The organism is Prevotella sp. KH2C16 (assembly GCF_900113305.1).
Taxonomy (GTDB): Bacteria; Bacteroidota; Bacteroidia; order Bacteroidales; family Bacteroidaceae; genus Prevotella.
Map to the genome: position 1 here is coordinate 1 of NZ_FOOW01000016.1, position 57,671 is coordinate 57,671.

The 57,671-nt window shown below is 47.0% G+C and carries 40 protein-coding genes and 1 pseudogene (1 of these 41 running past the window's edge); 21 read left to right on the top strand and 20 right to left on the bottom strand.

The window, feature by feature from the left end; genetic code table 11:
* On the top strand, positions 1–142 hold a 142-nt coding region (locus tag BM114_RS10175; protein WP_143089294.1), incomplete at its 5' end, for a transposase.
* A 463-nt stretch (positions 143–605) separates the two neighbouring features.
* On the opposite strand, the pseudogene BM114_RS10180 reads toward BM114_RS10175, so the two are convergent.
* The 16 genes and pseudogenes from BM114_RS10180 to BM114_RS10255 all read right to left on the bottom strand — a co-directional run bounded on the left by BM114_RS10180 (position 606) and on the right by BM114_RS10255 (position 28,906).
* Positions 606–1,841, bottom strand: a pseudogene (locus BM114_RS10180) (IS4 family transposase).
* Between the two features lie 227 nt (positions 1,842–2,068).
* Positions 2,069–3,286, bottom strand: a complete 1,218-nt coding sequence (locus BM114_RS10185; RefSeq protein ID WP_092113119.1) for a sialate O-acetylesterase — start codon at positions 3,284–3,286, stop codon at positions 2,069–2,071.
* A gap of 24 nt (positions 3,287–3,310) precedes the next feature.
* Positions 3,311–5,614 carry a glycoside hydrolase family 3 N-terminal domain-containing protein gene (locus BM114_RS10190; protein ID WP_092113203.1) on the bottom strand — a complete coding sequence of 768 codons (2,304 nt, stop codon included), beginning with the start codon at positions 5,612–5,614 and terminating at the stop codon, positions 3,311–3,313.
* 42 nt (positions 5,615–5,656) lie between these two features.
* The gene (locus tag BM114_RS10195; protein ID WP_092113122.1) at positions 5,657–8,137 is read right to left on the bottom strand and encodes a glycoside hydrolase family 2 TIM barrel-domain containing protein; all 2,481 of its coding nucleotides are present in this window, start codon (positions 8,135–8,137) and stop codon (positions 5,657–5,659) included.
* A 13-nt stretch (positions 8,138–8,150) separates the two neighbouring features.
* On the bottom strand, positions 8,151–10,007 hold the full coding sequence (locus BM114_RS10200; RefSeq protein WP_092113127.1) for a glycoside hydrolase family 16 protein: 1,857 nt from the start codon (positions 10,005–10,007) through the stop codon (positions 8,151–8,153).
* 71 nt (positions 10,008–10,078) lie between these two features.
* Entirely contained in the window at positions 10,079–12,112 is a 2,034-nt protein-coding gene (locus BM114_RS10205) for a SusF/SusE family carbohydrate-binding protein (protein ID WP_177207091.1), read from the bottom strand.
* Positions 12,113–12,139: 27 nt separating this feature from the next.
* Positions 12,140–13,828: a RagB/SusD family nutrient uptake outer membrane protein gene (locus BM114_RS10210; protein ID WP_092113132.1), complete on the bottom strand. Its 1,689-nt coding sequence runs from the start codon at positions 13,826–13,828 to the stop codon at positions 12,140–12,142.
* A 21-nt stretch (positions 13,829–13,849) separates the two neighbouring features.
* Entirely contained in the window at positions 13,850–16,612 is a 2,763-nt protein-coding gene (locus tag BM114_RS10215) for a SusC/RagA family TonB-linked outer membrane protein (protein ID WP_369808421.1), read from the bottom strand.
* An 82-nt stretch (positions 16,613–16,694) separates the two neighbouring features.
* A complete protein-coding gene (locus BM114_RS10220; RefSeq protein ID WP_092113135.1) occupies positions 16,695–18,452 on the bottom strand; it encodes a RagB/SusD family nutrient uptake outer membrane protein in 1,758 nt (585 codons plus the stop codon).
* A gap of 5 nt (positions 18,453–18,457) precedes the next feature.
* Entirely contained in the window at positions 18,458–21,874 is a 3,417-nt protein-coding gene (locus tag BM114_RS10225; RefSeq protein ID WP_255406487.1) for a TonB-dependent receptor, read from the bottom strand.
* A 51-nt stretch (positions 21,875–21,925) separates the two neighbouring features.
* Positions 21,926–22,876, bottom strand: a complete 951-nt coding sequence (locus BM114_RS10230; RefSeq protein ID WP_092113137.1) for a FecR family protein — start codon at positions 22,874–22,876, stop codon at positions 21,926–21,928.
* Positions 22,877–22,974: 98 nt separating this feature from the next.
* A complete protein-coding gene (locus BM114_RS10235) occupies positions 22,975–23,577 on the bottom strand; it encodes an RNA polymerase sigma factor (protein WP_369808419.1) in 603 nt (200 codons plus the stop codon).
* Positions 23,578–23,794: 217 nt separating this feature from the next.
* Positions 23,795–24,985, bottom strand: coding sequence for a purple acid phosphatase family protein (locus BM114_RS10240; protein WP_092113210.1), 1,191 nt, complete (start codon positions 24,983–24,985; stop codon positions 23,795–23,797).
* A gap of 261 nt (positions 24,986–25,246) precedes the next feature.
* Positions 25,247–25,435 (bottom strand): hypothetical protein, encoded by a 189-nt coding sequence (locus BM114_RS10245; RefSeq protein ID WP_369808420.1) that lies wholly within the window; start codon positions 25,433–25,435, stop codon positions 25,247–25,249.
* 8 nt (positions 25,436–25,443) lie between these two features.
* Positions 25,444–27,579: an adhesin gene (locus BM114_RS10250; protein WP_092113140.1), complete on the bottom strand. Its 2,136-nt coding sequence runs from the start codon at positions 27,577–27,579 to the stop codon at positions 25,444–25,446.
* Between the two features lie 697 nt (positions 27,580–28,276).
* Positions 28,277–28,906 (bottom strand): RNA polymerase sigma factor, encoded by a 630-nt coding sequence (locus tag BM114_RS10255; RefSeq protein WP_092113143.1) that lies wholly within the window; start codon positions 28,904–28,906, stop codon positions 28,277–28,279.
* A 209-nt stretch (positions 28,907–29,115) separates the two neighbouring features.
* On the opposite strand from BM114_RS10255, the gene BM114_RS10260 reads away from it, so the two are divergent.
* The 8 genes from BM114_RS10260 to BM114_RS10295 all read left to right on the top strand — a co-directional run bounded on the left by BM114_RS10260 (position 29,116) and on the right by BM114_RS10295 (position 43,426).
* A complete protein-coding gene (locus tag BM114_RS10260; RefSeq protein ID WP_092113147.1) occupies positions 29,116–30,315 on the top strand; it encodes a FecR family protein in 1,200 nt (399 codons plus the stop codon).
* 112 nt (positions 30,316–30,427) lie between these two features.
* Positions 30,428–33,859 carry a TonB-dependent receptor gene (locus tag BM114_RS10265; protein ID WP_255406488.1) on the top strand — a complete coding sequence of 1,144 codons (3,432 nt, stop codon included), beginning with the start codon at positions 30,428–30,430 and terminating at the stop codon, positions 33,857–33,859.
* A gap of 12 nt (positions 33,860–33,871) precedes the next feature.
* Entirely contained in the window at positions 33,872–35,686 is a 1,815-nt protein-coding gene (locus BM114_RS10270) for a RagB/SusD family nutrient uptake outer membrane protein (RefSeq protein ID WP_092113151.1), read from the top strand.
* Positions 35,687–35,805: 119 nt separating this feature from the next.
* A complete protein-coding gene (locus tag BM114_RS10275; protein ID WP_092113154.1) occupies positions 35,806–37,224 on the top strand; it encodes a DUF4832 domain-containing protein in 1,419 nt (472 codons plus the stop codon).
* Positions 37,225–37,294: 70 nt separating this feature from the next.
* Complete coding sequence (locus BM114_RS10280) at positions 37,295–39,781, top strand: glycoside hydrolase family 97 catalytic domain-containing protein (RefSeq protein WP_092113157.1); 2,487 nt, start codon at positions 37,295–37,297, stop codon at positions 39,779–39,781.
* A 6-nt stretch (positions 39,782–39,787) separates the two neighbouring features.
* Positions 39,788–41,155 (top strand): alpha-L-fucosidase, encoded by a 1,368-nt coding sequence (locus BM114_RS10285; RefSeq protein ID WP_092113160.1) that lies wholly within the window; start codon positions 39,788–39,790, stop codon positions 41,153–41,155.
* Positions 41,156–41,246: 91 nt separating this feature from the next.
* Entirely contained in the window at positions 41,247–42,083 is an 837-nt protein-coding gene (locus BM114_RS10290; protein ID WP_092113164.1) for a DUF4886 domain-containing protein, read from the top strand.
* Between the two features lie 5 nt (positions 42,084–42,088).
* On the top strand, positions 42,089–43,426 hold the full coding sequence (locus BM114_RS10295; protein WP_255406489.1) for an alpha,alpha-trehalase: 1,338 nt from the start codon (positions 42,089–42,091) through the stop codon (positions 43,424–43,426).
* 159 nt (positions 43,427–43,585) lie between these two features.
* Here BM114_RS10295 and BM114_RS14735 read toward each other — a convergent pair whose 3' ends face one another.
* The 4 genes from BM114_RS14735 to BM114_RS10310 form a co-directional block, all read right to left on the bottom strand.
* Positions 43,586–43,645, bottom strand: a complete 60-nt coding sequence (locus tag BM114_RS14735; RefSeq protein WP_369808422.1) for a hypothetical protein — start codon at positions 43,643–43,645, stop codon at positions 43,586–43,588.
* Positions 43,646–44,095: 450 nt separating this feature from the next.
* On the bottom strand, positions 44,096–46,102 hold the full coding sequence (gene mobC / locus BM114_RS10300) for a conjugal transfer protein MobC (protein WP_092113168.1): 2,007 nt from the start codon (positions 46,100–46,102) through the stop codon (positions 44,096–44,098).
* A gap of 66 nt (positions 46,103–46,168) precedes the next feature.
* On the bottom strand, positions 46,169–47,449 hold the full coding sequence (mobB, locus tag BM114_RS10305) for a conjugal transfer protein MobB (RefSeq protein ID WP_092113171.1): 1,281 nt from the start codon (positions 47,447–47,449) through the stop codon (positions 46,169–46,171).
* On the bottom strand, positions 47,446–47,859 hold the full coding sequence (locus tag BM114_RS10310; RefSeq protein WP_092113215.1) for a plasmid mobilization protein: 414 nt from the start codon (positions 47,857–47,859) through the stop codon (positions 47,446–47,448). The genes mobB and BM114_RS10310 overlap by 4 nt, the downstream gene beginning before the upstream one ends.
* A 566-nt stretch (positions 47,860–48,425) precedes the next feature.
* Here BM114_RS10310 and BM114_RS10315 point away from each other — a divergent pair.
* The 12 genes from BM114_RS10315 to traM form a co-directional block, all read left to right on the top strand.
* Positions 48,426–49,211, top strand: a complete 786-nt coding sequence (locus tag BM114_RS10315) for a ParA family protein (protein WP_092113175.1) — start codon at positions 48,426–48,428, stop codon at positions 49,209–49,211.
* Between the two features lie 3 nt (positions 49,212–49,214).
* Positions 49,215–49,742 (top strand): DUF3408 domain-containing protein, encoded by a 528-nt coding sequence (locus BM114_RS10320; RefSeq protein ID WP_092113178.1) that lies wholly within the window; start codon positions 49,215–49,217, stop codon positions 49,740–49,742.
* A 208-nt stretch (positions 49,743–49,950) separates the two neighbouring features.
* A complete protein-coding gene (locus tag BM114_RS14740; RefSeq protein ID WP_092113183.1) occupies positions 49,951–50,184 on the top strand; it encodes a DUF3408 domain-containing protein in 234 nt (77 codons plus the stop codon).
* Positions 50,185–50,187: 3 nt separating this feature from the next.
* A complete protein-coding gene (locus BM114_RS10330; RefSeq protein WP_092113186.1) occupies positions 50,188–50,952 on the top strand; it encodes a hypothetical protein in 765 nt (254 codons plus the stop codon).
* A gap of 152 nt (positions 50,953–51,104) precedes the next feature.
* Complete coding sequence (locus tag BM114_RS10335; RefSeq protein WP_025069449.1) at positions 51,105–51,407, top strand: DUF4134 domain-containing protein; 303 nt, start codon at positions 51,105–51,107, stop codon at positions 51,405–51,407.
* Between the two features lie 2 nt (positions 51,408–51,409).
* Entirely contained in the window at positions 51,410–51,745 is a 336-nt protein-coding gene (locus BM114_RS10340) for a DUF4133 domain-containing protein (RefSeq protein WP_092113189.1), read from the top strand.
* On the top strand, positions 51,742–54,255 hold the full coding sequence (locus BM114_RS10345) for a TraG family conjugative transposon ATPase (RefSeq protein ID WP_092113191.1): 2,514 nt from the start codon (positions 51,742–51,744) through the stop codon (positions 54,253–54,255). Before BM114_RS10340 ends, BM114_RS10345 begins: the two co-directional genes overlap by 4 nt.
* A 135-nt stretch (positions 54,256–54,390) precedes the next feature.
* On the top strand, positions 54,391–55,023 hold the full coding sequence (locus BM114_RS10350) for a DUF4141 domain-containing protein (protein WP_092113194.1): 633 nt from the start codon (positions 54,391–54,393) through the stop codon (positions 55,021–55,023).
* 47 nt (positions 55,024–55,070) lie between these two features.
* Entirely contained in the window at positions 55,071–56,108 is a 1,038-nt protein-coding gene (traJ, locus tag BM114_RS10355) for a conjugative transposon protein TraJ (protein WP_092113196.1), read from the top strand.
* Between the two features lie 23 nt (positions 56,109–56,131).
* A complete protein-coding gene (gene traK / locus BM114_RS10360; RefSeq protein ID WP_092113198.1) occupies positions 56,132–56,755 on the top strand; it encodes a conjugative transposon protein TraK in 624 nt (207 codons plus the stop codon).
* A 4-nt stretch (positions 56,756–56,759) separates the two neighbouring features.
* Complete coding sequence (locus BM114_RS10365) at positions 56,760–57,083, top strand: hypothetical protein (protein ID WP_092113200.1); 324 nt, start codon at positions 56,760–56,762, stop codon at positions 57,081–57,083.
* On the top strand, positions 57,056–57,671 hold the 5' portion of the coding sequence (gene traM / locus BM114_RS10370; RefSeq protein ID WP_092113202.1) for a conjugative transposon protein TraM. Its footprint extends 647 nt past the window's final position; only the first 616 of its 1,263 coding nucleotides appear in the window; its start codon is at positions 57,056–57,058; the stop codon falls past the right edge of the window. The genes BM114_RS10365 and traM overlap by 28 nt, the downstream gene beginning before the upstream one ends.

Below are 57,671 nucleotides of genomic sequence, written 5' to 3' on the forward strand. Positions count from 1 at the left end.
AGTACTAAACTACTTCATCAACAGATCAACTAATGCTCATGCAGAATCTCTAAACTCAAAGTTGAAAGGCTTCAGAGCACAGCTCCGTGGAGTACAAGACCTGCCATTCTTCATGTATAGAACGACGATGATCTTTGGATAACAAAATGTTATTGCCACGGATATTTGCAACTGTGCCCATAAGATTCCACCAATGTGCGATAAGTACTTTGACAAGGCTTTACAAACCTGTTTCTGTATATAGAAACAGGCTATGACGGGTGTGATACTTAGGAAGTATCGCCCTCAAATAAGGCTCATGAGATTCTCTGACACACGATATTCCAAAATTACGCTTGCTATGACAAAGAACACTTTAGGAGCGAGTACAACTAAATTGCTGACGAATAATATTTGTCATTACCTGAATCTGCCTTTTCAATGCAAATATTCTCACTCATGCTTTCCAGAAACACGAACTAATCCTTGGCATGGAACGGCTCCATCCTGTTATGACAACTATTCTGTATTATTGCTGTCCGCTAAAAATAAAAACAGCAAAAAACCTATCCTCAATCCCAATATACAGGTGTTGTGGATATATTTTTCAAAAAGTAAGCCCCCTCTTAGTCAAACAAGGTCGGCTCCGGTGGTATTTCCTTGGCTTCCTCAAGCATTTTCGCCCAGTCCTTTTCCGGATTTTCAAGGAAAGTATAGCAGTTCACATAATACATCAGCATAAGCCTTATCATTGTTGCCAATCCGGAGAAACTCCATGTCCGTTTGATGCGCTTCCGGATGACCATTACCAGAAGATTGGCTATAAGGGTAACCCATATCTGTATCTTGATGGCATTGGCACTCTCTCCGTAGAAGTAGCGCAGGGGGAAGTTCTGCTTGAGCTGTTTGAAAAGCAGCTCTATCTCCCTTCTTTTCCGGTATATGGCAATAATCTCCTACCGGTCCATATCCATGTCATTGGTAAGCAAAGAGATGAGCCTGGGCACTTTCTTCCTTAAGTCAATGTATGTGATGATCCTTGCAGTATGTGTGTTGGTTTCCCCGCCTTTCATATGTTTTGTGAACCTCACTTTTCGCTCCCGGCTCTCCATCAGTCCCTCAGGTGTCATGTACATTTTGTCAGAAAGTGTCTCGTAGACAAGGTTTTTCTTCATTTTCGTAACATATACGATACCCCTTCGGGTGAGTTCCTCAAACTTCGAGTAGTCAATGTAGGCCCCGTCCATGGCCAGTATGTCACCTTTGTAGTAATTCGCGGGTCTGAGCATGAAGGAGTCGTTGGTCGCAGCCGAGGTGAACCTTATGTCCGAGGGTACACCCTCGTTGGCATGGATGTTCGTGTGCACCTTGATGCCTCCTTTCTTCCTCCCCGACTTTGGATGACGGCCGACACCCTTAAACAGGAGGTTGGAGAACAGGGTTATCGTGGTGGAGTCAATGATTTGCAGGCGGTGGAGCCATGAGGGAACCTGGCGTTTTCGGCTGTCCGAGGAAAGTTCGTTCCTGTACCGGTCATACAGGCTACGGTATATGTGTTCAAATATCCTTTCTGACCTGCGTGCGTTGGCATCGGACAGAGTGCTGCGCCGCGGCATCACCCGAATGCCCAGATGTGCCAGTTTGCGGGCCTCGGGGAACATGGAGTCCGTTATCTCGCGGAGTGAATCGAACCGTTTGATTACCGCATAAAGCATCACGACAAGGTGCTGCCAGGCATCAAAGTGCTTTACATAGTGCTCACCACCGCTCTCACGGCTGATTTTAAGGGTTTCTGCCTTATCAAGCAAATTTATCAGCTGACCATACATCGGCTGTCCGAAGAAATGACTATCTTTGCTCATGGTTATATTTTTCCAAATACAAAGATAACCAAAAGGGCTGATACCTCGGGAGAAGTGTCAGCCCTAATCTTTGACATGAATTAAAGTTTTACCGGACAGCAATAATTCTGTATCTCCTTGTACTGTTTCCTCAAAGTGGACTCCTTTTATATGAAAGTATATGTCAAACGAACTGGGATTCGTAGGATTCGTCTCTATACACTGATTTCATCAAAAAGAGCTATTATCTACCTGACTAGACATGACGTAGAGTCAAAATATTTAACTATTTTCTTTGCACCATTGGCCGCAACAAATTCCAATATAACTAACTTATTGGTAAGCAAACGGGCTGAAAAAATAAAACTTGATAAATTATTCAAATCAAAGTTGGCCAAACAACATCCCTCTAAAGAGAATACTCTGATTTTGACCAAAGGAACAGAAGATTTAATCTCAAACTTACCTTCGCTCCTTTTCCCTATCGTAACCTCAATATTACCCTTAGAAAAGGATACTCCATCTATGCCGGTAGTAACAAGTAGTTCCGAAGCTTTCTCGGCAAATCTTTTACCCAGTTCGACATAGCCTTCGCGTGTAAAATGCAGCTTGCTATTGGGAATATAGGGAAGGTCCAATGCCTTCACCTTATAGCAATTGGGAATATAGTAGGCATTTCCTTCTGTGACGATGGCATCTTGGTTGGGTATAGGGCCATTGCCACCCGTCGGCTCTCCAAATATGAGGGGAATCTCCGATGACTTTAAAGAAAGGTCTTTCAGCATATCACGATAGACCTTCTTCACCTCTGAAGGCCAAAAGCTCTTCCATCCATCCGCCTCTCCTTGGTGCATGAGAATACCTTTGATAGTTCCATATTTCTGTGCAATCTTAGCCATTTCGATAATCCTTTGATAGGGATTGCCTCCATAAGCATATTTTGCTTTCTTCTGTGCATTCGCATCAGGCGACGGATTAGTTTGCGTACCATCCATGTATGTCGCATATAGTGCCTTGTCGAACAGACGAATTCCGGCACTGGCCACCGCTACATGTATAAAGCCGAACTTTTTCCCAGGATTCCTTGCCAACATCTCCTCTCCAAATGTTTTTACCCAGCTGAAAGCTGTTTGGAAGTGTTTGCACTTGCGGCAGTTTGGTTCTGCTACCGACTCCCATTCGCCAAGATGAGAATCGTTGATACCTGTAGCATCTTCGTTTTCATAATTGTCATATGCGATAAGATTTTTTAAATCTTTATTGGGGATTTTATCCTCATCTAAAGGGCGTGCTGCATATCCTTCCGCATTGGACTGTCCGAAAACTATATAAATATAGAAATTTTCTTTTTGAACATCTGTTATCGGATCCCAATCATCTGCCGTATCAGCACTGACAAACAAGGAACCTGATAACAAGATAGTCAAAAGAATTCCAAAACGCTGTTTTAAACCTATATTTTTCATCGTCTACAATTTTTTATCATTATTCTATTGTTTATTTGGCAAATCGACAGGAATCGTTTTCAGAGTTACATTCTTACACAGTAAGTCGCGACTGTTGGGTCCAATCATTACTGCGAAATCTCCTGGCTCAAGTTTGTATTCCATGTCGTTAGTCCAATAGCCAAGTTCGCGTGCGTCCAATTCGATGTCTACTCTTACCGTCTGTCCACGGGGAATAAACACCTTTTTAAATTGTTTTAGTTCCTTTTCTGGACGCACCATCGTTGCAACGAGGTCAGATACATAAAGCTGCACGGTCTCTTCCCCATCATATTCACCAGTATTTGTAATATTTACACTTACGGGAAGTTTCCCTTTGTCGTCAAAAGTTTTAGGGCAAACGAAATTATCGTATCTATATTGTGTATAACTCAATCCATATCCAAAGGGATAAAGATTCTCGTTTCGTAAGTCTATGTGTCGCATAGTAGATGTTTTTTCCATATTTCCCGGTCGTCCCGAACGCTTATAATTGTAGTAATTGGGGATTTGTCCTTCTGCTCGTGGAAAAGATGTTGTGAGCTTACCAGACGGATTATAATCGCCGACAAGTATGTCGGCAATAGCATTGCCAGCTAGAGTCCCAAGAAACCAAGTTTCCAGTATCGCATCTGAAGCCTTTTCCACCTCTGAAAGCACCAAAGGTCTCCCATTCATCAGTACCGTAACAATCGGTTTACCTGTTGTTTTAAGTGTGTCGAGTAATTGTTGCTGCACCCCAGGTAGAGATAGAAAAGCCCTACTGCGAGACTCCCCACTCATTAAGGCTTTTTCGCCCAAAACAGCAATAACAATATCACTCTCTTGGGCAACTTTCATCGCCTCTGCAAATCCCTGTTTACTCCTGTCGCTGAAATCACAACCTTGCACACAAAGGATCTTGATGCCAGTACCAAGTTTCGACTTCAATCCACAATAAACTGAAATAACATCTTTCTCATCGCCACACGCCTTCCACGAGCCCATTACCTCAGACTGATTGTCTGCTAATGGCCCTATAAGGGCAATCTTCTTAACAGATTTTGAAAGAGGTAATGTTTTGTTTTCATTCTTCAACAACACAATAGATTTAAGTGCTGCCTCTTTTGCAATTTGCATCCGCTCGGCATTTTTCACCACCTTCCTTTCTCGTTCTGTATTAAAAAAACGGTATGGATTATCAAACAGGCCTAACCTGTATTTTATAGACAATACACGCTTTACAGCAACATCAATAGTACTTACTGATACACTCCCATTTTGTACGGCATTGGCCAAACAGGCATTGAACAACCCATCAGTCATGTCCATGTCCAAACCAGAGTTCAATGCAAGTGCTGCGGCATCGTTTTCGTCTTCAACAACAGCTTGTGTCTTGAGTTGAATCACCCCGTTCCAATCGCTCACTACAAATCCTTTAAAATGCCATCTGTTACGCAAAAGCTCTGTAAGTAGCCATTTGTTCCCTGTCGCAGGTATCCCATTAATGTCGTTGAACGAGGCCATGAAGGTCTGCACGCCTGCATCCACACATGCCTTGAACGGTGGTAGATAGACCTCCGCCAAGGTGGCATTAGACATGTCGACTGGGGCATAGTCGCGTCCGGCCTGCGGCGCACCATAAGCGGCGAAGTGTTTTGCACATGCAATCAGAGCATTGGGATGCCAAAGATTCCATTGAAAACCTTTCACACGCGCCTCAGCTATCTTGCAGCCTAAATAAGTGTCTTCACCAGCCCCTTCTACGATTCGTCCCCATCGGGCATCTCGTGCAATATCCACCATCGGGGCAAAGGTCCATTGAATGCCTGAGGCCGAGGCCTCTATTGCGGCAGACTTAGCCGTGCGGTACATTAAATCCAAGTCCCATGAGCAGGATTCTGCTAATGGAGTCGGATATATGGTCTTAAAACCATGGATAACATCAAAGGCAAAAAGAATAGGAATCTTCAAACGGGATTTCTGCATGTTTTCCTCCTGGATATTTCTCAAGTTGACCACCCCCCCTACATTTAGAATAGATCCAACCATACCCCTTTCCAACAACGAGTCGGAGAGTTCCCCACTCTTTGGACCTGTCAGGAACTCGCGTCCCACATATTGGGAAAGTTGGCCTATTTTTTCTTCTAAAGTCATCTTTGCCATAAGGTTGGCAATAAACTTCTCCTCCACATTTTTCTTGCCAACCATTTCAACAGGTTTGTTTACACTACTCGTTACAGTCTTGTGGGGCACGGAAGCGGAAACTCCTGTAGAATAAAACAGGATTATTGCCTTCAATATATCAACAAACAGAAATGTTTTTTTCATTTTTAGATAATCTTTTCTGTGTCCATATTCCAATAGCATATTTCACTTAACGGTTATTTTGGCTATTCCTGCACCTAATCCAACACTCTTGGCAGAAAGGGTGACTGTCGAGGTCTCTTTATCAGCCTGTATCACCACTAGACAGCGCCCAAAGAATGCTTTGCGGTGATTGGCCTGAAAACGCTCCATCGACATTTGACAGCCATTATCAACTCCTACTATTTTAGCTTTTCCCTCTAAAGAGAAAAATACCTGATTTTCAGCAAGGGGGCAAAGAATACCATCTTTGTCGACGATTTCCACTGTCACAAAGGATAAACTACGACCATCGGCAACAAGTGTTGTAGTATTCGGAACGAGGCGTACATGGTCGGGGGTACCTGCTGTTCTTATAATACTTTCCTTCACTACCTTGTTGTTTTTTCTTGACACAGCACGAATTTCCCCTGGCTGGTATTTTACTCTCCATATCACATGATAGTCATGTTTTCCTTTCTTTCTTACACCCTTTGACACCCCATTGATGAAAAGTTCCACCTCGTCAGCATTGCTGTAATAACACCAAAGATCTACGGTCTGCCCTTCAATCCAATTCCAATGTGGAAACAAATGTAACACATCTTTGTCCGTCCATTCACTTTGGTACATGTAGTAAACATCTTTAGGAAAGCCCGCTAAGTCGATGATGCCGAAATAACTACTGCGTGCAGGAAACGCAAACGGAGTCGGTTCTCCGATATAATCCCAACCTGTCCAGATAAATTGTCCCGAACAGTAGGGAGTATGCTTGACGACATCCCATGTGGCTTCGTGGATAGAGCCCCATGAAGTTTGCATATTGTCGTAGGCTGAACACATGAAAGTCGGATTCATATAAGGGCGTGCCTTACCTGGCAAACAATATATGGAATCACTGGGCATCACATAGTAGCCACGCGTCTGCAAAGCCGATACACTTTCCGTAAGCAAGAATGGTTTGCCTGGAAAATCATGGGGTACATTTTTGACTTCTTGATGGTGGTAGTTGAAACCTATGACATCAAGTGCTTCACTCTTGAAAAGATGATTTTGGGGCGACACTTCATTACATCCAGCAGTAACTGGACGCGTTCCATCCATCTGCTTGACGATAGAAACAAGTTTCTTGGTTAATGTGGTATTGCTGCTTTCCCGGATATCAGACAACAATGACGCATCTCTTTTCTTATTTAATTCTATGTTAACTAAATCTAGCGAAACTGTTTCATGGCGATTTGTATTCCACTGCTCCAATACTTCATTTCCTATACTCCACATGATAATAGACGGGTGATTGCGATCGCGCAACACCATATCTCTCAAATCTCTCTCATACCAGTTTGCAAAATATTTGCTATAATCAAATAAGGTCTTGCCGTTGAGCCAACTATCAAAAGACTCGTCCATCACAAGTAATCCCATACTGTCACACATGTTCAGCAACTCGGGAGCCGGAGGATTATGGGCACACCTAATGGCGTTGGCTCCCATTTCTTTCAACATCGAAAGTTGCCTGTGAATGGCATCCTCATTGACGGCTGTTCCTAAACAGCCCATATCGCCATGTAAGCAAACTCCATTGATTTTCAAGTTTGTCCCATTGAGCCAAAAGCCTGTTTGGGAATCAAACCTGAAAGAACGAAGACCAACACTTAAGTCTTGTTTGTCCACAATACTCTTTTCCGTCAGCACCTCTACTTTTAAGTTGTAAAGATATGGTTTGTCCACAGACCAAAGATTAGGGTTACGCAAAGACAATTTCTTACATACTGTCGTCTTTCCAACTTTCGCAACAAAGGATGCCTTTGTTTGCGACACAACTTTGCCATTCGCATCAATAATAGAGCAACATAAATGGACTGGGCAAGGCTTTCTCTGATGATTTTCCAAATCGACATCCACATCTATTTGAGCAACATGCTTCTGCAATTCTGCCCTTGCAAAAACACCCCAATTCGCTATATGCAAATTTTGTTTCCGCACTAAATATACATGACGATAGATTCCGCATCCGCTGTACCACCTGCTATTAGGCTGCTTGCTATTATCTACACAAACAGCAAGAACATTTTCTCCATTCTTATTTAAATACGGAGTCAAATCGTACCTGAAACTTACATAACCATAGGGACGCGTTCCCAAGAGATGTCCATTTAGATAAACTGAAGAGTTCATAAACACTCCGTCGAAATCTATGTAATATCGTGTTGTTCCGTCTGCATCCTCGATTGTGAAATGCTTCCGATACCATCCCACCCCACCAGGCAATGCACCTCCCACAGAGCCAGAAGGGTTTTGGACATGAAAGTCGCCCTCTATGGCCCAATCGTGAGGCAAGTCTAAAGTTCTCCATGATGAATCGTCAAGCGAGGGAACTTCCCAGCCTAGGCTTTTGCCAATACGAAATTTCCAGCCCTGATCGAACGCTATACGCTCGGAAGCTGTAATCCATGCGGGGAAAAGTGACAATACAAGAAGAGAGGATATGTATTTGACAATATTCATCTTGAGATAGATACTACTTTATAATAAGTTTTTTTCCGTTGTAAATGTAGACACCCGCCCTTAGCGCTTCCGGATGATACCCATCGGTCAACTTCAAACCATCAAGGTTGTATATACCTTGGGAAGCTTGCCGTTGTCCATCGTTTATAGACTGGATAAACGAAGTGGCACTTTTGAGCTTTACCTTAACTTGAATTAGGTTATATTTGCTACCTGTTACTGCTAAACCGTAAGTCTTCAAAGCCTCTGCTGCAGCGGTGTTCAGAACAAAGTTGTAAATACTGTCTTCCTTATTTTGGGCAAGGTTGATAATGTGCCCCCACTGTGTGTCCGATGGCAAATTGGGACGGTCACTTTGGCCTTCTACCTTTGTATTCAGGCGCAAGTAGCATTTTGCGTTACTTGCAACATCGCGCATGCGAAATTGAAGTGTATCTCCTTCATTTACACCAGAAAACTCCTTAGAACTAACCAACACCTCACCCCATTTGATGGTTTTATCACCTTCCCAGGCAATTCCATTGTGCCGTTCCAAACTTGCAGCAAAAATAGTTACGCCTGTACCATAAACTGTGCAGCCTTCTGCCTTTAGCTTGTTAAGCATCGTTTCGTCTTCTATTCTAAACGCCACCTTGGCATCGCCGTCGGCAATGCTTAATTCCCATGCAGAGATGGGCTTGCCATTACTATCTCTCAAATCAAGGTAAGGATATTTGTCTTTGCCACTCTTCTTAAGATCGAATATGATGCGGTCGCCAACAACTGCCTTTCCCAGAAGACTTGCAGGTAAAGCAACCCGAGTGCCTGACATGGCAGCATCGCTAGTATAGGTCTCTGTGCCATGCCACAAAGGTGTACCTGTGCGAGTGAAGACCCGAACCCAATCTATGTCCATGCTGTAACTGTGAGGGGTCAATGACCTGTCGGTAGCATAAGCAGGATTATCTTCCGGATAACCCACACCCATATCGCCAGAATCGTTGCTGGCACCAATCTGGCCCGTGATAGCTATATCCCAAGTAGCATTGTCATGTCCACTTCGTACTTCGCTATTCATGAACTTGTTGTATCGATTGCCATAGTCTCGACTGCGCCATACGGAACGAATTCTTTTATCAATTAGAAAACTGATTACCACATGATTACTTGGATCGTCGATGTCTGGTTCTATCTGTACGCCATAAATATGAAAATCCTCTTCAGGGTTGAAATCAATAGCGGTGATTCTATCCGATTCTGCATTGAGATTATACCTCACTTTACCTGTCGTGTTGTCATTGCCGTGGATAGACTGGTTAATCTTGAAGGGAACCGTTGGATCTTTCTCTTTGTTCCATTTCACGAAGAATTCCTCCAAGTCTATTTCAAACATGCTGGCACCCATTCGGTGGCGTAACCAAAGCGACATCCATACACCTATTTGGTAAGGAGCTTTAGCTTTTATTTCGATGCGCGAGAACAATGGATAATACTTTGGGTCATTGCCATTATAGTTCCTGGAATCATGACTGGACAAAGCACCAGACCACCACCCGAACTTATCGGCAGCATACATTGGTGCGGGAGGATTGTTGTCGCGCGTAGCCGTAATGCGCGCCACACGATTGCCGCCTTCGTTTTCAAAAGTTATCTGCTCTGTTCTGTAGGTTTGAGCCATACGCTGGTTCCTGTTGTTTTGACCATATTGTGCATTTTTTGTATAGTTGTCGCCATACACCCCCCAATACTGATAGTTCACCTTTCTACCATTAAATTCGTCACCATCGTAATAAGTCCATCCCGTAGGTTCCTCTATTTGTGGTATGGATTGTGCTTGTACAGAAGCTAGGCAAATAAATATGATTGCACCAGAAATATAAATCTTCTTCATTTTTTTGGATTTTTTATGAAATTTGTTCTTTTGCTGAGTACCTCTTCATCACTCAAATCGTTAATTCCGTATCAAGGTTCTACTACGATCCCCCTCTTATTTGGAAAATCGTATGTCAACTTGGTACCAGCCTTCCATATATGGTCTTTGTTAGGTTCATCAGCTCCTGGCTTGCGGAAAGCCAATTCTCCCGTTTCAAGGTCAACCGCTACCTCACGTTTCCATTCGGAGAACCTCGGCGTCAAACTACTAAACTTCGGTATCCTGACATAGGTACGCACACGACCATCATTCGGAAGTATTGCGGACACGGTCTTACCATTTGAATCTGTCAAGAAAGTGAAGTTGGTGCTACCGGCATACCCGTAAATAGTAGCCTTTTGTATACATACCATACGAAGACTGAGGTCGATAAAAATCATATAAATTCCGTCTTCTGGGATGATGGCCTTGCCACCTTGTATAGTATATCCAGTATTGTCTTTCAATTCCACAAACTCGTTTCCCCCAAAACATTTCTCCGTAGCAAACCTTAAGCCCGTCCCCCCTTTAAAATAATTGACATAAAACCAACGATAGTCTTCGCTGTACGAACGATCAAATGATTCTACTAAAGGAGAGCCCCAGTTCATGTTTCCAAAGTCATCACTGGTCAGATATAACGCTGTGGCATACTCTGGAACATTTGTCTCAGACATTACATAATCGAACTTTGCTGTATCGTCCATGAAATTCAGTTCGATGGGGATATTTTGTGCTACTGGTACATTTTCCATCTCTTGTGTATCTACACCTCGATAGGATATCATATTGTTGGTGATATTGAACTCCATGGAATTCCATTCACGGTCGTTGTATTTGGATACGGCAAACATCTTGAGATTACCTTGATTCGTTGTTTTACCTTCAAAATGGTCGCCTTTCAATACAAACCGTTGTTCATCGCCATTAAAACAATCTCCTATTCCATATACTTCTGGAGATTCGAAAGAAATCAATTTACGAGAAAGGTCCACATATACCAAGTAATAGCCAGACTGGGAAACCGTTGCATGCCCCTGGGCATCTGTGGTAAAATTCATATTGCTGCCTTGGGACGCAAAACTATCAGAACCTGTCTGGTTTGTAGACCATTCTATCGCTTTCCCTGCTGTGAAATACCTGATGGTCCAAAAAGCACCATTTCCTGCAACGCCAACAGGAATCATCTTGACAGAATTGTCTACACCCCATCCTCCAAAATTTTCACCACCCATATACAACTCCGTGGAATACCCATGAGCCTCTGGCTCTATGACTTCTTCTCCATCAATCTTTGCCGTGAAGTTCTCGGACAACACGCTATATTGTATATTCACAATATAATTTCCCTTGCGTTTTAATTTCAGATTCACTTTTGACAGATTGGTAAGGTTTGTGTATTCATTGGTAAGCACATTGGTTCTTATGTTAGCACCGATGCCCGTATAGACAGATGAGAGAGTATCTATTTGGGATTCACTATAGCGTACCAAAACAGGTAGTCCGTTCCCATAGCAGAAAGTATATTCGGTCGGTGTTAACAGTTGTTCTTTGTCGCCACTCTTCCAAGTTACGACATGAGCGTTGTGATCGTAAGTTACATTATCTAAGGCTAATTCTTTTGCTCCATGCTCAGTAATTTCCAAATCGGAAACTATTTTAAAGTCCATGGGGATGACATTGAGTTCGTTTAATTTTTTATTTACAATGATCTTATAAAGTCCCTCTGTAGGTACGGATACCCCGTCATTACCCTGAGACAGATTATAAACCCTAACATTGGGCGATAATGCAGATCCCTCACCACTAACTCCTAATGCAATAGGTTGACCGTCATCTCCGACATAGGATATTTTAAACCTCTCGTTGGGCTTTAGCCAAACATTAAGACCGTAGAGCACTGTATCTTTGAGGTTGGCAAGGCGACCTTTAGGCACCTCGGCAGAAAATTCACTCGCAGGACCGTAAATGTAGACACCTTTTGCAATATTGATTTGTTCATCGAATGAGATATTGTTATCTATACAACCACCCATTATGAGCACTAACACGCCGGTAGAAATAATATAAAAGATATGTTTCATATTTACTTTCTTAAAATTAAACATGTTTTACCAACCTGGGTTTTGTTTCCAAGAAGGCAGCTTGAGCAATTCACTTTGTGGAATAGGATACCAATACATTTTGGGCAGGAATGTTCTCTGTTCAACAGTATACGGAAGATATCGGACTGCAACATCACCTTCTTTCGTAATGTTGACACCTCGCAAAACTGTGCCGAGCGTTGAAGAAGCAATCTTCCAACGCCGCACATCCCATGCCCTATGTTCTTCGAACGCAAGTTCTATGCGCCTTTCCCGTCTGATTCTTTCGCGCATTTGCTCTTGAGTCAATCCTTCGGGCAAGTCTGGTTGGTCTGCTCGCGCTCTCACATTATTTACATATTCCGCAATGTCTGGATTCCCAGGGGCGCTCTCGTTCAAAGCCTCGGCATAATTCAAATAGATTTCCGCAAGTCGAAAAATGGGCCATGTATGTCCGAGGGCTCCACCACCGGTAAGAATATTGACAGACTCATTAGAGAATTTCTTCAAATAATATCCTGTCTTGGTCGCATTGGTTGTATAAGCACCGTCTTTGCCTCCAGTCCAAATATCCACGGTATTCTGTTTCCACTGACTGCCATTTACAATTACAGTCGCATTAAGGCGAGCATCTCTGTCTTTGTATGGATTTGCCGCCTGGCTAGCATTGTCCCAACTGAAAGTTGTTCCATCGTTCATTTCATAGGCATCGACAAGATTTTGTGAAGGATTGGTCCCCCCCTGTCCTCCAAAACTGATGGGGAAATTGTAACTCTCTAGCGAAGTGTTGGCAGAATAGCGTTTCATAAAGATAAACTCGCTGCTTTGAAAGTTATTCGTAAACAGGTCTGTATAAAACGGGGTTAGAGAATATTGACCTAAATCTATGACGGCCTTAGCTGCTGCTGCTGCCTCTGTCCATTTAGCAATGTTGGAGGGCAGGCTTTCTTCCGAAGTATTGGTCCAGTCTTGATAGAGAGGACTTGCAGCATAAAGCAACAAACGGCTTTTTAATGCCAAGGCGGCTCCTTTGGTAGCATGCCCAAGGGCTGTATTGTCGCGCCATGGAGTAATTTCCAGTATACTGGCTGCCTCGTCACAATCTTTCGAAATGAAATCGACACACTCTTCCATACTGGGTCTCTCTGTATTGCCATAATCACCATTGATAGATAGCGGTGTAGTGATTATTGGCACGGGGCCATACCGCTTGAGCAATTCGAAATAGAAATAAGCTCTTAAAAACTGAGCCTCAGCTTTCCATATTCTAATATCCTTCAACCTGTTCTGATATTCCGTCTGGTTACTGGGATCGTTTTTATAAGTATCTAAATTCACACCGTCAGCATTTTCAAGAAACTCGTTGGCCATGCGAATACCTGAGTAAAGCCGGTTCCACATGTCATCGGGGTTGGATACGGCATTCCACGACCCAGTATTGAACTTTTGAACATTCGAAGTCTCCAATGCTTGTTCTGCATCGTCGGTAGCAGCATCAAACATTCCGCCACTACCCATTCTGTCTAAACCGTCAGGAATAATGGCATAAATGCTTACCAAATACTGATTGGTGCGCTCATAAGAACTAAAGGTCATGTTCTTGTTTATATAGGAATCGATTTCTCTGTCCAAATAGCTATTGCATGAACAGCAGAATACGGAGCTAGCACATAAACATATCCCCAACAAAATATTATATATAAATGTTCTTTGCATGTTAGTATTCTTTTTCAGGGTTTAAAATATGACTTTCAATCCAATGTTATAAGTCTTGGTAATAGGATAATTAGTAAGAGAGTTCATTTCTGGGTCGCCTAGTCCACCAACATGGGAAATTGTAAAGAGATTGGTTGCGTTGATATAGAAGTAGACTTGGTCTAACCTAATTGATTTCAAGACGGATGATGGCAGAGAATACCCTAACTGTATGTTTCGTAATCGCAAATAACTTCCATTGCGTTTCCAATAGGTCGAACTGCGGTAATTGTTGTCGAATCTGGTCGTGGAGAGTCTTGGGTAACTAGCATCAGTATTATCCTTTGTCCAACTATCGAGAGCCAGAGGTGAGACTGTACTATTATTGCGAAATGAATAGATGCTTGCTCCTGTAAGGTAGATGTCTCTGTTAGCAACTCCTTGAAGAAGCGCAGAAAAATCAAAGTTTTCCCTTTTAAATCCAAGATTGAACATATAGTTCCATTCCGGAATAGAAGAATATCCATAGGGATATGTGTCATTGTCATCTATCATGTTATCATTGTTCTGGTCTACATATTTAATGTCACCAGGGAACACCTTCCCATATTGTGGAACGGGCATACCATCTTTCAGGTTGCCATTGGTGTCGAAATCAACGTCCTGATACAAACCTTCGGCAACGAGAACAATAGGGCGCCATACAGAATTGTTACGGTGGTAAAGATAGTCATAAGCTTTTAGGTCTTCCCCCATCTCTTTTACCTTGTTCTTGGCATACCATGTAGAACCTTCAACATAATAGTTGAAGCTGTTGCCAATTTTGCCGTCATAGCGGAGACTCAATTCAAATCCATGGTTATCGACTTGCCCCACATTCATGTATGGCAATACATCGCCATACGATGCCCCAACAAATCCAGGGACAATAGAATAAGGCTGCACCAAAATATCTTTCTGGCTCTCATTGAAAATATCAAAACCAACGGTAAGGAGATGGAACAGTCGAGCGTCCAAACCGAAATTTAAAATATTCTTACGCTCCCAACTGACATCAGGGTTGGCTAATGTTACTTCGTGAAATCCACTCGATGTTGAAGAACTTACACCGAAAAGATAACTGCCACTACCGCTATAGGTTGCGTCAAATATATAGCGTGCACTAGTTTGGTCATTGCCAACCTGCCCATAAGAGGCTTTCAGTTTTAGAAAATCTAGCCAATTAACATGTCTCATGAATTTCTCATTGGAAACAATCCACCCTACCGATATCGCCGGGAAGAAGCCGTATCTACTTTTGGGGGCGAAGTTATCGGTACCCATATAAGATGCTGCAAACTCGGCGATGTATGTTTTATTGTAATTATAAGTAAAGCGTCCAGCATAGTTCAGATATTTGGTGTCGTCGCGGACACCATATACTTTGTATAAATCAGAAAGGAACAGCACGGAAGCATCAATGCCATGATGTCCAAAGGTATTGCTATAATCCAATTGAGCCTTAAAGTTGATGCGGCTAAAATCCGTTCTGAAACTTTCGGTAGCAGTTAAGGGAGCATCAGCTCCATAGACTGTATAGTTGTATCCCCCTTCTGCCGTTGGGTCGGCGGTAAGAGAATAACGGGCATAGTTCCGGGTTTTCGATGATGTGTCTGCCATGTAGTTATTATATCCGACACCAGCAGAAAGGCTCAAGCCTTTAACCCAATCACCCAAATCATATTTCAGATTGAAGATGATTTGAAGGGTTCGCGAATTTTCCTTATACAATCCCCTGTTAGTGATATTGGCTACTGGATTCGTATAAATACTGTTCCCGCCAAAAGTCCCGTTGGGATTGTAAACTGGGAAAGCATTGGGTGGAGTAGTCCACATAGCCCCTATCAAACTGGAAGCACTACTGTCGCCTCCAGGAGCGGACAGATCTCCCACACTGACTCCTGAGTAAAGTGATGCCAACAGATTCTTGCTGACATTTACATCAAGGTTTGCACGGAAATTGAATCTTGCGAAATAAGCATTGGAGCTTTCCTTACGCTTGCTGTCTGTCCCCTTGTAAAATCCGTTATTTTGCATTAGTCCAGCCATCACATAGTATCTAATAACATCAGTCCCACCGCGAAAAGCCATTTCCGCAAAGGTGAGAGGTGCACTTTTCTTTAGCATTTCTTTTTTCCAATCTACATTAGGGTAAAGGTATGGACTGGAGTTATTCTGATAAAATGTCAACTCTTCTGGACTGTAGCGTGGGGAAAGCCCATCGTTTTCCCTTGCCAGATTATACAAATGAGCATAGTCGTATGCATCCAAAGGATCGTCCATTGCAGTAGGAGTTTGGAATCCCGTCTGCACCCTAACAGATATACAGGGAGCAGAAATTCGTCCCTTTTTGGTTGTTATCAACAACACTCCATTTGCCCCTCTTGCCCCGTATACAGCCAAGGCTGCCGCATCTTTAAGCAGGGAGACGGACTCTATTTCTTCGGTAGAAATATAGTCCAAAGAAGCTTCGAAACCATCAACTATAACCAACAACTTTTGACCACTCACGAAAGAACTTAGCCCCCGCGAGTACATATTTTGTAAATAGAAGTCGTATCCAGGTTCTCCGCTTTGCTGGATAGCAGTAAGCCCAGGCAACATACCTTTCAAAGCATTGCCAACAGAAGGCGAAGTTATTTTCATCAACTCGTCGTTGTAGACCGTTGATATAGCAGAAGTCGTCTTCCATGACTGTTGGCTGCCATAGCCGATCTTGACTATTAGTGTATCTTGAGATTGCCCCTTCCCTCCGATTGGCATCATACACAGTACAGCACATCCCAACATCAGTCTTTTATATTTCGTCATCATTGTTTTTCTATATTTAGATTCAACATAAGCGTCATTACCACCCGGGATTTTGAACAAGATAGCCTTTGTTCACTTCATCCTGTACAATAGGATGCAGATACGAACGGCGACTCCATGAACGCAGCTCGAAAACATAAGGCTCATAGTGGATATTGGTCGTGGTGCCATCGTTAGATTTGATTTTAAGGCCATACATCCTACCCTGCATCACGCCCTCATTTTCGGCTATAAGCCATCTGCGAATATCCCAAAAGCGGTGGTCTTCAAACGCAAGTTCCACTCCTCGCTCATTTCGCAACTTTTCTCGGAACTCAGTCTTGTTAAGTGTAGAAGGGAACGCAGGCATTCCAGAACGAGCGCGAACCTTAGCCACGGCATCGAAAGCCGCAGCCGGCGGAGTTTCGTAATATTCATTCAAGGCCTCAGCATAGTTAAGATACAATTCCGCCACTCTGAACACAATCCAATCGACATTAGCGGTGTTTAGCGGAGGTGTAACCTTCATAGTTCTAGGAACCCACTTGTGGAGCAAATGCCGGGTTTTATCCGTCGAAGAACTCTGAGCCCCATTAGGTAAAAAGTTTATCGTACCTACCTCGTCACTCCATTTCGAGCCATGGTATGCTATGGTTTGGGCAAAACGCGGATCCAGCGAACTGTAAATATTCATTAGATCATCGCCACCAGCATCATTCCAGTCGGCTTTTGTCCCATCTTTCTTCTCGTAGAACTTGACAAAGTTGAAGGTTGCATACAGTCCTCCGTCTCCCCACGCCTTGTTCATGGCCCATGTAGGGAGGTCGGCTACCATTGGAAGGGAACTTACCCTGAAATTACGATATTTTTTGTTTGCAAGAATAACCTCCTTGTTATCTGGGGTAGTCCACACATATTCATAATTACTTTCAGGCGTTCCCTCTGTGTACAAACCATAATAGCCCGATGCATTGACGGCATCAAGTGCAGTCTTGGCGGCATCGGCGGCTTTCTTCCACCGTTCCTTGTCATAATTTCCATAGCCAATTAAATCCTCGTGTCCGGGAAAAGCAAGATACGGAGTGTCCGTATTAAATAATGGACTTGCAGCATAAAGCAACACTCTTGATTTCAGAGCCAAGGCAGCTATGCGAGTTGCCCGCCCTTTTTTGGTATCGTCAGTATAGTAGTCAGGCAACAAATTAATGGCACGGTCGCAATCGGCAATAATGGAATCAACACATGCCTCAAATGAGTTTCTTGGATGGAGCGAGAAATCACCAGAGTTAAGTCTGGAATGGATGATTGGCAAACCTCCATATCTATACACTCCTTCCCAAAAAACCAATGCCCTCATAAAGTACGCCTCGCCTTCAGTACGTTTGTTGAAATCAGGGTCTCCCTGATCAAAAGGAACCTCGTGGATACGCTCCAGGATAATATTGCATTTCCTGAGAGTAGACCAACGCAAATCATGTCTGGTATCCTCATCCCACCGAATGCTTTCGTTGGTACGGTTATCGGTATTCCAGGCAGAATTGCCCGCGGCCCAGTCTCCCACATCCTCTCCTTCATCGCAAGCTGAACCCAATGTCGAAGAAGAGTGCAATCTGCTGTCAGTCCCCGATGTCCTCATATTAAAGCCAAGTGGCATTCCTTCTGCATACACCCCCGTAAGAAACCTTTCTGTCAAGGTTCTATCGGCAAAAACTTTATTTTCATCGAGCTCTACGGTAGGGGGAGCCTCCAAATAATCTCCACATCCTCCAAGCAGCGCGGAGACAAGGGCTACTAATAGATATATCATTTTTTTCATAATCGCTAAAAATTAATATTAAGTCCTACATTGTAGATTTTCTGTAAAGGGTAAGTATTGATTTCCACGTTTCCCGCTCTCGATGGAGCCTCTGGATCTAGATCGATGACATCAGACCAAGTAAAGAGATTGGAACCGCTTACGAAAAGCCTGATACTCTGTACGCCAAGAGGCTTTACCATCTTCCTACTAAAGGTGTAGCCTATTTCAACATTTTTCAGTCGCAAATAGCTTGCATCCCTTATCCAAAAGTCCGAATCCCGGTAATTGTTGTCGGTGTCTTTACTCGGACTGAGCGACAAGCGTGGGAAACTTATTATTTCTCCTGCGGCATAGCGCTCTGGAGTCCAACGCTCCTTGATAAGTTCTTTCGCACTTTCATGGCTATTGATAAATGGCCACAAGGAACGGCCAAAATATTTGATTGAAACATTATCTGCACCTTGGAATAAGGCTGACATGTCAAAACCTTTCCAATTAAACCCGAAAGAAAAGCCATAGATTATTTCGGGGGTAGGCGAATATCCTATAGGAACCTCATCATACATGTCGATGGCACCATCTTTATTAATGTCTACATACTTGATATCGCCAGGTTGAAGTTTGTTGCTGTTCCAAGCACTTACTGGACGGTCAAGCGCATTGATTTCTTCCCAAGAGTTATAGAAACCGTCAGAAACTAATCCGAAAAACTGACTGAGTCGACGACCTGTTTCCATTTGATAACTATACTGGGTCTTGATTTCATCCTTGTACAACACCTTATTTCTTGCAAACGAGTAGTTGAAGCGTGCCCAATAGTTGAAGTTGCGAATGTTATTACGATAATTAATGTCGATTTCCCAACCTTTATTTTCCATCTCTCCCATATTATACGCTGGAAGATTGGCACCTATAATCATCGGCGTGGTATTTCGATTGGCGAGAATATTGTTCCGTCTTTCCTTAAAAAACTCAACTGTTGTAGTCAAATGGTTCTTGAAGAAATTCATTTCCAATGCCAGATTCATCTTTTTGGCCTTTTCCCAAGTCAAATCCGGATTACCGATTTTGTTCTCTATTATCATCAGAGAATTATAGGGGGATGAGCCCGTACCGAAATTATATTGATTGATCGCCGCATTTTCAGCATCACCATATGAAGACGGCAAATATAGGAAACGGTCTCCACCGATCTTGTCGTTACCAACAATGCCATAGGAAGCTTTGATCTTCATGAATACCAAAATATCATTTTTGGGAAAAAACGGCTCTTCTGTAACCACCCAACCTGCAGAAAACGCGGGGAAAAAACCAAAGCGCTTACCTTTTGTAAAGTTTTCGGTACCGTTATACCCCATATTAAATTCCGCCAAATATCGCGAAGCGTAATCGTAGGTTATACGACCAACGACCCCCTGATAGGCATTGGGCACATAGTATTGCAGGGAAGGAGAGTAGTATTTGCTTTGGTTATAAAGTACCATAGCCGTGCCAGAGTGTTTTCCGAAAGTCCGTGCATAGTTAACTCCTACCTCCATATACACTTTGCGATTTTTACCGTAACTGGAGCTGGCACTCCATACATTTTCCTCGCCGGTAGGAATGTACAATATGTTGTCGGGATTGGCAGGGTCGCGCTCGGCTATATAAGAGGGCAGGCTTTTGCGGAAGGATTTTCGACTATAATAATAACTGTCATAAGAAATGCTCCCATGAACGGAAAGTCCTTTTAGAAGAGCCCTTGACAGGTCATAGTCCAAACGCAATGTGGTATTCACATTGTTTTTGCTGTCGTAATTGTAGCCATTACCTCTCAAGGTGGACCAAGGATTGGTGTTGCTCATCACCCCATTAAGGCGAATGATTTTATTGTCTATGATACCAGGCGATGTCATAGGGTTGGCATACGACACATCCTTCCACACATTACTATTACCTGCGCCTGGAGTCTTGACATCCTCAATCTGTGTAGCGAGCTGTACGGTGGCTTTGAAATCATCAGTAATCTTGAAATCAAGATTTGAACGGAAATTATAACGGGCATCATGCGCATTTACATCATGGTCTTTGTCTATCTTCGTGTTCTTGTACATACCCTCTTGGGCGAAATAACCTACAGAAATGAAATAATCCACACGGTCTGTCCCTCCTGATACATTAAAGTTATGTTGGGTTCGCAAAGTAGACTTCCGCAGAAAATCATGCGACCAGTTCATGTCGGGATGAAAGATAGGATCCGTACCATTGCGATACAATTCGATGTCCTCGTCCGTAAACCTCGGCTCATAGGTACTTCCATTGGCATAGGTATCGTTTTTCATAGCTTCATTATACAGTATGGCATAATCAGCACTATTCAGGTAATGCGGAAGAGCCGTAGGTTGCTGAATAGCAATATTGCCAGAATAACTGATACTGGGTTTGCCAAACCTCCCCCTTTTTGTCGTAATGAGAATCACTCCATTGGCACCCCTCACTCCATATATAGCTGTTGCAGAGGCATCTTTTAGGATATTGATAGTCTCTATTTCGTTGGCATCGATACCGTTATAGTTTTCGCGCTCTACACCATCGATCATTACCAAAGGTGCCGTATTACCAGTGAATGTACTAACACCGCGAATTAGCAAGGTCGATTCGTCTTCGCCAGGAGCCCCACTCCTCTGCATAGCGATTAAGCCCGGCATACGGCCAACGAGCATATTACTCACATTGGCTTGAGGGGTCTGCACCAAATCTTTCGTACTCAATGAGACGATGGATGCCGTGAGACTGGCCTTCTTTTGCGTGCCATAGCCTACAACCACCACTTCGTCAAGGCTTTTGGAAACATCCTCACTTAGGGTCAAGTCTATCTTGTTGCGTCCTTTTACCGATACGGTTAGGGTCTTATAGCCTATATATGAAACAGACAATATGCCATCTTCGGGTACCGCCAGTTCATATCGTCCATCTATGTCCGAGATAGTCCCTATGCTTGCATTGTTTCCACCCTTCAGCATTATGGTTGCCCCAACGATGGGTTCCCCGTTATGGTCTACGATAGAGCCTTTCACATAATGTACCTTGTCCTTTCCTATACCATTCTGAGGACTAGACGCAGAAGAAGGGGGACGGGGTGTCCGGGCTCTTTTTACTAACACTATCGTGTTGTTATTCACCGTGTAGCCTATCTCCATGGGATCAAACACCTGATTCAACACTTTGCTTAATGGGGTTTTCTTACATATGATAGATACTTTCTCCTTCGGATCAAGTACCGAGTTTCGGTATACAAAAGTGTAATGCGTCTGTCGTTCAACTTTGTTGATAAAGGTCTTTACCTCCCCATTCTTGATATTCAGCGTAACGAGCTCTTGCTGGGCCAAGGTTTTCAATGGTACCAAAAGCAACGGAAAAATCCAAGTCAGCAATGGGATTTCCCACTTGTGTTGTTTCATTACTGTCATCATTTTATAGTTTTTACGGTTATTACCAGGTTCAATTTGCAATTATTTCACGATAATGACACCTTTCTGGTTCTGGTATTTAAACTTGTACTGCATGCTTAGAGAGTTGAGTACGCTTTCCAAGGTTTCATTGTGAAACGAGCCTGTAAGTTTGTCATCTGCATATTGGGAATTTTCAAGTTTGATTCTCACCCCATACCAGCGTTCGATTTTAGTAATCACCTCGCATAAAGGGGTGGAGTTGAATATAAGGTATCCATTTTTCCAGCCTAAGTCTTCATCTTTGTTGTTTTGCCCAATCGAAAGTTGATGGCTAGTTGTTTCATATATGGATTTCTCGCCAGGCTTGAGCATATAGGCTTTTTTGAGTCCTGTGCCGGTCAGCCTTATGCTGCCGCTGAAAAGTGAAGTGCTAATTTGGGGGCCATAGGCATTGATGTTAAAAGTTGTGCCTAGAACCTCTATATGCATGTTGTTAACGGAGATATGGAAAGGGTGGTCATAGTCCTTGGCCACATCAAAGTAAGCTTCCCCTGACTTAATGATTACTTCTCTTCTGCCATGTTTTTCAACAGCATAGCGCATAACGGTGGCACTATTTATCTCTACTTTTGTTCCGTCAGGCAAAACAATTTTAGCTTTGTTTCCGGGAACTGAAACTACCTCTGACATAGCGAGGGGGCATTTATCAGAACTATGGTAAAACAGCTGGTAAAAAGTCACTGATACTACGGCAAATAACATTGCTGCAGCATATTTTAAGAAAGTACCAAATGGATGCTTCTTTATCTTGCGGTGGAGGTTATTAAGGATTTCCTCCCGCTGTTCTTCTGTTATCTTTACATTTATGTCGTCTACCAAGGAATTCTCAGCCTCCATCATTTGCCACAGGTCATCATCGGAGACATAACCAACATCTTCTTTGAAAGAGGCAAGTTCGTCTTCAGACAATTTGCCTCGCAAATAACGGTGGTATAATTCTACATTTAGCATCAATTAGAATTTACAAATAATACTTCCAAAGTTTCTTCTAGTACTATTGCCAGATTTGTTTTTAACACATATTAAGGGTTTGCGGCCTATAGGTTTGGCTAAGACAAAAAGACAAGCAACAGGATTATTAGGAAGCGATCTTTCAACAGTACAGAGCGAAATACTTTCAGTGAAGAAGTAATATAATTTTTAACGGTCTGTTGCGAAAGGTTGAGTCTTTTTGCTATGTCCTTGATGGGAAGATTCTGCTCTCTGCGCATTTTGAAAATCTCTATCTCCCGTTGAGATAATCGCAGTTTGCATAGTTCCACTCGATGCAAGAAATCTTCGTAAATTAGTTGTTGGTCGGCCTGTGTCTCCGCACTATGCAGATTCTCAAGTACGACATAGTCTTCAAATTCCACATAGGCCACTTGCTTTCTGAATTCGTCAATTATTCTGTGGCGAGCCATCGTGAATATGAAGGCTTGGATGTTCCCGTCCGGATCGATGTTCTTGCGGTTAATCCACAGTTTGAGAAAAGTGTCCTGGACAATATCCTGAGAAAGTTCTCTGTCCCTGGTTTGAGTCATGCAAAAACTGTAAATCTTGTCGGCGTAATGATTATAGATTATGTCGAAAGCCTCATAAGAGCCTTCTCGCAACGCAAAAATATATTTTGCCGGTTCAAAATCTACACTGTGACTCATATTAATTAGCATTAGGATACACCAAGGGAAATTTTCTGCGAGGACACTTGTAATTCAGTTTTTTCAGAAAAAGTTTACGGGTAGCATACAGTATGCAAATACACCGAAAAGGGTATAACCGCTTCGCTTGCAACAAAAGGTATTATTCCAAGGCTGGAGCGAAGGGTTGGCTTTTAGTGCAAACGAAACGACTGTGCTCATATATTTTTGCTTTTGAGTGCATGCTGTGTTAGTGTTTCAACTCAAAGATGAAATGCTTTTTGTTTTTTCCGTTTTCTTCCGACCTTTCCACTTCAAGTCTGCCATTCTTAGTGTAGCAGAGTAGATAGCTCATATTACTGTTAACAAGGCATGGAAAATTCATTGTCTCGCCAGGAGCTTGGTAGTCGTTGCGATGAAGGTGTCCAGAAAGCATCAGCGATACATTCATCCTGTTCAGTTCGGGCAAAATGGTATTGTTAAGATGATAACAGCCATGCCAGTTTTGCAAGAGAGGGGGAATATGACAGAACACTACCACTGGGTATTTGCCTATTCTTCCGTCTTTTTTCAATTGGGCGAGCCATCTTGCCTGTTCTTCCCTGTAAGCGTCAAAATTGGAAATTTCGCCATATTCTATGTCATTATCGGGTTTATCCTCTCCGGAATCTATGATGAGAAAGTCTATTCCTGCCACATGCTGCACACGGTAAAACTCGCCGTTTGCCGTAGGGAAAAAGTCCCAAAGCTTGTCGGCAAAGGCACCACGCGTCTCGTGGTTGCCTCTGCACATAAAAACAGGAATGTACTTTACGCACATACTAACCAGCGTGTCTATATATCCCTTGAAAATTTGGGCAGATGTTCCCACATAGTTTGACATGTCTCCATTGAGTAAAACGAAGTCGAGTTTGCTGAAGTCGATGTCCTTACACATTTTTTTTAAATCTGTAGCCCGCTCATGAATGTCGTTCAAGACAAGAAACGAGACATCTCTCACCCCCGCGGGGTAGGTCTTGAAAGTATAAGGTTCTCTTTTGTAAACAGTGGAAGAAGCAATATCCCCGTAAGTGATGTTGTTGTTCCAACGCCATTGTTTCATCTCTTTGGTAAAGATACGATAACGGTAAAGGCAATCTGGACGCAAGCCGTTTATCCGTACTCGGTGGAGAGTGTCCGCAGCCAACTTCCGTCCACGCCTTGTCGCAAAATACTTGTTGCGTTCCTTCCCATAGAAATGATCTGGCCCGCCGGCCTCTGCCAGTTCAACCCATGACAATCCTGGTTTATCTGTAAACCAAACTATTGTCGTAGATGTAGAGTCCATATCACAGATATATGGGCCATGGGTAATTCTAATGGCAAATGTCGGTATAGCAACCAGTAGCATAGCCGAAATGGAAATAGCTTTCACCATAAATACGGAATAAATATGTCTCATGCTCATAAGTCGTATTTGCAACTTCGAAATTATATTATATATTTTAAATATACGCAATACAGCCAGAAAAGTACCAATGTTATATGAATAATTTTGTTTTTTTATTATTCTTCACTAAAGGCGTTTCTCCAAATCTTTCTTCGTCTTTTATTATGAAAAACAGAGACTTCCCATGATAGGCATGAGAAGTCTTTTTGAGTTATACCTGTTTTCGTAAAGCACTTCCTTCAGGTACAGAACGAATTCCAATCTGCTTATGCCCTACTCTTCCCAGTCTGAGGAAAAGCCTGGCTTTGCACCTATTTCAATGGGATCATCCTCTATGATAGGCTGCTGGTCTGTCTTTCCATCACCATCGTTATCGACCTGCGAGAATGTTATTCCCATAATTTGTTTCGAGTAGATTTTGATAGTCTCCATCTTCGGAGTAATATAAGTCTTTCTCATCATTCCTAGTTTTATTTAACCACATATTTCTTATTACCCACGATATAAATACCTTTGGGGAGCCCCTCTAATGAGGAGGAATCACGACGCACGAGTTGGCCGTTTACACTATAAACACCTCCAGATGTTTTTTGATCTGTAAAAATGTTGGTCTGCATGCCCTCTATACCTGTTACACTGCCCTGGTCCTCACCATCGAGGGTGAAGGTGAGGTCTTTTGCACCAGCAGCTACATTGGTGGCTATCCAGCAGCGGAAACCTTTGATGGAGAGTGCAGACTTTGTATGATACCACATTCCGTTATTGCCCAACACATAAGAACCGACTGGGACTATCGCTGTTTGTTGGTAAACTTGCGTGCCACAGAACTGTATATTGTTAGCCTCTGTGGTCGTCGGCTTGGAGTCTTCTTTGAAAGTCTCAGTCGGAGAGGTTTCTGGAACAACATTGTTAATGGTAAAGTAAGGGGCATTAATCGTTATTATAGAATGGTCGGTAAGTGTTTTCGTATAGTTTCCATCTGTTACATTAGCATTACGGGTAGGTCGCATGATATAGAGTTGGTTCGGCTCTATTACAATGGTAGCATCCTCTGTAAGGTCTACAGATTCAAAATCTATGCGTGTTGGAATGTTCTCATCTTGCCCCTTCAACTTGGCTAAGCTTGCCTGATCACCGAATGCTGTTTTGAACTGGGCTGCCGTAAGTGCAACAGGCAAAGTTATGGAATTCCATAGTCCAGAAGTTATCGTACGCTTTAAGATGAGCGTATAGGCATTGTTGGACGATAATCCTTGCTTTGTGAGATAGTCAAGCGAGGTCTGGGTCTCGTCAAGCACCATGTCGTTGTCTCCGCAATACTTCAACTGGAAGTTGTCGAATGTAGTCCAGTCGAGTTCATCGGCAGAATCTTTCACCCTGATGCCGATGTTCAGCACCTTACCGTCTTCGGGTACATAGACTAGGATAGAGTTGTTGTAGCCCCCAGTCTCAAACAACTTAGCAGCCTTGACATAGGGACTTTGGGTAGATGCATCCGCTGCCTTATATACCTTGGCCAGAGCCTCTGCGTCATAGCTGAATTCTTCGTTGAACAGGTTCAGTTCTGTGGACACATTCGACTGACCCGCCGAACTGCCCTCTACATAGGCGAAAAGGCTTGAAACCATCTCTCCATTGGTGTGGTAGAAGCCGTCGCAGGAAACGCGGTACCATCCCTTTTTCAGCGTCGTTACCGCCTGTGTCAGTGTGCCGTTGGCGTGGGTGTCCTGGCCCAGATTGCGTATGGAACCTATCCAATAGCTTCCGTACTGACGCTGGTAGTCGTCGTTGCTATCGGGTCTTTGTCCCATTCCCACATAATAAGTGTATTGTGCGTCTTGTAAGAAGCTATAGGAACTGTTCATGCTGTAACTGAACCCTTCGGCCACCCACAGACCCGCATCCTTGTTGCTGCGGTTCATGTCCTGGTCTTTTATCAAGAAAGTGGCATCGGCGGGGGCTTCATTTGAGGCGAACTGCGCCTTGAAAGCATTCTTCATGTCTCTGAGCGTAATGAACTTCCATTGTGCGTTCTGGCCGTAGCTACTAATATCGGTAGGATAAACTAAATCCAGGCGGTTAGACGAAGAGGCCTCATTGGAGACAACCATATACCTGTTTCCGCCCATTGCCGCTCCGCTGCCGTTATAGCAATAGAGCGTATAGGTTTTGCTTCCATCACCAGTCTCATGAATTGTCCAATTGAGATTTGAGTTTCCAGATTTTCGGTCGCAGTAGACCCGATCCCAGTCGGACTTATTTGTTTCAGTCGGGTTACTTGGCGGATTGGGAAATCCAAGGTATTGCCCGTCAGATGTTGTGAGGTTCCCCTGTATTAGATAAGTGCCGTTTTCTTGTGCGGTTAGGATGATGGGCATGCCTACATTATAGGCCGACACACTCGTACCCCAATTGGATCCGATGTTCAAATACTTCCCCGTACCTACATTATATAGATAGACGGTCTTCATGTCTTCCTCGCTGCTGTTGATGAAATCGGCGATGGAGTTTCCCACCCATTTATATTCTGAGTCCTGTCCTTGGGCAAGGGCTTTCGTGGGGAAAATCGCGGCCAACAAAGCCGCAAGTACAAAATTTAATTTCATAATTCTTAATCTTTTGCTTTTTATAAAATTTTGCATATTCTTGAATTTTGTTTTATCATATTTTTTTAATGTAGACGAAGACGCACTCACACCTTTCCGTACTGAAAGACACTTAATGACACAACGCCGTTTGCCCTCGAATATAATGTCTCCCATGCGGCATTTGATTTTGATTAAGATTATTATATGCGGCTCTTGTTTTTTACTCTCGATTTTACTTGCAAGCAATAACACCTTTAATCTAGCAAGTATTTTGATCGCAAAAATATAAAGAAAAAAAGAAACGGATTTACCCCCCGAAAATTAATAATATTTACGAATTGTTGTGTTTTGTTATTAGTCGGCTCAAGGTTCAAGGAACACTCCTTAAAGAATGAGATGACATGAAACTGGGAGCCGCCAAGCTCTGTTGTCCAGAATCCCTACCCATATTTTGTAAATCTCCTCCTGCAGACCTCAGCAGGTGCTTGGCGTGTTCTGTAGTCATAATCATGCGTCCTCAACACCAAGCTTGGGAAGCCCAGGATGCATTGGTACTGCATTTTTTCTAAGCCTCCCACCCTACTCCTGTCATCCAGGCAGAAGATGTAAGCAAGCTCCAGAAAAAAGCTACAAGTAGAGAAAATTGTTACTAAACACATCCAGTCATGGAATTAACGGACCCACGACATACATACTACCAGCACAAATATCTCCTTCAATGATGCAATCCCCACAAAAGAAGAATAAGCAATGAGGCTAAAGGGGATGTCATCTTACTTTTATGACGCAGATTGACCATTGCCCTATGAACCAGCTTTCGTACCGACTCCACATTCATGTCCAATAATTTTGCAATCTCTCCATAGTCGAGGCCCTGCATATAGCGCAGATAGACGGCCTCACGCTGCCGCGGTGTCAGCTCGGCGAGCAGTTCCTCCACCATCAGCTTCAACCTTCTCCGCTCCTCCTCGTCGATGAGCGTGTCGAGTACTGACACCTCCACGGAGAAAGGCTGATCGCCCGGCTCCATGTTCAGGAAACGGCCGCTCTTCCGACGGGCATTGAGAAGCCTGTTCCTGAAAGCCCGGAAGAGATAGTTCCAGATGTTTTCGCACCCCTGCAGGCCCTTCCGCTTGATGTAGAGATGATAGAACAGGTCGTGTATGACATCCTTGCAGGTGTCATCATCGCCTCCCAGACTGAGCCCGTAAGCCCTCAGGTCGTCCGCGGTCAGCGTGTAGACCATGGCAAACGCGCCTTCGTCAAAGTCTTCGCTATTGACGAAAATCGTCCAATAGTCCTCGAGTCTTCTATGCTTTTCCTCATTAGTCAAGGGCTGGTTCATCTAGTAGTCTGTTCTTCCCAATCACAAGGGATTCGTTGCAAAGGTATCGCAAATTTCCGTAAAACGGCCTTGGTGCCGCTGGTTTAACATTCATTCAATATTCTTCCCAAAAAGTATAAAAAATGTAAAATATAGCAAAAAAGACAAGCCGCCCTGTCCACAAAACGCGGCTTCAGGTGTCTTCTCGTAAAAAGCCTGACAGACTTCTCATGAAAAAAGACGAGCTAAAGACCAAGACCACCCACACCGACTTCCTGCAGCGGGAAGACCGTCTGTTCATCCTGTGGCGGCTGACCCGCACGCCGGAGCTGGACGACTATTGGCAGTCTTATATCAGCGAGCACCCCGAAGAGCGCGAAGCCTTCGACTGTGCCATATCGGTATGCGACAGCATCACTCTCGGAAAGAGGGAGTTTCCCGACACGACGCAGACCTACGAGCGCATCCTGCGGAGCATCGCCGCCACCGGCCGCAGGAGGGCAAGCCGCGTCAGGTTCGTCCGCTGGGCTGCCGCCGTCGCAATTGCCCTGCTGCTCATCATCCCCACCTATTATATATATACCGGCCGGGAGCGTGGTGAGGCCGACCGCCTGACCAGCCTCACCGGTCAGATCCTGCAAGGAGAGAACATCGTGCTGACGATAGGCGATGACAAGATAGCCCTCCCAGACTCCGCCGATGTGAGGATAAGCGACGGACGCATCTATTGTAACGGGCGCAGTCTCGGCATGCCCGGCGGTTCTGCAGGCGACAACATCGCCCGGCTGTCGGTGCCCGCCGGCAAGCGTTCATTCCTCACCCTGCCCGACTTGTCCAAGGTTTGGGTGAACTCTGGCACCGAGGTCGAGTTCCCCGTTGCCTATGCCGCCTCGTCGAGAGACATTCAGGTAGACGGCGAAATCTACATCGATGTAGCCCGGAATTCCCGGAAACCGTTCCTCGTCCATACCGAAAAGCTGGATGTGTTGGTACATGGCACCAGCTTCAATGTATCTGCCTACAGGCAGGAAAGCGAGGTTTTCGTCGTCCTGGTGCACGGAAAAGTGCAGGTAAGCATGCGCGACCACCGCACTACCTACATGCGCCCGAACCAGAGAGCGGCCCTTAAGGACGGGGACCTCACGCTCGAGGAAGTGGATGTGAACGACTACACCAGCTGGAAAGACGGCTATCTCATCTTCAACAAGGCCTCTATGGCTGAGGTGCTGGCCAAGGTGGGCAAATACTATAACATCGATTTCAGCGACCAGAACTCCTACCTGTCGCGCCGGCTCATCACGGGCAAGCTGTTTCTCACCTCCGACATTGACGAGATACTCGCCTCCATCTCACTCCTGACATCCACTACTTACACAAGAAACCATAATCATGTAACATTCACAGAGAAAAGAAAGGAGACCCGCCCATGAGATAGCAACCGCATAAAAAAGGCCGGACCATGCTGCCACATCATCCGGCCGCTATTGCAACTAACATTGAGAAACAATATTACTACAATATTCAATCTTTACCTTAAACAAAATGCAAATATACGAAACAAAATCTGAAATCCATAAAATAATACGGAAAGTTTATGGAGAAATCGGGGAAATCGCATTTCTTTCTGCCTTGCTGTTTTCCCCATGCCTTCTTGGAATCTCCGCCAGAGGTGCCGACGCGCAGAGTGTCAGCGTAACCCTCAACATGACGGATGTAACCATGAGGAGTGTGATGGAGCATATCGAGAAGAACGACGGGTATGTATTCATCTATAACGACGAGGTCAGCAGCGACCTGAATCGCCGCGTGTCAATCTGCACCAGGAACAAGGGCATCGACGAGGTGATGGCGCAGCTCCTTTCCGGCACCGCCATTTCCTATAAGCGCGCAGGGCGGCAGATCACCCTCTACCGCAGGAACGGCGGTCAGACGGGCAAGTTTTCCAACACGGCCAGGGAAAGGCAAGCCCCCCAGCAGCAGAAGAAACGCACCGTGAAGGGCAAGGTGGTCGACGCGAACAAGGAGCCCGTCATCGGCGCAACCGTCACCATCAGCGGGAAAAGCGCGGGTGCCGTTACCGACATCAACGGGGAATATACCCTCAACGATGTCTCCGACCGTGATGTAATTCGCTACACCTACATCGGGATGAAGCCGCAGAACATCTCCGCCAACGGCAAAAGCGTCATCAATGTAACCATGGAAACGGACATCAGCAACCTAAGCGATGTGGTCGTGGTGGGCTATGGCACCCAGCGCAAGGAGTCTCTCACCGGATCCATCTCAATGGTTACGGCCAAAGACCTTGTAGCCACCCCGCAGGTGAGTGCCTCCAACATGCTCACCGGTCGTGTGCCCGGCCTGATTACCACGCAGACCTACGGCGTCCCCGGTAGCGACAACGCTACCCTGAGCATACGAGGCTTTGGCGACGCACTCTTCATCGTAGACGGTGTGGAGCGTGATGCGCGCTACATCGACCCGAACACGATAGAGTCCATCTCCATTCTGAAAGATGCCGCCAGCGCCATCTACGGCTCCCGTGCCGGCAACGGTGTCGTGCTGATTACGACCAAGCGCGGCCGCCTGAGCAAGCCCACCATTACGGCCGGGGCAACGCTCACCCTGCAAAGCGTAACGGATATGCCGAAGACGGTGTCTTCCGGCCAGCATGCCGAACTCAAACGCGAGGAGTTCTATAACAAGAACGGAGCGAACACCACCCTCACTCCCCCGTTCACGGAAGAGCAAGTACAGAAGTATTATGACGGCACCGACCCCCAGTATCCCAACACCGACTGGTACGACCTGATTATCCGCAACTGGGCTCCCATGCAGCAATACAATGCGTCCATCCGCGGGGGTAGCGACCGTTTCTCCTACTACAGCTACTTTGGCTATACAAAGCAGGAGAGCATCTTTAAGACCAACTTCGGTAATTATCAGCGTTATGCCTTCCAGACTAACCTGGATGCAAAGATTACGGACAGGCTGAAACTGCAGGTCTCCGCAGACTTCAACTACCATGACAGGAACTATCCTGCGCGCAATGCGTACTCGGGCGAGAACAGTATCTGGGGCACATTCTGGTATACACTGCCAATTTACCCTGCAAGCCTTCCCAATCCAGACTATTACTCCTACGCCGGAGGTGCGACGGGGGGCATACACCTTATTGCCGACCGCGACATAACCGGCTACAACAGGAGCAAGGTCTATTCGACCAATCTCTCTGGAACGCTCTCCTATGACTTCAAATATGCCAAGGGCTTATCCTTTAAGGCGTTTATCAACTACTCTAAATCCGACTATCCGACAAAGATTTTCCATAAGCCCATCAACTTCTACACTTATAACTATGCTAACGACGAGTATACCCTGCATGGCAGTTACTATACCAAGGCTGCATTGGAGCAAACTCAGGGATACAGCACCGTGCTCACGACACAGTTGTCTTTGAACTACGAACGGCTATTTGCAAACCTACATAGGGTAAAGGCAATGGCACTTTTTGAAAGCGTAGACACGAAGAGCGATGACTTAAGCGCATCCCGCACAGACTTCATCACTCCTTCAATTGACCAATTGTTTATAGGCAGCACGGCAACAGCGACAAACAACGGTAGCGCGACACAGAACGGAAGGGAGAGCTGGGTAGGCCGCCTAAACTATTCCTTCGCTGACAAATACCTGCTGGAACTCATCCTCCGTGCCGACGCTTCTGCCCACTTTGCCCCCGGCCATCGCTGGGGATGGTTCCCCGGCATCATGGTAGGATGGAGAATAGAGCAAGAGAGCTTCATGCAAAATCTCAAGTTCGACATGCTGAAACTCAAGGCCAGCTATGGGCAGATGGGTAATGATGCCATTGGCAACTTCCAGTATCTTTCAGGATACAAGCTCTATGAGATGACCTATCTGATTGGAAATACTTCCAGCAATGCCATCAAGTCCACAGGCCTTGCCAATCCGAACATGACTTGGGAGAAGATGCACATCACCAACGGCGGTATTGAATTCTCTTATGACAACCGCAAAATCTACGGTTCCTTTGAGATGTTCTATCGCAAGCGTGACGGCATCCTAGCCCGGCGCAATACCTCACTGCCCACCTCTTTCGGGGCGACGCTACCTTTGGAGAACATCAACAGCCAAAGCACCAAAGGATGGGAGCTGGAACTGGGCACGGCAGGACGAATCAACGATTTCCATTATGATGTAAAGGCCAACCTGTCCTGGTCGCGTTCGAAATGGATACACTATGAGGAGGCCGACTATACAGACGAAGACCAAATTCGCCTCAACAAGCTTTCCGGGCAATGGGTAGACCGCCAGATAGGCTACATCTCCAATGGGCTTTTCACATCCCAAGAACAGATTGACAACCTTACCTATACCTATCCAGGCGGCAACTCTACACTCCGCCCCGGCGACCTCATTATCGTAGACCGCAACGAAGACGGAAAGATTGACTGGAGAGACCAGGATATAATCGGCAAGGGCACGCTTCCTCACACGATGTTAGGACTCAACTTCAACCTGTCCTATAAAGGCTTTGACCTGTCAATGCTTTTCCAAGGTGCCTTCGGTTTCTACAAAAAACTGTTGTTTAGCGGCGGAGACAACTATTACTCTTTCGTCTACGATGAGCGGTGGACGGAAAAGAACAATAATCCCAATGCCCTTGTGCCAAGACTGAGCGGGGCTGCCACCAACAGCTACATTACCCAAAACAACTTCGTGAAGTCTGACTATATGCGCTTGAAGACCCTGACATTAGGCTATACCGTACCTCACAAGTTGCTCTCAGCCTTGAAAATAGAAAGCCTCAGAGTTAATGTATCGGCCTACAATCTACTTACATTCAGCGGTCTGCACAAATATCATTTTGATCCAGAATCGCCGTCTGGAGAGACCGGGCGTTCCTATCCCCTGAATAAAACGATATCATTCGGCTTAGATGTCTCATTCTAAAATGTACCAAAAATGAAAAAACTTTGTAAATTCATATTGCCGCTATTCTCCATAGTGTTACTTGCCTCATGCGCAGATAACATTCTGGACAGAGAGCCTCTTGACATCATATCAGACGCTCAGGTCTATAAAGACCAGACCCTTGCTGACAGCAAACTGCTGCTGGCCTATACGAAGATGACCGTAATGCTCAACGAGTGCCCCCGTATCCGCAATCCAAAAGAGTATACCACTTACTATATGGAGACTGATAACTGGAACGGACCCTTTATCGTGAATGAGCTGGCAGACGAATCCGTAAGCAACTGGATAAAAGGCCAGTCCATTACAGCCAAAAGCACAGGCATTACCAACTCCGGAGGAATACTGGAATGGTGGGAGCTTGCCTATGAAAACAACCGTGTACTCAACGAGTTCATTGAGGGCATAGCCACCTCTACACTTCCGGAAAGCTACCGAACCTCACGCACCGCCGAGGCTCGCTTCCTCCGCGCCTTTAACTATTTCTTCATGGTAAAACGCTATGGGGGTGTACCACTCATCCTGAAGGCTCAGCTGACAACAGATCCTGAAAGCGAACTCTATGCACCGCGCAATACGGAGAAAGATGTGTACGACTTTATCCTTTCAGAAATGGATGACATCGCCGGCGACCTGCCCTCTCGTGCGAAAACGGAACTTGGGCGGCCGTCCAAGGCTGCGGCCATGGCTCTGAAAGCCCGTGCAGCCCTCTATGCTGGCAGTATAGCTCAGTTTGGAAAGGTTCTGTCAAACGGGTTACTTGGCTTTAACGCCTCGGAAGCCTCCGACTATTACCAGAAGGCATACGATGCATGTAAGGAGATTATGTCCTCAGGAGAATACAGTCTCTATAATGCCGATGCTGACAAGGTTGCCAACTTCAAGAATATTTTCTTGAAGAAGAACAATACCGAGGTTATCATGATGATTCAGCATGATGCAACGCAGCGCACCACCTCCGGAGGCAACGGATGGATATGGGATTTCTTCCAGTGCCCAAAGCCTCACGCATGGGGAGCCGGCAATCAGAATGCGCCTTACCTTGAGATGGCGGAGGAGTTCGAGCATACAGACGGAACTCCGGGAAACCTTGACCGCAGCACTTTGGAGAACAGGCTGTGGACCACGGATGAGCTATGGGCTAATAAGGATCCGCGCTTCTATGCTACGATATGGACGCAAGGTACAGCATGGAAAGGCGGTACGGTTGACTTCCATAACGGTTTGATACTGCCAGATGGAACGATAAAGATGGACGGAGCGTATGAGGGCGTTGCTGCCGGCGGCGACCAATATGTAGACCACAATTACGGAACGGGATTTGGCGTTATGAAGTATTTGGACGAGTCACACGACAACCAAGGCGAAAGAGAGACCTCAAGTACTGATTACATACTATTCCGCTATGGAGAGGTTCTGTTGAACTATGCGGAAGCAGCCTTTGAGCTGGGGAAGACCGCAGAGGCGTTGGACGCAATCAATCAGATTCGATCCCGCGCGGGCATCAAGACCCTGCCGTCTCTCACAAGAGACCAGATTCGGCACGAGCGCAAAGTAGAACTTGCCTTTGAGGGGCATCGCTACTGGGACTTGAGACGCTGGAGAATCGCCCAGAGCGTCATTCCTGTTAACAGGACGGGGCTTCGTTACATCTTGGACTACACGACACGCCAATACAAGCTATCCTTGCTTAAGAACTATGACGGCGTGGCAGCACCCGTCTTCGATGAGCGTAATTACTATATGCCCATTACGGCAACACGCATCTCTAACAACAAGAACCTTGTGGAGAACCCTGGATATTAAATACTTTTAGTTACAGTTTCAATACTTTTCCATTGGAGCCCCCTCTTCTGCGCAAGAGGAAAAAATCAAGCTGAACGAGGGGAAACTCTGATTAAAGTCTCATCAAATAGATTTATAACATGAAGAAGAAATATTTCCTGACAACCCTATTCATCTCGCTAATCTTAGGAGCGTGCAGCAATGACAAGAACGAAGATGTTCCGCCCATCCCAGAAATACCAGCCAAGGATTTGACAACCCAGCTGACAGACAACAACAAAGTACTGGTCAATCCCGGCATGGGATGGAACCAGATGTACTATACTTTCGACGATGTGATGGTTCCCAGTGGCGATGATGTTACAGACTTGCTGGATTGGCTTCCGTGCGATATCGTTTCATTCCGTCTGAGTTGGAATAAGATAGAACCAGAAGAAGGCAAGTACAATTGGGCTGTTATAGACAATGTGGCGAAGCCTTGGACTGCTGCCGGCAAACGGTTAGGATTCAAGTTTTACACGAATTTCCTCTGGGACTATGCCAACAGGCAAGCTACTCCTTTATGGGTAAGAGACGCCGGAGCACAAGGCAGATACCTTGACAATAACGGGAATCATGATGACGACGCCTGGATGGCAGATTACAGCGACCCCATCCTCCTCGAGAAGCTGGGGAACTTTTATAAAGCCGTGGCAGAGCACTATAAAGACAGCAAGATTGAGTTTATAGAAATCGGATCCATCGGCCGTGTGGGCGAGGGGAACAGCTATCAGATAGGCGTAAATGCCACGGAAGACGACATCAAGAAGCATGTGGATTTGCTTAGGGAATGCTTCCCCAATACACAACTGATTATAAACGATGACTATGGAGCAAATGCCTGTGCATATGCCAAGACCCAAGGCTATGGTGTAGACGACCACAGTATCGGAGTGGGCTCATCCTCTAATCCTCCCGGACGTGCATATAATGCAACCATATTAGACAAGTTCAAGGATGGGACTACCGTTATTGGATTAGAGGACGACACCTGGCTCAAACCAGACGAATGGTATTATCAGCAGATGGTTGCGGCCTGTGCAAACTATTGCCGCATCCATGTCTCACCCTCACGCTTGCTGTTAGACGGAGTAAAAGAAGTCGTCGAAAGCATGACGCTCAAAATGGGCTACCGCATCCAATTCCCGGAGATTACCCTACCAGAGACACTTACAAGAGGAAAGGACTTCAGTATTAAATACAGTATTAAGAATGTAGGAGTCGGTTGCTGTACAATAGAGTGTTATCCCAGATTTGTCCTCTTAGACAACAATAACAAAGAGGTCTACGGGATTACCGATACATCGACCAAAGGCAATGACTTGAAATACGGGAAAGACGAATTGACATTAGAGCGTACGCTAACGGCCAATATCCCTTCTACTGTTACAGCCGGGAATCTGACCCTTTATGTCTGCATGGTAGACAAGAACAATAAGGCTATTATCAATTTACCGTATGACGGGGTTAACTCCGCCAATAGAAAATTGTATAAAGTAACAGAAGTCGGGATAAGATAAGACCCTATCAAAAAACAGGTATAGGGGAAATGAAAACCTCCTCTATACCTGTAAATTCAAAGAACTGGAAATGAAGAAACTATTCATAATAACCGCCAGCTTTCTCTGCTGCATCTATTCTCACGCAGCAGACTATAAGCTTGCTTCACCTGATGGCCGTATCACGACAGAAATACAAACAGACAATGAAATTAATATAAAAATAGGATATCAAGGGAAAGAGTATTTAAGTATTCCACATATCTGCCTGACAACAGACAAGCAGGCATTAGGAACAAATGTCATCGTCAGAAAAGCGGTAAGGCGCAGTATCAGCCAAACCTTACATCCCGTATATGGCATTAACAAGGCCGTCCGCGAAAACTACAATGAGCTGCGGCTTGATTGCAAGGGCGACTATGCCATTATCTTCCGTGCCTATAACGAAGGCATCGCATGGCGGTTCGCGACACGAATGGGTAAGAATCTGATTGTCAAGGACGAGCAGATAGACTATCAGTTCGCTGACAACTACAAGGCATTCTTTCACCCCGCGCTATCGGAGGCCGACTACCGGATACAGACCGTATCTGACAAATCCCTGAAACCGAACTACTCCAGCATGCCCGTATTGGTGAAGCCGGACGACAAGATGAATATATTACTGCATGAGTCGGATGTGAGAGACTTTCCTTGCATGTCGTTGATGTCTTCGGGCAAGCGCGCAAACACGCTCACGGCCATCCATGCGAAACATCCGAAGACAACGCTGCCCGGCGGACACAAAAACTTCAACCTCGTGGTGAAAGAAACGGAGGACTACATAGCAAGGACGCGGGGGACACGGGAGTTTCCGTGGCGCATCATCGCCTTTGCCAAGGACGACAAGGACATTCTGGACAACCAGCTTGTATGGCTGCTCGGAGCCAAATGCCAACTGCCGGACACAGAATGGATAAGGCCGGGCAAGGTGGCATGGGACTGGTGGGACTCCATGAACCTGACAGGTGTGGAATTCAAGGCGGGCATCAACACCGACACCTATAAATACTATATAGACTTCGCCGCAAAGAACGGAATCGAATACATTAGCCTTGACGAGGGATGGAGCGACCAGTTCAACCTGCTGAAGGTGAATCCACAGATAGACATGGAGGAACTGACACGATATGCCCGCGGCAGGGGGGTAAGCCTCTTCCTGTGGTGTGTATGGCACACGCTCGACAAGCAGATGGCGGAAGCCATGGAGGCTTTCGGGAAATGGGGGATTGCCGGACTGAAAGTAGACTTCATGGACCGGGACGACCAGATGGTGGTGGGTTTCGAGGAGAGACTGCTCAAAGAGGCTGCCCGGCACAAGCTGCTCGTCAACTTCCACGGCGCCTACCATCCTAACGGTCTGGAGCGCACCTATCCGAACTGCATCAATGTGGAAGGCGTGAAAGGACTGGAATGGAACAAGATTGCCGGGACGGGCGCGACGCCGACAGGCGCCGTTACGATACCCTTCATCCGCATGTTCGCCGGGCCGATGGACTATACGCCCGGGGCGATGACCAACTCCAACCAAGAAGATTGGCGCATGATAAAGAAGCACCCGATGAGTCAGGGCACGCGCTGCCAACAACTGGCGATGTATGTGGTCTACAATGCCCCGCTGCAGATGCTGGCAGACTCACCCACGGCCTACGAGAAAGAGCCGAAATTCCTGAAGTTCCTCGCGGGTATCCCGACGACATGGGACGAGACGCTGCCCTTGGAAAGCAAGGTGGGCAGATATGTGAATATCGCCCGGCGGAAAGACGACAGCTGGTTTGTGGCGGGCATGGCCGACTGGGAAGGGCACACGCAGGACATCAAGCTCGACTTCCTGGGCGAGAACGACACCTACATAGCCGAGTTCGTGGAAGACGGGATGAACGCCGACCGCATAGGCAGCGACTACACGATGAAAACCGCGGAGGTGAAACCGGGAGAAAGCCTCACGATGCGCATGGCACCGGGCGGCGGCTATGCCATAAAGCTGACCCCGCGGAGCAAGAGGCAGGATGTCGTAGTCTTCGGAGACTCCAGGGTACAACTGGGCGGCGACTGGGGCAGACATACCGGGAGGAAGGATGTCGTCAACGCGGGATTCGGCGGATTCACGACTTCCCACTTCATCTGGCTCATCCGTCAATATGTGATAGAACGGCATCCCCGCGTCTGCTTCCTCGAAGGAGGCATCAACGACATCGGGTCGGGAATTCCCCTTGCAAGGACGAAGAAGAACTACCGTTCCCTGGTAGACTCCTTATTGGCTCATGGCATAGAAGTCGTAATGCACGCCATCACCTACCCCACGGAGAAAGATCCGGAAACGCAGAACTTCAAGGTGGGCATGATAGACAGTCTGAATATCTTCATACACCAACTGGCGCAGGAGAAAGGGCTGCCGTGCATAGACCTGAACCCCATGTTGACCGAGGGGAAGCGGCTCAAGAAGGAATATGCCTTCGACAATGTGCACTTCACGGCCGCGGCCTACGCCATCTGGGCGGAGGAGATGAAGAAAATACTAAAAGAAAAAGGAATATAGGCGAAAATGAAAAAGAGCATTATACTGATATTAGCGCTCCTGCCGTTTCTCGCGAGAGCACAGGAGACGCCCAAGTCATGGGAGGAACTCGACCGGCGACCCATCCCCCAATGGTGGACGGACGCCAAGTTTGGCATCTTCATCCACTGGGGACTCTACTCCGTGCCGGCCTATGCCCCGGTAAAGGAGGTGGAAGGCGTGTATGAGAAATATGCGGAGCACTATTATGCCCGGTTGCTGAACAAGAACAAGTTGTTTACGGATTTCCATAACAAGACCTATGGCAAGAACTTCAGGTATGCGGACTTCGCGACGCTCTTCAAGGCCGAGCACTTCAATCCCGAAGACTGGAGCAGCCTCTTTGAGAAATCCGGGGCCAAATATGTGGTATTGACCTCCAAGCATCACGACGGGTTCTGCCTGTGGAACAGCACCCAGTCCCCGCAATGGAACAGCGTGGTCATGGGGCCCCACATCGACATCATCGACTCGCTGTCCCGGGCCGTAAGGCGACACGGACTGCACTTCGGGCTCTACTACTCGCTGTTGGAATGGGCGCACCCGCTCTATTCCAAAGGAACCATCAGCCGATGGGTCGACGAGCACATGATTCCGCAGGTGCAGGAGCTGGTCTCCCTGTATCGCCCGGAGGTCATCTTCGCCGACGGGGAATGGGACTATGACAGCGAGACCCTGCAAAGCCGGAAGCTCCTCACCTGGCTCTATGACCGGTCGCCCGTGAAGAACACGGTCGTGGTGAACGACCGCTGGGGAGCGGAGACCCGCAGCAAGCACGGAGGCTACTACACTACGGAATACAATCTCGTACACAACACGGAGGGCATAGGCGACAAGGCCTTCCATCCCTGGGAGGAAAGCCGGGGCATCGGGACCTCTTACGGCTATAACCGCTTCGAGTCCGTGGAAGACTATCTGTCGGCGAAGGAGCTGATTCGCCTACTGGCCCGCACCGTGGCGAACGGCGGCAACCTGCTCCTGGACATAGGGCCGGACGCCAACGGGCTGATACCCGTCATCATGCAGGAACGCCTGTTGCAGATGGGACAGTGGCTACAGACGAACGGCGAGGCCATCTATTCCTCGAAGCCCTGGCGCAAGGGGCATGTCAGCGAGAAAGAAGCATATTGCACCCAAAGGGACGGCAACCTCTATATCATCTGTACGCAGTGGCCCGAGAAGCCGCTCAGGATAACAGGGCTCGACAAGGCCGGCAAGGTGGAGATGCTCGGCTATACCGGAAAGATAGGGACGACCTTCAAGAACCTGGAGCTCGTCATCACTCCTCCACAAATCAACCCGAATCAGCTGCCCTCGCAACTGGCATGGGTCTTCAGAGTCAAGAATACTTATTAGGTTAGACATAGGTTAGTTGAGGAGGAGGCTATGGCAGCGGCCATGGGCGCTCCTCCTTTTTTCCAAGTCCGACTTTCAACACATAGACAAGATGAGACGACTGACAATCATCCTATCAATATTGCTGGTATCCGCAACGCTCTTCGCACAGGGAAGAACGGTAAAGATACTGGCCATCGGCAACAGCTTCTCGGAAGACGCCGTGGAGCAGAACCTGCACGAACTCGCCTTGGCGGCCGGATTCACCACCGTCATAGGCAACATGTATATCCCCGGGTGCCCCCTGGAGCTCCATGCCCGGAACATCCGGCAGGACACACGGGCCTACCGCTATCGTAAGATAAAACCCGACGGAGAAATGGAGCAGACCGACAGCATGCGGATAAGCGACGCGTTGGCGGATGAGGAGTGGGACTATGTAAGCGTACAACAGGTAAGCCACCTGTCAGGGCTCTATGAAACTTACCAACCTTATCTACATCAACTTGTTTCCTATATCCGCGGCAGGGTCTCCCGCAAGACCAAAATCATATTCCACCAGACATGGGCCTATGCGCAGAACTCCACACGGGAAGGGTATGAGAATTATGGCAAGAACCAACTGGCCATGTTCAACGCAATCCTCAGCGCGACCGGAAAGGCCGCCAAGGAAGAAGGCATAAAGATTATAATCCCGTCGGGCACCGCCATCCAGAATGCCCGCACCTCATCCTACGGCGACACCCTGACGCGCGACGGATTCCACCTGAACCTGCTCTATGGCCGGTATACGGCTGCCTGCGCATGGTTCGCCCGGCTCTTCAGGCGGAGAGCCGTGGGCAACGGGTATGTCCCCAAGGGCATGACACCCGCCCAAGCCTTGATCTCACAAGAGTCCGCGGATGCCGCCGTGAAGCATCCCGGCAGAATCACCACCATCCGACACTGACAACCATGAGAGCCTTCATACAAAGACAGAAACGGCTGTATATGGCATTGGGCACGCTGCTTGTCCTCTGCCAGACGGGCATGGCCCAGCAGCCCAAGACCCCCGAGGAGGTAAGCCGCTATATCCGGGAGTCATGGGAAAAGACGATAAGATTCCGCCCCAACGACTCAACAGACCACATCGGGCTGCCTCACCCCTATACCGTGCCCTGCATGTCGGGGCGATTTCAGGAGATGTACTACTGGGATACCTACTTCACCAATGCGGGACTGCTCGCAGACGGGAAAATCAAGCAGGCCGTCAACAACACGGAGAACCTTGCCTCGATGGTAACGCGCTTCGCAAAGATACTTAACGGAAGCAGGTTTATGTATCAGGATCATTCCCAGCCGCCCTACCTGTGCATGATGGTAAGCGACATCTTCGACGAGACACGGGACACGGCCTGGCTCGCGCGGATGTATCCGCTCATAACAAAGGAATATAACTTCTGGATGAGCAAGCGCATGACTCCCTGCGGACTGAACCGCTACAGCAACGACCTCGTGCAGGCAAAACCCGACAAGGGCATGGCGGAATACGCCCACTCACGCACCCGAAACCCTATATCGCTGGATGGCATGAGCGACAGCGAGATGGGCAAGTATGCCTCCGACGCGCGCTCGGAGTGTGAGTCAGGCTGGGACTTCACGCCCCGCTTCGAGAACCGATGCGGCGACTTCTGCCCCGTGGACCTGAACTCCAACCTCTATTTCTACGAGACCCATCTCGCCCGCTTCGCCAAGTTGTTAGGAAAAAAGGAAGAGGCTGGGAAATGGAGGCAGGCCGCCGCTCACAGGAAAGGGCTCATGCAACGGCTCATGTACAATGCAAAAGACGGCATGTACTATGACTATGACTTTGTAAACGGCAGGATGTCGACCGTGAAATCGGCCGCCGTCTTCAGCCTGCTGTTCGCCAATGTACTGTCTGAAAGCACGGGCACCCAATTGGCCACCCGCGCGCTGGCGGCCTTGGAGTTCCAAGGCGGCCTCGTGGCTACGGCCCGTGATTCCACAGCCTGCACCTATCAATGGGCCTATCCTAACGGCTGGGCCCCGCTTCACTATCTCGCCATCAGGGGACTTCGCCAGTACGGGATGGAGCGGGCGGCACGCCGCATTGCGAGAAAATATGTGAACACTCTGAGCGATATCTATACTCTGACGGGAAACCTATGGGAGAAATACAATGCCGTGGAAGGTAACATCAATGTGAATAGCGAGAGCAATTATAACCTTCCGCCCATGATGGGCTGGACGGCGGGCGTATTCGAATATGCATGGCACTATCTGAATCACTAAACCATGCTACGGAGTTATAATACTCCCCCACCCTGCTTCTTATCGCCAGACCGAAACACAAGTTGCTCTCGGGAATGTGTTAATACAGCGTGTAATCAGGTTACGAATAACGAGTAATCAGGTTACACGCTGTGCGTAATTGACCTGCCATATACAATATCAAACGCTCGCTATGTCGTCGAGGGCTATCTTGTGGTCGATGTTCTGGACAATCTTCAACTTCTATATGCTCCTTTTGGCACCGTTCACATGCGCAATTCCTCGGGGCGATTAATGCCGTTCTCCTCGCAATGCTTCTTGATGAGTTCTCAGAACTCCTTGCCGTAGCGTTTGGCCTTGCCAGCTCCTACGCCCAGAATGTCTTGCACTTTCATTTGGAATGTGCGGAACAGATATGTTTGTAATATCAAGTTAAGTATTCTTTGAGGCTAAGATAACATTTCAATGTCAAATATCCAAGAAATCAAATATACTTTTGTATTACGATACATAAAATTATTGGGATGATACAAAAAGCAAAGACTTACTATGATTAATTTGCATTACGATTTATCTATAATTTGATTTGAGGCAAAAATTAACATGTTATTATATTATAAAAATAGAAAACAAAGACGATTTTTTACCATTCAAACAAAAATGTCAGTATCAAACTGCGTAAAATAGGTACTATTCATCAGGTATGAGATGAGCTAATTCTGGATCGTTTTTGATTCTTACAAGTTCATCCTTTAGAATCTGTTTTACCTCAAGTTTTATATGATTGTAGTTTTCATGTATCTTTTCGTCCATATTACACTTTCCCTCATTATCCGTAAAGTTCGCAACAATTGGAATAGGCTCGTACCTCTTCATTTCTGCCAATACCATGGCACTGTCCACTACTATCTCTGCATGGAAAATCTTTTGGTCGATACGCTCATCAAAGTTATCGGACACTGCTCCTACAAACATTCCTTGTGTGAGGTTTGAAATCTTGCTTGCCGGGATAAGACTGTCCATTTGCGTGGAGATAGAGGTAGATTTATCATTACGGTTGATAGTCATAGACTGACGTTGCTGGAGAACCTTACCGAACCTTTCAGAAAGCGTCTTGGCAGTTTCTCCCACGACCTGCCCACTGAACACATTACCCACCGTGTTCTGGATTACCTTGCTCTCCTTGTCGCCATAGTCCCTTGTTAATTGGCTAAAATCTTGAAAGCCCAAACACACCGCTACCTTATTGCTTCGTGCAGTAGCAATGAGATTATCCAAACCACGAAAGTAGATTGTCGGCAGCTCGTCGATGATGACAGAGCTTTTAAGTTGCTTTTTCTTGTTAATAAGTTTCACGATACGGCTGTTATATAGTCCAAGTGCAGCCGAATAGATGTTCTGACGGTCGGGATTATTGCCCACTACTAGAACTTTCGGCTCATTGGGATTGTTGATGTCGAGCGAGAAATCATCGCCCGTCATTACCCAATAGAGAGCAGGGCTTATCATACGTGATAGCGGTATCTTGGCACTGGCTATCTGTCCCTGCAACTGGTCCTGTGCACCACCCTCCCACGCATCCATGAAGGGCGAAAGGTAGTTGGCAAGTTCATCGTATGAAGTGAGTATTGGAAATATCTGTGCGTAGGGACGATTAAGGAACTCAATGGCGTGAGGGAAGGTACAATACTTTCCGTTCTCATAGATTTTTAGAAACCATATAATGGCTGCCAATAGGATAATCGGAGACTCCACGAAGAAATCTCCCTGTTTCTGTATCCAAGAACGGTTGAGGTTGAGCATAATCGTGTAGGCACTCTCGTAGGCATCTGATATGTCCGTCATAAAGGCGGGATTGATGGGATTGCAGCGATGCGACCTGCGTGGGTCGTCAAAGTTAATTACATAGAACTGCGGTTTTACCTTGTAGGCATCCAAGTGATGAAGCAGGTGATTGTAGGCAATCTCAGAAAGGTCGGGGAACTTATAGTCGTAGATATACATGGCAAAGCCTTTCTCAATCTGCTGCTTGATATAGTTGTTCACAATGGCATAGGACTTACCCGAACCTGGTGTGCCGAGCACCATTGAGGCACGGAATGGATTGACTACATTGATCCAGCCCTTGTTCCACTTCTTTTTGTAGTAGAAGCGTGTGGGTAGATTGACGGAATACTCGTTCTGCATCAGCCTTGTTTCCTGCATAAAACTCTCATTCTCCGTATTGAAAACATCGTCCATCAGGTTGTTTTTGAGCAGACGGCTCATCCATACACCGCCCATCAGCAGGCAGATATAGCCCACGGATAGTGTGAAGATATAGAGCGTAGCTGCACCAATCTTACCAATGGGCAACGCCAGCAGCCACCAGTTGAGAAAGAAAAAGACAAAGCCGGAGAAAAGCACCGTCCAAATCTTTGGCCACGTGATTTTCTCTTCCTTCACTCCTTTTGTCCCAAGGCAGGACAAGGCAAGAAACACCACACAAAAGAGTTTTGTCCAAAGTATGGATGAGAACAAGCCCGTGGTGCGCTGAAAGTTCATGAGTATCTTGTTGATGATACCGAGCGTAAAGTGCCACTCTTGAAAAGCCTCGTAACAGAACCAATAACAGTTAATGAGGAGGAATATCACGGATATTCCCCGCATAAAGTCCATGACTTTACCCAATGCCCTTAAATCATCTTCCTGTGCCATAATGCTATGTTTTTGTAGCCTCCTCCAACCCCTCCGAAGGGAGGGGAGATTGAAATGCTCGTTTATTTAATGTTTTCTTCGTCTAAGTTTTACCTTACTTTGTCTGCGGAGTTTACGCTGCCATGCAGTTTCCTTCCAATCATCGTTGCCCATCGTTCCGAATGACTCGCCCACCATATCCTCTATAAGTTCATCGACAAGGTTGTCTCCTTCTTCCGTCTCTGATTGCGAGGGTTGAATGGTCGGCGATTGTTCCAAACGGGCAGACGAACTGCCATACAGCGTTTCATCCAAGAATGGGTTATGCGTTGGATTGGAGAAATAGGCGTTGAATACATTGGCGGCATATCCCTTGCCCAATCGGGAGCCATTGAGCGCAATGCCTCCTTCGTCGTCAATAAAGGTAATGCCATAGATGCGTCCGCTTTCGTTTTTTCGGATAACCACACGCATGCCCTGTTCCTCCAATCTTTTTCGGAGTTTTTCTTCTGTATCGGGAGCAGTACGCATAACTTCCAACACCTTCCTTCTAACGGCTGGAATCAATGGCTTGATGACTTGCTTCGATTTCTGCATCCTGTTCTGTACGGCAGTATAGCCCACACCACGACCGATGTCCGAGGCATGGATAGGTGTGCTTATTTTGTTGCCTTTGTCATCGGTTGGGACATAGACAAGCCCGTCGTATTTCCTTCCCCGAAACTCCGTTTTTACTTCTTCTACAGCAACACTGTATGTGGAGAGGATGGCGTTCAGCTCACCCAAGGAACAGAAGCGATAATGCTTCAGCACCATACAGAGGATACTTGCCACCTGCTCCTTGATGTTTCCCTTACCCATATCCACCTTGGGCGTTTCTGTTTCCGCCTTCTCACTGACCTTTGAGCTTGGAATGAGGTTGTATTTCCTTTCTAAAGCGTCGGTAATCTGCTTGCTTCTCCGCTTTTCAAACCTGTCATTGATTTTCTTTCCCTTGCTGTTAACCCGAAGCGACACGATGTGTATATGCTCACGGGCGATGTCACTATGCTTGAATACGATGTAAGGCTGTTTGCCATAGCCAAGTGCCTCCATATAATCCTTGGCTATCAGCGTGAGCGTTTCATCGGAGAGCTTCTCGTCCGGATGCGGATTGAGGGAACAGTGGAACACCGTTTTCTTCGTTCGGCATTTCCTCGGTATCAGAGCCTCCATATCGGCAAACACCTCCTCCATCGTATAACGACCCTCCCTGTCCTGATACAACTCAGTGGCAAGAAGAATGCTTGCTTCCCCTTTCTCCACCTTTTTGAAGTTGTAGCCGAGTGCCCCTCCAAGGTTCTCCGTACTTGAAATCTTTGCTATCATCTTTTGCGGTAGTCTATGGTCAGACGGATAGCCTGTTCCTGCAAGGCAATGATTTGAGCAGACAATTTCTCCAATTTTTCAAGAAGAATCTGTGCGGTCTTCACGCTGTGGTAGCTGTTGATGGCCCGCACGGTCTGGTTATAGAGCACGCCAATCTTATGGATTTGTGCCGTCAGTTCGGATAGTTTTCGGTAATATTCCACGGCGGATTTATCCACCGTAATCACCTTGAAATGCTCTCCAAGAATGCGACCACGCACGAAATCCGACTTGGTTTCTGCACCTGAACGCTGAAACAAATCTATCGCCCTTTGCTGGTCTTTCGGGTTGGGCAACCGTACATGCCAGTTGTCCCAACGTGGCTTCTCTGCCGCCTTTCGTTCTGAACTATGTCCCTCTTTCTTATCCATATCCATTTGGTTTCTAATTACGACTTTGGAGGAATTTATCCCCCTTCGGGGCAAGGGTCTTTGTGGTACAAACTGCGGTTTGTGTTACAAAGACACACCTTGCCAATATCAAGAGTTGATACGATTGAAGTATCCACCCTTTTGGGGTGTCTGCTTCGGGATGTTACCTCCATGTTTTATTCTCGTCTGCAAAGTTACGGCGGATTTTCAAATATCTCATTATCAACGATATTCACTCTTTTTCCTTTCATTTCCCTCAATTTCCCTAAGGGTTGGAAATGACTGATTTACTGACTTACTTTGCAACTGATTTAGGTCGCGACTCACTCATTGACCAACTCTGTTACCAACTAACTGAGCTCAGTCGATAAGTTCATTGGCCAAAGACTCGGTCAGTCGTCAAGTCAGTAGATGAGTCGGTCAGTAAGTCGGTTCAGGAGTCAGCCCGTCCATCAGTAAATAAGTCAAGATGGACTCCCTTACTGACTGACTGATTAACTTACTCACTCATCAACTGAGCCAAGAGTAAACCACAAAGCAGATAAAACAAAAAAAAAACAGAAACAATGAAACAACAATCCACAAAACAGCCTGTATTTTTAGGCTTTGCATCTCAAAAAGGCGGTGTGGGCAAAAGCAGCCTTGCCGAAGTCCTCGCCTCCATCCTTTATTACGAAAAGGGAGCCTCTCTCTTGGTCGTGGACTGTGACGGGACACAAGAGTCCTTTTTCAAGCTGCGGCAAAGAGAACGCCGTATGATTGAAAATGACGAGGAACTATCCCGGCAGATGACGCAATTCTTTACCAAATTCGGAAAACAGGCTTATCCGATCATCCGCTCAACACCGAAAGATGCCATAAAGGATGTCAAGGAATACGTCAGTTCACATGACACCGAGATAAGCCTTGCCATCTTCGACTTTCCCGGTCATGCCGGAACCGAAGACCTGCTTCAACTTTCCATAGACATGGATTATATCATCACTCCCATCGAAGCCGATCCCCAATCCCTGGTCTCCAGTTTTGCATACGCCAAGGCTGTCAGGGACTTGGGAATAGGACTAAGCGATGCGCACATTAAGGACCTGCTCTTACTTTGGAATAAGATCAACCGCAGCGCCAGCACCATTGTCATGGACCATTACACGCAGTATGCAAAGGAACAGGAAATCAATCTCTTTGATGCCCATGTGTATCATTCTGTAAGATTTTCAAGAGAGTTGGGGCAAGGTGGCGTTAAGGGGGTGTTCCGAAGTACTTATCTTCCCCCCTCGCTATCCTTGCGGCTTCCAACGGGGATAGACTTGTGGGTGGAGGAAGTGATGGAGAAATGTCATATTATACCTCAATAGCCTATGAGTTCCATCAACGAAGAACGGAAGAAAATCCTGCAACAAAAGCTCAAGGAGATGGGTAATTTTGGGGTGCAGGTACGCAGTCCGGAAGATTCCCCCTTCTATGACCAGCCCACGGACTATGAACGCGAGTTAGAGCGCTTGAAGCCTGATAAGGAGCAAGTGGAGGCAGAACCGTCCGGGAGTTCTGCGCCCGTGTGTGCAGAAGCGGCTGGCACTGCCGGGCTTGCATCGGAAAGGAAGCCTAAAGCCAAGGAATGCAAGGAGGAAAGTATAAGAGCCAAATTGTCTTTTGAGGAATATCGCGAACGCTACCTTAATTGTTCGCAACGCGGCAGCGGAAAATCCGGATTCACCATCAACAGTGATATTCTGCAACTGCTCAGGGATGTTCTCCGTGATGTCCGTTCCAAAACCACCTTGACCTCTTACATAGAAAATATTCTACTTGAGCATTTAAGGGAAAACCAAGCCATGCTCAACAAGGCAGCGGCACAGTATAAACGTAACCAAACACTCAATTTATGACCGATACATTATTATTCGATGCCTTCCTTCTTTTAGGATTGGCGTGGATGCTTATCAGCATTGTCTATTTCTGCGTGCGAATGGACAGGTATTTATCTCCTGTTGAAAGCATGCTGTCAATGACCAAGCAGAGGAACCGGAGGCTGCATACCTCCAATTCCTCAAAGAAGATACCCAAAACAGTTCAAGGCTTGCGGACTGTCCGGATATAGAGAGTTACCGTAACCGCTTTCTCCAGACCTCCCGCTTTACTCAAAGAACGGCTTTTACCATGAACGTGGAAACCTTGCAGTTGCTTCGTAATGTTCTCCATGATTTGAATGAGCGTGTGCCAATGGCTTCCTATATAGAGAATATCTTACGGGAGCATTTACGGGCACATCAGGACCTGCTCAATGATGCCGCCGACAAACAGAGAAGACTGAATACGTTAAAATTGTAAACGATGGAAACGATTCTTATCAACATAATCCTTCTATTGGGCGTGGTGTGGCTGATACTCGGCATTGCATACCTCTGGAAAGTGTTTCAAGACTCTGCAACCCAATCGGGGAAGATTACTCCGGGCCGGAAAGAAAACAGGCAAGGCGAGAGCCCCAAGCCTGCCGTTTCCCAAGAGCAGACAGACAATGCCCGCCATATTTTGGTGGGCAGGAGCAAACCTTTCGTTTCCCCGTCTGTCCCCGAAGTTCCCGCTGTTTCCCCAACTGAAAATCCAGCCGAAAAACCCGGTACTTTTGCAGGGGAAAATCCTCCGGTACCCGAAGAAACAGAAGATGCGGAAGGTACAGCCGAAGAGAACGGGATGCAGATTGACTACACGATGGACGAGCCGGATGAGGACAGCATCGTTCGTGAAGAACTGCAAATTGCGGATGATGCAATGCCGGAGGTCTCACCGTCCGCCATTCTCGCACGGGACTTAGTTCGTGTCAATGGTTGGCACAAGAATGATGATGCGCTTGACGGGGTAAACGAAGCAGAGGTGCGGGACACGCTGCAAAGCATTCGGGGTACACAGCTCATGGACTATATCAAGGAGACAACGCTCAAGCAGGAGAAAGACCATCAGAAACTCCTTGCCGCCATCCGCAAGGCGGAGGAAGCGGAAATGATGAGCGAAGAAACAACCTATCCTGATAATGATACAACACAAGATGGCGATGATGTGTCGGAAGAAGCCGACCGTCCGCTGTCCTATTATCTGTAAAAATGATTTCTTGATTTTCATATTTCGGAGGAATGCAGGGGGTGGCTCAAAAGTAAAACAATCAGCCAATATCTGTCATACGATAAAACCGAGCCACCCCTAACACCTCCACAAGAAGACAATTCGTTTAACAACTTAAAATAAACAGCAAAATGAACAACAAAAAAATCACAATGATGCTGCTCCTGCTGATGGCTACCGCCGTGGGAGCATACGCACAAGGCAACGGCATGGCGGGTATCAACGAAGCCACGAAGATGGTAACCTCGTACTTCGATCCGGGCACGAAACTCATCTATGCCATCGGTGCCGTGGTAGGCTTGATTGGTGGCATAAAAGTGTACAATAAGTTCAGTTCGGGAGACCCCGATACGAGCAAGACCGCCGCCTCTTGGTTCGGTGCGTGTATCTTCCTCATCGTGGCAGCAACCATCCTGCGCTCCTTCTTCCTGTAACAATGGCTGAGTGGGAAATCAACAAGGGTATAGGTCGGACGGTGGAGTTCAAGGGCTTGAAGGCGCAGTATCTCTTCCTCCTTGCGGGAGGCTTGCTTGCCGTCTTCATTCTCGTGGTCGTACTCTACCTCTGCGGAGTCAGCCAGATTGCCTGTCTGGTCATAGGCGTAGTGGGTGCCACCCTCGTGGTGTGGCAAACGTTCGCCATGAACCGAAAGTATGGGCGGTATGGGCTGATGAAGCAGGGGGCGGTGCGTATGCACCCACGCTACCTTGTGAACCGCCGTACCGTCTTTCATCTTATCCGTAACCTTCAACCCCAAAGAAAGAAGAAATGAGAAATGTAAGCAAGATAACGACCTTGGAATCGAAATTCCCGCTGCTCTCCGTCGAGCAGGGGTGCATGGTGAGCAAGGATGCGGACATCACGGTGGCTTTCCGTGTGGAACTGCCCGAACTCTTTACCGTCACCTCCGCAGAATACGAGGCGATGCACTCGGCTTGGCACAAGGCAATCAAAGTGCTGCCTAATTACAGCATCGTCCACAAGCAGGACTGGTTCATCAAGGAGGACTATCGGTGCAGGCTCTCCGACGGTGGGTTGAGTTTCCTTGCCCGTGCATCCGAACGGCACTTCAACGAGCGTCCGTACCTGCATCACAGCGTTTACCTGTTCCTTACCAAGACCAACAGGCAGCGCATGGCGCAGCAGAGCAATTTTTCCTCGCTCTGCCGTGGACACCTGCTGCCCAAGGAAATCACCAACAAGGACGAGGTGATGATGTTCATGGAAGCCGTCGATCAGTTCGAGCGTATCATCAATGACACCGAACAGATAAGGATTACCCGCATGACGGAGGAAGAATTGGTAGGCACAAAGGAAAAAGGCGGTTTGCTGGATAGGTATTTCTCCCTCTCGGAAGAGGGACACGCCTCGCTGGAGGACATCCGTCTGGGTGCTGACCTTGTGCGTGTGGGCGATAATATGCTTTGTCTGCATACGCTCTCTGACACGGACGACCTGCCGACTACGGTCAGTACCGACAGCCGGTATGAACGGCTCTCCACCGATAGGAGCGACTGCCGTCTTTCCTTTGCCGCTCCCGTGGGCTTGATGCTGCCGTGTAACCATATCTACAACCAGTATATCTTCATCGAGGACAGCGACGCCAATCTTGAACGCTTCGAGAAGCAGGCAAGGAACATGCACTCGCTGGCTCGTTATTCCCGTTCCAATCAGATTAACGAGGAGTGGATACAGGAATACCTCAACATCGCCCATTCGCAGGGCTTGACCTCCATCCGTGCCCACTTCAACGTACTGGCATGGAGCAGCGACAAGGAGGAACTGCGTGCTGTCAAGAATGACGTGGGCAGTGCCCTTGCCCTGATGGAGTGCCGACCACGCCACAACACCATTGACGCGGCAACGCTCTATTGGGCGGGTATTCCCGGCAATGCCGCCGATTTTCCCGCGGAGGAAAGTTTCTATACCTTCATCGAGCCGGCTCTCTGCTTCTTTACGGCAGAGACCAACTACAAGGACTCGCTCTCTCCCTTCGGCATCAAGATGGCAGACCGTCTTTCGGGCAAGCCCATCCACTTGGACATCTCCGACCTGCCGATGAAAAAGGGCGTGATTACCAACCGCAACAAGTTCATCTTGGGTCCTTCGGGCAGCGGCAAGAGTTTCTTCACCAACCACATGGTACGCCAGTATTACGAGCAGGGGGCGCACGTCCTCTTGGTCGATACGGGTAACTCATATCAGGGCTTGTGTGAGCTTATTCACCGCAAGACCAAGGGAGAGGACGGGGTATATTTCACCTATACGGATGAACATCCCATTTCATTCAATCCTTTTTATACCGATGATTACGTCTTTGACGTGGAGAAAAGGGAGAGTATCTGTACCTTATTGCTCACGCTCTGGAAGAGTGCCGATGAGCATATCACCAAGACAGAAGCAGGCGAACTTGGTTCTGCCGTCAATACTTATATAGAACTTATCCGGACGGATCATACCATCGTTCCCTGCTTCAACACCTTCTATGAGTATCTGCGGGACGTCTATCGGGAGGATATGCAAAAGCGGGACATCGAGGTAACGCTCTCGGACTTCAACATCAACAACCTCCTGACGACACTGAAGCAATACTATCGTGGCGGTCGCTACGACTTCCTGCTGAACTCGGACAAGAACATTGACCTGCTCAGTAAACGCTTCATCGTCTTTGAGATTGACCAAGTGAAGGACAACAAAGACCTTTTCCCCGTGGTGACGATTATCATCATGGAGGCTTTCTTGGGTAAGATGCGAAGACTCAAAGGTATCAGAAAGATGATACTTATCGAGGAAGCGTGGAAGGCGATTGCCTCGGCAAACATGGCGGACTATATAAAATATTTGTATAAGACCGTCAGAAAGTATTTCGGTGAAGCCATTGTCGTGACGCAGGAGGTGGACGACATCATCCAGTCACCCATCGTCAAGGAGAGCATCATCAACAACAGCGACTGCAAGATACTGCTCGACCAGCGCAAGTATATGACCAAGTTTGACGGCATACAGGCGATGCTCGGCTTATCTGAAAAGGAGAAAAGCCAGATTCTCTCCATCAACCAGAACAACGACCCGAACAGGCTTTACAAAGAGGTATGGATTGGCTTGGGCGGTATGCAGAGTGCCGTCTATGCCACGGAGGTGAGCATGGAGGAATACCTTACCTACACCACGGAGGAAACAGAAAAGGTGGAGGTCATGCAACGTGCGGAACAGCTCGGCGGTGACATCGAGACCGCTATCCGTCAGTTGGCTGCTGAAAAGCGTGCTGCACGAAGTAGATAGATTGCTCTTTGATATAAGACTCCACGGATTATAGTATTAAACACTAACGAGCAAGGGTGTTAAACACTAATGATTGACACTCCTTAATGAGAATTCAAATAAACATATTATTCACATCATAAACAAGAAAGAACAATGAAGACAAAGATTTTAATGCTGATGATTTGTGCCGTTCTCTTTATGAATGGCAAAGCCCACGCACAGTGGACGGTCTATGACCCAGGCAACTTCGCGGGCAACATCGCCAACTCCGTCAAGGAGATTGCCACGGCTGGCAAGACGGTCAAGAACACCCTGGACGGATTCAAGGAGGTGGAGAAGCTCTACAACGACACCAAGAAGTATTACGATGCGCTGAAGAAGGTGAACAATCTCATCGGCGATGCCTACAAGGTTAAGGAGTGCATCCTCATGGTGGGCGACATCTCGGAGATTTACGTTACCTCCTATAAGAAAATGCTCTCGGACAGGAACTTCCGTCCCTCCGAACTCGCTGCGATGGCTTCGGGCTACGCCAAGCTGCTGGAGCAGAGCGGTGAGAGCCTGAAGGAACTCAAGTCCGTTGCCAAGTCGGGTGTCTTTTCCATGAACGACCACGAGCGCATGCAGGCTATCGACCGTATCTACACCACATTGCGCGAATACCGCTCGCTCGTGTCATACTACACACGAAAGAACATCTCCGTGAGCTATGTCCGTGCAAGGGAGAGGAACGACCTCGCCTCCGTCAAGGCACTCTACGGCAATACGGCAAGCAGGTATTGGTAATCCCACAGGCAGGACAACAATAAAACATTTACCAAACAGATTCGCTTATGGATTTTGCCAGTTTACACGAGCTTCTACGCTCGACCTACGACGAGATGATGCCCCTCTGCGCCCAGATGACGGGTATTGCCAAGGGGATAGCGGGCTTGGGCGCACTCTTCTACATCGCCCTTCGGGTGTGGGCTTCCATTGCCCGTGCCGAGGCGATAGACGTGTTTCCGCTGCTCCGTCCCTTTGTGCTGGGCTTCTGCATCATGTTTTTCCCGACCATCGTGCTGGGTACGATGAACGCCGTGCTCTCGCCCGTGGTGCAGGGGACGGAGATGATGGTGCATCAGCAGGAGGGCAACCTTGCGGAGCTTACCGCCAAGAGAGATAAGTTGCAGGAGGAAGCCTACCTCAAGAATCCCGAAACGGCCTATATGGTGTCCAATGAGAAATTCGATGAGAAGATAGAGGAAATGGGCATCATCGGTCCGGAGGATGCCGTGACGATTGCGGGGATGTACGCCGAGCGTGCCGCCTACCAGACCAAGCAATGGGTGATGAAGCTTGTTCACGACCTGATGGAACTGCTGTTCCATGCCTCGGGGCTTGTCATCGACACGCTCCGCACCTTTATCCTTATCGTCCTTTCGATACTCGGTCCGATAGTATTCGGCATTGCCGTGTGGGACGGTCTGTCGGGTTCGCTCACGGCTTGGTTCTCACGCTATATATCGGTCTATCTGTGGCTGCCTGTCAGCAGTATCCTCACGGCACTGCTCACCAAGATACAGGTGCTGATGATGCAGAAGGACATCGAGGCGCTCAGCGACCCGAACTACCTGCCCGATTCGGGGACGTGGTACTACATCGTATTCTTCCTCATCGGCATCGTGGGCTACTTCTGCGTGCCTACCGTGGCAGGCTGGATAATCGAGGCAGGCGGCGGTATCGGCTCCTACGGTCGCAATGTCAATCAGACGGCACAGCGTGGCGCACATGGTGCATACACGGGCGGCAAATATGTGGCAGGTGGCGCAGGTGCAGCCATCGGCAATGTGGGCGGACGTATCAAGGGCAGGCTGTTCAAGGGAAAATAATCACCAATAAAGAAAGGAAAGAAATGGAATTCAAATCACTCACCAATATCGAGACTTCCTTCAGACAGATACGGCTCTACGCCTTTGTCTTCGCCATCGTGTGCGTGGCGGTGAGCGGTTATGCTGTCTATGCCTCGTATGCCTTTGCCAAGGAGCAGCGGGAGAAGATCTATGTGCTTGACCAAGGAAAGTCGCTCATGCTCGCCCTCAGTCAGGACGCAAGCCGTAACCGTCCCGTGGAAGCCCGCGAGCATGTCCGCCGCTTCCACGAGCTGTTCTTCACCATTGCGCCCGACAAGGATGCCATTGAGGGGAATATGCAGCGTGCTTTTCTGCTTTGCGACAAGTCGGCTTTCAACTATTACAAGGACTTGGCGGAGAAAGGCTATTACAACCGCGCCATATCGGGCAATGTAAACCAGCGCATAGAGGTGGACTCCATACACTGCAACTTTAACGCTTACCCTTACGAGGTAACGACCTTTGCCCGGCAGTTCATCGTCAGACAGAGCAACGTCACGGAGCGAAGTCTTGTCACGACCTGCACGCTGCAGAACTCCGTCCGCTCGGACAACAATCCGCAGGGCTTCCTGATGGAGCATTTTCTTGTGCGTGAGAACAGGGATATTCAAACCTATAAACGATAAGGCTATGGCAAGGAAAGGAAACCATCCGCTCGCCCGCCATTATCTGAGGCTTCATCTGTGGCTCCGCCATCGGTGCGAGAAGCTCACGATAAGACAGCGCAAGGAAATCGTCTATGGGCTGAGCATTGTCTATCTTATCTGTTCCCTTTGGATGATAGCACAGTTCTTCCTGCCTCCAGAGGAGGAAAGACTGCCTGTCCCCAAGGGAAAGCTGATGGACAGTCCCATACGGACGGACAGCACTTTGCACGAGCTATACGGCAATTATTACCTACAACATCATCAAAAAAATCGACAACAATGGATAATAAACAGAAAGAACAACTGAAGAAAGGCCTGGTCTTCGGAGGGCTGGGACTGCTGTTCGCCCTCTCGATGTGGTTCATCTTTGCCCCGTCGGGCAAGGACAAGACCGCTGCCGGACAGGGTTTGAACGACAGCATACCGCAGGCGACCACCGAGCAGCTGACGGGCAACAAGCTCAAAGCCTACGAGCTGGGCGACAAGGCGCACGAGCAGCAACAGGCACGCGAGGAGATGGGACGACTGTCCGACTACTTCGCCGAGAATACGGCTCCAACGGAAACGGAACGTGCCGAAGCAGCCGCTTCCACGGCAAAGATTGAAAGCTCGATGCGCCGTTATGAGGAAAACAACCGTCTGCTAAACTCTTTTTACGCCCCCGATCCGTATGAGGAGGAGCGTGAGGCAATGAAACAGGAGATAGACAACCTCAAAAAGGAATTATCCTCCAAGGACAGCAGGGAGGATGATGAGGAGAAACGACAGCTCGCCTTGATGGAAAAGAGCTATCAGATGGCGGCGAAGTATCTGCCAAAGACATCTGCCACTCCACCGTCTTTGGCCAATGCTTTTACGGATGGAAAGGATAATGGAAAACCATCCGATGATGCTA

What these genes read in the sequence shown, in the direction of transcription:
- BM114_RS10350 (WP_092113194.1), top strand. Translation starts at nt 54,391, where the DNA reads ATGAAGACAAAGATTTTAATGCTGATGATTTGTGCCGTTCTCTTTATG.
- mobB (WP_092113171.1), bottom strand. Translation starts at nt 47,449, where the DNA reads ATGATAGCAAAGATTTCAAGTACGGAGAACCTTGGAGGGGCACTCGGC.
- BM114_RS10235 (WP_369808419.1), bottom strand. Translation starts at nt 23,577, where the DNA reads ATGCTAATTAATATGAGTCACAGTGTAGATTTTGAACCGGCAAAATAT.
- traJ (WP_092113196.1), top strand. Translation starts at nt 55,071, where the DNA reads ATGGATTTTGCCAGTTTACACGAGCTTCTACGCTCGACCTACGACGAG.
- BM114_RS10200 (WP_092113127.1), bottom strand. Translation starts at nt 10,007, where the DNA reads ATGAAGAAGATTTATATTTCTGGTGCAATCATATTTATTTGCCTAGCT.
- BM114_RS10295 (WP_255406489.1), top strand. Translation starts at nt 42,089, where the DNA reads ATGAGAGCCTTCATACAAAGACAGAAACGGCTGTATATGGCATTGGGC.
- BM114_RS10285 (WP_092113160.1), top strand. Translation starts at nt 39,788, where the DNA reads ATGAAAAAGAGCATTATACTGATATTAGCGCTCCTGCCGTTTCTCGCG.
- BM114_RS10340 (WP_092113189.1), top strand. Translation starts at nt 51,410, where the DNA reads ATGGCTGAGTGGGAAATCAACAAGGGTATAGGTCGGACGGTGGAGTTC.
- BM114_RS10230 (WP_092113137.1), bottom strand. Translation starts at nt 22,876, where the DNA reads ATGCTAAATGTAGAATTATACCACCGTTATTTGCGAGGCAAATTGTCT.
- BM114_RS10320 (WP_092113178.1), top strand. Translation starts at nt 49,215, where the DNA reads ATGAGTTCCATCAACGAAGAACGGAAGAAAATCCTGCAACAAAAGCTC.
- BM114_RS10345 (WP_092113191.1), top strand. Translation starts at nt 51,742, where the DNA reads ATGAGAAATGTAAGCAAGATAACGACCTTGGAATCGAAATTCCCGCTG.
- BM114_RS10195 (WP_092113122.1), bottom strand. Translation starts at nt 8,137, where the DNA reads ATGAATATTGTCAAATACATATCCTCTCTTCTTGTATTGTCACTTTTC.
- BM114_RS10260 (WP_092113147.1), top strand. Translation starts at nt 29,116, where the DNA reads ATGAAAAAAGACGAGCTAAAGACCAAGACCACCCACACCGACTTCCTG.
- BM114_RS10275 (WP_092113154.1), top strand. Translation starts at nt 35,806, where the DNA reads ATGAAGAAGAAATATTTCCTGACAACCCTATTCATCTCGCTAATCTTA.
- BM114_RS10250 (WP_092113140.1), bottom strand. Translation starts at nt 27,579, where the DNA reads ATGAAATTAAATTTTGTACTTGCGGCTTTGTTGGCCGCGATTTTCCCC.
- BM114_RS10240 (WP_092113210.1), bottom strand. Translation starts at nt 24,985, where the DNA reads ATGAGACATATTTATTCCGTATTTATGGTGAAAGCTATTTCCATTTCG.
- BM114_RS10225 (WP_255406487.1), bottom strand. Translation starts at nt 21,874, where the DNA reads ATGAAACAACACAAGTGGGAAATCCCATTGCTGACTTGGATTTTTCCG.
- mobC (WP_092113168.1), bottom strand. Translation starts at nt 46,102, where the DNA reads ATGGCACAGGAAGATGATTTAAGGGCATTGGGTAAAGTCATGGACTTT.
- BM114_RS10265 (WP_255406488.1), top strand. Translation starts at nt 30,428, where the DNA reads ATGCAAATATACGAAACAAAATCTGAAATCCATAAAATAATACGGAAA.
- BM114_RS10290 (WP_092113164.1), top strand. Translation starts at nt 41,247, where the DNA reads ATGAGACGACTGACAATCATCCTATCAATATTGCTGGTATCCGCAACG.
- BM114_RS10220 (WP_092113135.1), bottom strand. Translation starts at nt 18,452, where the DNA reads ATGAAAAAAATGATATATCTATTAGTAGCCCTTGTCTCCGCGCTGCTT.
- BM114_RS10185 (WP_092113119.1), bottom strand. Translation starts at nt 3,286, where the DNA reads ATGAAAAATATAGGTTTAAAACAGCGTTTTGGAATTCTTTTGACTATC.
- BM114_RS10190 (WP_092113203.1), bottom strand. Translation starts at nt 5,614, where the DNA reads ATGAAAAAAACATTTCTGTTTGTTGATATATTGAAGGCAATAATCCTG.
- BM114_RS10245 (WP_369808420.1), bottom strand. Translation starts at nt 25,435, where the DNA reads ATGATGAGAAAGACTTATATTACTCCGAAGATGGAGACTATCAAAATC.
- BM114_RS10330 (WP_092113186.1), top strand. Translation starts at nt 50,188, where the DNA reads ATGGAAACGATTCTTATCAACATAATCCTTCTATTGGGCGTGGTGTGG.
- BM114_RS10205 (WP_177207091.1), bottom strand. Translation starts at nt 12,112, where the DNA reads ATGAAACATATCTTTTATATTATTTCTACCGGCGTGTTAGTGCTCATA.
- BM114_RS10210 (WP_092113132.1), bottom strand. Translation starts at nt 13,828, where the DNA reads ATGCAAAGAACATTTATATATAATATTTTGTTGGGGATATGTTTATGT.
- BM114_RS10335 (WP_025069449.1), top strand. Translation starts at nt 51,105, where the DNA reads ATGAACAACAAAAAAATCACAATGATGCTGCTCCTGCTGATGGCTACC.
- BM114_RS10255 (WP_092113143.1), bottom strand. Translation starts at nt 28,906, where the DNA reads ATGAACCAGCCCTTGACTAATGAGGAAAAGCATAGAAGACTCGAGGAC.
- BM114_RS10215 (WP_369808421.1), bottom strand. Translation starts at nt 16,612, where the DNA reads ATGATGCCAATCGGAGGGAAGGGGCAATCTCAAGATACACTAATAGTC.
- BM114_RS10365 (WP_092113200.1), top strand. Translation starts at nt 56,760, where the DNA reads ATGGCAAGGAAAGGAAACCATCCGCTCGCCCGCCATTATCTGAGGCTT.
- BM114_RS10310 (WP_092113215.1), bottom strand. Translation starts at nt 47,859, where the DNA reads ATGGATAAGAAAGAGGGACATAGTTCAGAACGAAAGGCGGCAGAGAAG.
- BM114_RS10270 (WP_092113151.1), top strand. Translation starts at nt 33,872, where the DNA reads ATGAAAAAACTTTGTAAATTCATATTGCCGCTATTCTCCATAGTGTTA.
- traK (WP_092113198.1), top strand. Translation starts at nt 56,132, where the DNA reads ATGGAATTCAAATCACTCACCAATATCGAGACTTCCTTCAGACAGATA.
- BM114_RS10280 (WP_092113157.1), top strand. Translation starts at nt 37,295, where the DNA reads ATGAAGAAACTATTCATAATAACCGCCAGCTTTCTCTGCTGCATCTAT.
- BM114_RS10315 (WP_092113175.1), top strand. Translation starts at nt 48,426, where the DNA reads ATGAAACAACAATCCACAAAACAGCCTGTATTTTTAGGCTTTGCATCT.